Annotated in this window: 51 protein-coding genes and 1 pseudogene; 32 read left to right on the forward strand and 20 right to left on the reverse strand. The window is 72.3% G+C overall.

Going from position 1 to position 53,359, the window contains the following annotated elements; translation table 11 throughout:
* Positions 1-150: 150 nt before the first annotated feature.
* A complete protein-coding gene (locus LX15_RS26615) occupies positions 151-696 on the reverse strand; it encodes a helix-turn-helix domain-containing protein (RefSeq protein ID WP_253672562.1) in 546 nt (181 codons plus the stop codon).
* Positions 697-796: 100 nt separating this feature from the next.
* Here LX15_RS26615 and LX15_RS26620 point away from each other — a divergent pair, with 100 nt between their 5' ends.
* The gene (locus tag LX15_RS26620; protein WP_253672564.1) at positions 797-2,254 is read left to right on the forward strand and encodes an L-lactate permease; all 1,458 of its coding nucleotides are present in this window, start codon (positions 797-799) and stop codon (positions 2,252-2,254) included.
* Positions 2,255-2,658: 404 nt separating this feature from the next.
* Positions 2,659-3,921 carry an alpha/beta hydrolase family protein gene (locus LX15_RS26625; RefSeq protein ID WP_253672566.1) on the forward strand — a complete coding sequence of 421 codons (1,263 nt, stop codon included), beginning with the start codon at positions 2,659-2,661 and terminating at the stop codon, positions 3,919-3,921.
* Between the two features lie 97 nt (positions 3,922-4,018).
* On the opposite strand, the gene LX15_RS26630 is transcribed toward LX15_RS26625, so the two are convergent.
* Together LX15_RS26630 and LX15_RS26635 are read right to left on the reverse strand one after the other, a co-directional pair.
* Complete coding sequence (locus LX15_RS26630) at positions 4,019-5,155, reverse strand: adenylate/guanylate cyclase domain-containing protein (protein ID WP_253672568.1); 1,137 nt, start codon at positions 5,153-5,155, stop codon at positions 4,019-4,021.
* Between the two features lie 134 nt (positions 5,156-5,289).
* Complete coding sequence (locus LX15_RS26635; protein ID WP_253672570.1) at positions 5,290-6,009, reverse strand: Crp/Fnr family transcriptional regulator; 720 nt, start codon at positions 6,007-6,009, stop codon at positions 5,290-5,292.
* Positions 6,010-6,373: 364 nt separating this feature from the next.
* On the opposite strand from LX15_RS26635, the gene LX15_RS26640 reads away from it, so the two are divergent.
* Genes LX15_RS26640 through LX15_RS33690 form a run of 3 tightly spaced genes read left to right on the forward strand, consistent with a single transcriptional unit; the run spans position 6,374 to position 9,500 of the window.
* Positions 6,374-6,925 carry a 6-pyruvoyl trahydropterin synthase family protein gene (locus LX15_RS26640; protein ID WP_253672572.1) on the forward strand — a complete coding sequence of 184 codons (552 nt, stop codon included), beginning with the start codon at positions 6,374-6,376 and terminating at the stop codon, positions 6,923-6,925.
* 54 nt (positions 6,926-6,979) lie between these two features.
* The gene (locus LX15_RS26645) at positions 6,980-9,109 is read left to right on the forward strand and encodes a glutaminase family protein (RefSeq protein WP_253672574.1); all 2,130 of its coding nucleotides are present in this window, start codon (positions 6,980-6,982) and stop codon (positions 9,107-9,109) included.
* Between the two features lie 43 nt (positions 9,110-9,152).
* Positions 9,153-9,500, forward strand: a complete 348-nt coding sequence (locus tag LX15_RS33690; RefSeq protein ID WP_372502798.1) for a transposase — start codon at positions 9,153-9,155, stop codon at positions 9,498-9,500.
* 178 nt (positions 9,501-9,678) lie between these two features.
* On the opposite strand, the gene LX15_RS26650 is transcribed toward LX15_RS33690, so the two are convergent.
* Together LX15_RS26650 and LX15_RS26655 are read right to left on the reverse strand one after the other, a co-directional pair.
* Entirely contained in the window at positions 9,679-10,332 is a 654-nt protein-coding gene (locus LX15_RS26650; RefSeq protein WP_253672655.1) for a response regulator, read from the reverse strand.
* Positions 10,323-11,663 (reverse strand): sensor histidine kinase, encoded by a 1,341-nt coding sequence (locus LX15_RS26655; RefSeq protein ID WP_253672576.1) that lies wholly within the window; start codon positions 11,661-11,663, stop codon positions 10,323-10,325. Before LX15_RS26655 ends, LX15_RS26650 begins: the two co-directional genes overlap by 10 nt.
* A 133-nt stretch (positions 11,664-11,796) precedes the next feature.
* On the opposite strand from LX15_RS26655, the gene LX15_RS26660 reads away from it, so the two are divergent.
* A complete protein-coding gene (locus LX15_RS26660; protein ID WP_253672578.1) occupies positions 11,797-12,666 on the forward strand; it encodes a CPBP family glutamic-type intramembrane protease in 870 nt (289 codons plus the stop codon).
* Positions 12,667-12,770: 104 nt separating this feature from the next.
* Here the strand turns inward: LX15_RS26660 and LX15_RS26665 are convergent, their stop codons facing one another.
* The 4 genes from LX15_RS26665 to LX15_RS26680 form a co-directional block, all read right to left on the reverse strand.
* Positions 12,771-13,622, reverse strand: coding sequence for an alpha/beta hydrolase (locus LX15_RS26665; protein WP_253672580.1), 852 nt, complete (start codon positions 13,620-13,622; stop codon positions 12,771-12,773).
* Positions 13,623-13,753: 131 nt separating this feature from the next.
* Complete coding sequence (locus LX15_RS26670) at positions 13,754-14,383, reverse strand: MazG-like family protein (protein ID WP_253672582.1); 630 nt, start codon at positions 14,381-14,383, stop codon at positions 13,754-13,756.
* Positions 14,359-14,862: a DUF4232 domain-containing protein gene (locus LX15_RS26675; protein WP_253672584.1), complete on the reverse strand. Its 504-nt coding sequence runs from the start codon at positions 14,860-14,862 to the stop codon at positions 14,359-14,361. The genes LX15_RS26670 and LX15_RS26675 overlap by 25 nt, the downstream gene beginning before the upstream one ends.
* 208 nt (positions 14,863-15,070) lie before the next feature.
* Positions 15,071-15,463 carry a winged helix-turn-helix transcriptional regulator gene (locus LX15_RS26680; RefSeq protein ID WP_253672587.1) on the reverse strand — a complete coding sequence of 131 codons (393 nt, stop codon included), beginning with the start codon at positions 15,461-15,463 and terminating at the stop codon, positions 15,071-15,073.
* 267 nt (positions 15,464-15,730) lie between these two features.
* Here LX15_RS26680 and LX15_RS26685 point away from each other — a divergent pair, with 267 nt between their 5' ends.
* Entirely contained in the window at positions 15,731-16,195 is a 465-nt protein-coding gene (locus LX15_RS26685) for a carboxymuconolactone decarboxylase family protein (RefSeq protein WP_253672589.1), read from the forward strand.
* A gap of 188 nt (positions 16,196-16,383) precedes the next feature.
* Positions 16,384-17,373 (forward strand): aldo/keto reductase, encoded by a 990-nt coding sequence (locus tag LX15_RS26690; RefSeq protein ID WP_301305318.1) that lies wholly within the window; start codon positions 16,384-16,386, stop codon positions 17,371-17,373.
* A 102-nt stretch (positions 17,374-17,475) separates the two neighbouring features.
* Here the strand turns inward: LX15_RS26690 and LX15_RS26695 are convergent, their stop codons facing one another.
* A complete protein-coding gene (locus LX15_RS26695) occupies positions 17,476-18,987 on the reverse strand; it encodes an MFS transporter (protein ID WP_301305310.1) in 1,512 nt (503 codons plus the stop codon).
* Between the two features lie 124 nt (positions 18,988-19,111).
* Here LX15_RS26695 and LX15_RS26700 point away from each other — a divergent pair, with 124 nt between their 5' ends.
* Together LX15_RS26700 and LX15_RS26705 are read left to right on the forward strand one after the other, a co-directional pair.
* Complete coding sequence (locus LX15_RS26700) at positions 19,112-19,732, forward strand: TetR/AcrR family transcriptional regulator (RefSeq protein ID WP_253672591.1); 621 nt, start codon at positions 19,112-19,114, stop codon at positions 19,730-19,732.
* A gap of 296 nt (positions 19,733-20,028) precedes the next feature.
* Entirely contained in the window at positions 20,029-20,523 is a 495-nt protein-coding gene (locus LX15_RS26705) for a hypothetical protein (protein ID WP_253672593.1), read from the forward strand.
* Positions 20,524-20,705: 182 nt separating this feature from the next.
* Here LX15_RS26705 and LX15_RS26710 read toward each other — a convergent pair whose 3' ends face one another.
* On the reverse strand, positions 20,706-21,629 hold the full coding sequence (locus LX15_RS26710; protein ID WP_253672595.1) for an NADP-dependent oxidoreductase: 924 nt from the start codon (positions 21,627-21,629) through the stop codon (positions 20,706-20,708).
* Positions 21,630-21,679: 50 nt separating this feature from the next.
* The gene (locus LX15_RS26715; RefSeq protein WP_253672597.1) at positions 21,680-22,750 is read right to left on the reverse strand and encodes an alkene reductase; all 1,071 of its coding nucleotides are present in this window, start codon (positions 22,748-22,750) and stop codon (positions 21,680-21,682) included.
* A gap of 256 nt (positions 22,751-23,006) precedes the next feature.
* Between LX15_RS26715 and LX15_RS26720 the strand changes: the two genes are divergently transcribed.
* Positions 23,007-23,546: a MarR family winged helix-turn-helix transcriptional regulator gene (locus LX15_RS26720; RefSeq protein WP_253672599.1), complete on the forward strand. Its 540-nt coding sequence runs from the start codon at positions 23,007-23,009 to the stop codon at positions 23,544-23,546.
* A 117-nt stretch (positions 23,547-23,663) separates the two neighbouring features.
* On the opposite strand, the gene LX15_RS26725 is transcribed toward LX15_RS26720, so the two are convergent.
* Positions 23,664-24,650, reverse strand: a complete 987-nt coding sequence (locus LX15_RS26725) for a helix-turn-helix domain-containing protein (protein WP_253672601.1) — start codon at positions 24,648-24,650, stop codon at positions 23,664-23,666.
* A 536-nt stretch (positions 24,651-25,186) separates the two neighbouring features.
* Here LX15_RS26725 and LX15_RS26730 point away from each other — a divergent pair.
* Entirely contained in the window at positions 25,187-25,744 is a 558-nt protein-coding gene (locus tag LX15_RS26730) for an HAD family acid phosphatase (RefSeq protein ID WP_253672603.1), read from the forward strand.
* Between the two features lie 1,029 nt (positions 25,745-26,773).
* A complete protein-coding gene (locus LX15_RS26735; protein ID WP_253672605.1) occupies positions 26,774-26,929 on the forward strand; it encodes a hypothetical protein in 156 nt (51 codons plus the stop codon).
* Positions 26,930-27,112: 183 nt separating this feature from the next.
* Here the strand turns inward: LX15_RS26735 and LX15_RS26740 are convergent, their stop codons facing one another.
* Positions 27,113-27,580 (reverse strand): NUDIX hydrolase, encoded by a 468-nt coding sequence (locus LX15_RS26740; protein WP_253672607.1) that lies wholly within the window; start codon positions 27,578-27,580, stop codon positions 27,113-27,115.
* A 536-nt stretch (positions 27,581-28,116) separates the two neighbouring features.
* Here LX15_RS26740 and LX15_RS26745 point away from each other — a divergent pair.
* Together LX15_RS26745 and LX15_RS26750 are read left to right on the forward strand one after the other, a co-directional pair.
* Positions 28,117-28,629, forward strand: a complete 513-nt coding sequence (locus tag LX15_RS26745; RefSeq protein ID WP_253672609.1) for a hypothetical protein — start codon at positions 28,117-28,119, stop codon at positions 28,627-28,629.
* Positions 28,630-28,713: 84 nt separating this feature from the next.
* Positions 28,714-31,023 carry a TauD/TfdA family dioxygenase gene (locus tag LX15_RS26750; RefSeq protein ID WP_253672611.1) on the forward strand — a complete coding sequence of 770 codons (2,310 nt, stop codon included), beginning with the start codon at positions 28,714-28,716 and terminating at the stop codon, positions 31,021-31,023.
* Between the two features lie 92 nt (positions 31,024-31,115).
* On the opposite strand, the gene LX15_RS26755 is transcribed toward LX15_RS26750, so the two are convergent.
* Positions 31,116-31,511, reverse strand: coding sequence for a winged helix-turn-helix transcriptional regulator (locus LX15_RS26755; RefSeq protein WP_308213527.1), 396 nt, complete (start codon positions 31,509-31,511; stop codon positions 31,116-31,118).
* Positions 31,512-31,662: 151 nt separating this feature from the next.
* Between LX15_RS26755 and LX15_RS26760 the strand changes: the two genes are divergently transcribed.
* Complete coding sequence (locus LX15_RS26760; protein ID WP_253672613.1) at positions 31,663-32,499, forward strand: zinc-binding dehydrogenase; 837 nt, start codon at positions 31,663-31,665, stop codon at positions 32,497-32,499.
* Positions 32,500-32,552: 53 nt separating this feature from the next.
* Here the strand turns inward: LX15_RS26760 and LX15_RS26765 are convergent, their stop codons facing one another.
* Together LX15_RS26765 and LX15_RS26770 are read right to left on the reverse strand one after the other, a co-directional pair.
* Entirely contained in the window at positions 32,553-33,263 is a 711-nt protein-coding gene (locus tag LX15_RS26765; RefSeq protein WP_253672615.1) for a PP2C family protein-serine/threonine phosphatase, read from the reverse strand.
* A gap of 650 nt (positions 33,264-33,913) precedes the next feature.
* Entirely contained in the window at positions 33,914-34,312 is a 399-nt protein-coding gene (locus tag LX15_RS26770) for an Imm1 family immunity protein (RefSeq protein ID WP_253672617.1), read from the reverse strand.
* A gap of 508 nt (positions 34,313-34,820) precedes the next feature.
* Between LX15_RS26770 and LX15_RS26775 the strand changes: the two genes are divergently transcribed.
* The 3 genes from LX15_RS26775 (at position 34,821) to galE (ending at position 36,775) form a co-directional block, all read left to right on the forward strand.
* A complete protein-coding gene (locus tag LX15_RS26775) occupies positions 34,821-35,153 on the forward strand; it encodes an ASCH domain-containing protein (protein ID WP_253672619.1) in 333 nt (110 codons plus the stop codon).
* A gap of 113 nt (positions 35,154-35,266) precedes the next feature.
* Entirely contained in the window at positions 35,267-35,776 is a 510-nt protein-coding gene (locus tag LX15_RS26780; RefSeq protein ID WP_253672621.1) for an NUDIX hydrolase, read from the forward strand.
* A gap of 36 nt (positions 35,777-35,812) precedes the next feature.
* A complete protein-coding gene (galE, locus tag LX15_RS26785; RefSeq protein ID WP_253672623.1) occupies positions 35,813-36,775 on the forward strand; it encodes a UDP-glucose 4-epimerase GalE in 963 nt (320 codons plus the stop codon).
* Here the strand turns inward: galE and LX15_RS26790 are convergent.
* A complete protein-coding gene (locus tag LX15_RS26790; protein WP_253672625.1) occupies positions 36,738-37,733 on the reverse strand; it encodes a phosphotransferase family protein in 996 nt (331 codons plus the stop codon). The two genes, galE and LX15_RS26790, sit on opposite strands and share 38 nt — an antisense overlap.
* 306 nt (positions 37,734-38,039) lie before the next feature.
* Here LX15_RS26790 and LX15_RS26795 point away from each other — a divergent pair, with 306 nt between their 5' ends.
* The gene (locus LX15_RS26795; protein ID WP_253672627.1) at positions 38,040-39,695 is read left to right on the forward strand and encodes an FAD-dependent monooxygenase; all 1,656 of its coding nucleotides are present in this window, start codon (positions 38,040-38,042) and stop codon (positions 39,693-39,695) included.
* 33 nt (positions 39,696-39,728) lie between these two features.
* On the opposite strand, the gene LX15_RS26800 is transcribed toward LX15_RS26795, so the two are convergent.
* Complete coding sequence (locus LX15_RS26800; RefSeq protein ID WP_253672629.1) at positions 39,729-40,178, reverse strand: nitroreductase family deazaflavin-dependent oxidoreductase; 450 nt, start codon at positions 40,176-40,178, stop codon at positions 39,729-39,731.
* A gap of 172 nt (positions 40,179-40,350) precedes the next feature.
* On the opposite strand from LX15_RS26800, the gene LX15_RS26805 reads away from it, so the two are divergent.
* Complete coding sequence (locus LX15_RS26805) at positions 40,351-40,914, forward strand: hypothetical protein (RefSeq protein ID WP_253672631.1); 564 nt, start codon at positions 40,351-40,353, stop codon at positions 40,912-40,914.
* A gap of 401 nt (positions 40,915-41,315) precedes the next feature.
* Positions 41,316-42,740 carry a selenium-binding family protein gene (locus tag LX15_RS26810; protein WP_253672633.1) on the forward strand — a complete coding sequence of 475 codons (1,425 nt, stop codon included), beginning with the start codon at positions 41,316-41,318 and terminating at the stop codon, positions 42,738-42,740.
* Positions 42,741-42,822: 82 nt separating this feature from the next.
* Here the strand turns inward: LX15_RS26810 and LX15_RS26815 are convergent, their stop codons facing one another.
* Complete coding sequence (locus LX15_RS26815; RefSeq protein WP_253672635.1) at positions 42,823-43,647, reverse strand: DJ-1/PfpI family protein; 825 nt, start codon at positions 43,645-43,647, stop codon at positions 42,823-42,825.
* A gap of 282 nt (positions 43,648-43,929) precedes the next feature.
* Here LX15_RS26815 and LX15_RS26820 point away from each other — a divergent pair, with 282 nt between their 5' ends.
* From LX15_RS26820 to LX15_RS26860, 10 genes and pseudogenes are all read left to right on the forward strand, one after another.
* Complete coding sequence (locus LX15_RS26820) at positions 43,930-45,438, forward strand: alkaline phosphatase family protein (protein WP_253672637.1); 1,509 nt, start codon at positions 43,930-43,932, stop codon at positions 45,436-45,438.
* A gap of 290 nt (positions 45,439-45,728) precedes the next feature.
* A complete protein-coding gene (locus tag LX15_RS26825; protein WP_253672639.1) occupies positions 45,729-46,133 on the forward strand; it encodes a VOC family protein in 405 nt (134 codons plus the stop codon).
* A 178-nt stretch (positions 46,134-46,311) separates the two neighbouring features.
* Positions 46,312-46,779: a pyridoxamine 5'-phosphate oxidase family protein gene (locus LX15_RS26830; protein ID WP_253672641.1), complete on the forward strand. Its 468-nt coding sequence runs from the start codon at positions 46,312-46,314 to the stop codon at positions 46,777-46,779.
* Positions 46,780-46,899: 120 nt separating this feature from the next.
* Positions 46,900-48,057, forward strand: coding sequence for a hypothetical protein (locus tag LX15_RS26835; protein ID WP_253672643.1), 1,158 nt, complete (start codon positions 46,900-46,902; stop codon positions 48,055-48,057).
* A 66-nt stretch (positions 48,058-48,123) separates the two neighbouring features.
* Positions 48,124-49,275 (forward strand): hypothetical protein, encoded by a 1,152-nt coding sequence (locus tag LX15_RS26840; protein WP_253672645.1) that lies wholly within the window; start codon positions 48,124-48,126, stop codon positions 49,273-49,275.
* Between the two features lie 203 nt (positions 49,276-49,478).
* Positions 49,479-50,627, forward strand: coding sequence for a beta propeller repeat protein (locus LX15_RS26845; protein ID WP_253672647.1), 1,149 nt, complete (start codon positions 49,479-49,481; stop codon positions 50,625-50,627).
* A 194-nt stretch (positions 50,628-50,821) separates the two neighbouring features.
* A complete protein-coding gene (locus LX15_RS26850; protein ID WP_253672649.1) occupies positions 50,822-51,946 on the forward strand; it encodes a beta propeller repeat protein in 1,125 nt (374 codons plus the stop codon).
* 178 nt (positions 51,947-52,124) lie between these two features.
* Positions 52,125-52,298: pseudogene (locus tag LX15_RS33695) on the forward strand (transposase); the annotation flags it as partial.
* A gap of 52 nt (positions 52,299-52,350) precedes the next feature.
* The gene (locus tag LX15_RS26855) at positions 52,351-52,575 is read left to right on the forward strand and encodes a hypothetical protein (RefSeq protein WP_253672651.1); all 225 of its coding nucleotides are present in this window, start codon (positions 52,351-52,353) and stop codon (positions 52,573-52,575) included.
* Between the two features lie 455 nt (positions 52,576-53,030).
* Positions 53,031-53,359: IS5 family transposase (locus LX15_RS26860; protein ID WP_372502797.1), on the forward strand; the 329-nt coding region annotated here is incomplete at its 3' end.

A 53,359-nucleotide genomic window follows, 5' to 3' on the forward strand; every position in this document is an offset into this window, starting at 1 on the left:
TGACCCGCCGGTTCACCTGACCCGCCGGTTCACCTGACCCGCCGGTTCACCTGACCCGCCGGTTCACCTGACCCGCCGGTTCACCTGACCCGCCGACTCACCTGAGGCGTCCACAGTGGACTGACAGGTTCTGGCGCCAGCGCCGGGCGGTCACGCCCGTGGGCGCAGCACGAGGAGCAGGAACACCGCCTCGGTGTCGCCGGGGTTGCTCAGCCGGTGGACGCGGTCGCCGGGCAGCACGGCGGCGTCGCCCGCGTGGAGTTCCACCGTCGTCTCGCCGGCGGTGACCCGGAGCGTCCCGGTCAGCACCACGAAGGACTCGCGCGTGCCCGGTGGGTGGGGGCGGAACGCGGCGGGCGCGCTGCGCGGCGGCAGCGTGTACCGGATGATCTCGCTGCCCGGCACCGGCTCCAGCAGCGCCTCGCGGACCGCGCCGGTGCTCTCGTCGACCATGCGGGAGACCTCGTCGCCCCGCACCACCGTCGGGGTCGCCGCGGTGTAGCCGACCAGCTCGGACAGGGGGCGGCCGAGCGCCTCGGCGATCTGGAGCGCGGAGTGCAGGCTCGGGTTCCGCTCACCCCGTTCGATCTTGGACAGCGCGGCGCGGGACACCCCGCTGCGCTCGGCGAGTTCGTCCAGCGTGAGCTGGCGCTCCTGGCGGAGTCGACGGACCTCGGCGCCAAAGTCTTTCTCCAAAGGTAGAACTCCTCTCCTATAGTCCGCTAGCGTGGTTCTCCCGAAGGAGAACAGTAGTGCCCGATAGGAGAAGTGTCGTGTCGCTCATCCGGAGGTCCCGGTGACGGCGGCCCTGGCCGCCGTGCCCCCCGTGTTCGCCCTCGTGCTCCTGCTGCTGCGCCGCACCGCGCTCACCGCCGCCCTGGGCGCGGTGGCCGTCGCCGTCGTGCTCGCCCTCCTGGCCTTCCCCACCTCGCCCGATGCCCTCGCGGCGGCCGGCCTGCGGCTCGCGCCGACCGCGGTGGAGGTCGCGCTGATCCTGCTCGGCGGCGTCGTGCTCAACGAGCTGCTGGCCGCCAGCGGAACGCAGCGCCGGCTCGCTGACGCGATCGCCGAGGCGTGTGGCGGGCGGGGCCGCGCCGTCGTGGTCGTCGTCCTCGGCGTCACGCCGTTCGCCGAGTCCGTCACCGGCTTCGGCATCGGCGTCGTGGTCGCGATCCCGTTGTTGCGCCGGCTGGGGCTGTCCGCCCGGCAGGCCGCGATCACGGGCCTGCTCGGCCTGGTCACGGTCCCGTGGGGCTCCATGGCACCGGGGACGCTGGTCGGGGCGCAGCTCGGGGGAGTGGCCTTCCAGGAGTTGGGCGTGCGCAGCGCGGTGCTGTCGCTGCCCGTGTTCCTGTTGGCCGGCGCGGGCGCCCTGGTGGTGGCGACCGGCTGGCGCGGCCTGATCTCCACCCTGCCTGACCTCCTGGTCACGACCGGCGTGCTGTGGGGCGTGATCTGGGCGACCAACACGTGGATCGGTGTCCCGCTGGCCGGGGTGCTCGGCGGCCTGGCCGTCATCACCGGCGTGCTGGTGCTGGGCCGGCGCACGGGAGAGGGCGTCGCACGCACGCTGCGGCCCTACCTCGTGCTGTTGGCCGGGCTGATGGGCAGCCGACTCCTGGTCGCGCTGGTCGGGACCGAGGCGTGGTGGACCGAGGTGCTCGTCAGCCCAGCGCTCTGGCTCCTCGTCACCGTCGCCGTCACGCCCCGGCTGGAGGACGTGCCCGCCGGCGCGGCGCGGGCCTGCGTGACGGCCGGCGCGCGGCGCGCGTGGCCGGTCGCCGCGTCCGCCGTCGCCTTCCTCGCCCTCGGCGCGCTGCTCACCGTGACCGGGATGAGCGCCGCGCTGGCCACGGCGGCCGCGAGCCTCGGCCCGGTGTACCTGGCGATCGCGCCGTTCGTCGCCGCGCTCGGCGGGTTCCTCGCCGGTTCGAACACCGGGGCCAACGCGATGTTCGCGGCCAGTCAGGCCGCGGCGGCGCACTCCCTCGGCGTTCCCGCGCTCACCCTGGTCGGCGCGCAGAACGTCTCCGCGGCGCTGTCGATCATGGTCTCGCTGCCGAGGGTGACGCTCGCCGCCCAGCTCGCCTCCAGTCAGGACGACGTCCAGAACAGTGCCCGCAACACGGTTTCGGACGGCGGCGCGGGCGCGCCACCCGACACCACGTCCCCGGGCCAGGTGCTTCCGGTGGTCGCGCTCGTCGACGTCGTCGTGCTGGTCGCGATCGCCGCGATCACGGTCCTCTCCGCCTGAGGCGAGGGCCGCGCCCGACCTCCCGGACAACGGGGTCCGGGCCATGGTCCGGTCCGCCACGCGCTCCCGCCGTGGCGGACCGGACTCCCTGTCCCGCCTGCCGAACCGGTTCACCGTGTGGTCCTGACGCACGAGCGGTCCGAGGTCCCGGGGTGCGACTCCCGCTCGGCCCGTGACCACTCGCGACACGTCTCTCGGTGGTGCCGGAACGCGAGTGCGCACGTCCACCCGCTCGGGCCGCGTTCACGGACCATGTCGACATCCACTGTCCACAGCGTCCACAGCGTCCACAGTGTCCACTGTGGACGCTTGATGTGCCTGTGAGCCGCTCGTGGGGACGGTGACGCCTGATCGTTCTCTGGCACGATGGCGTTGGCTGCCCCAGTGCGAGAAAGGAAGCCCGGATGCGGAGACTTCGTTGGTCCCGACGGCTCGCCCTGACGGCGTTACCCGCGGTGGTGGTGACCGCGCTCGCCGCCCCGGTCGCCGTCGCGGACGCGGGCGCGGGCGCGTCCCCGGCCACCGCCCCGGTCCGGTCCGCCCCGGCGACACCCCTGTCCCTGGCCCTGCCGGCGCCCACCGGGCCGCACCAGGTGGGCAAGGTGGACCTGCACCTGGTGGACCGGTCGCGCCCCGACCCGTGGGTCGAGGGCCGTCCCTACCGCGAGCTGATGATCAGCGTCTGGTACCCCGCCCGGCACGCCGACCACCACCCGGTTGCCCCGCACCTGTCCCCGGGCGCCGCGGCCGACCTCGACCGCAACGACGTGGAGCGGTACTTCGGCGTGCCCAGCGGCTCCGTCGACTGGGCGGGCACGAGGACCCACGCCCATGTGGGAGCGCCGGTCGACCGGCGGGGCGGGCCAAGGCCGGTCGTCCTGTTCTCCTCGGGCTTCCAGTCGCCCCGGACGTTCAACACCGTGCTGGTGGAGGACCTCGCCAGTCGGGGGTACGTGGTGGTCACCGTGGATCACACGTACGACGCGATGCAGGTGGAGTTCCCCGGCGGCCGGATCGAACGCGGCAGGGCGTCCGGCGAGAACCCGGCCGACGTCGAGACGGCGTTCACGACCAGGGTCGCGGACACCCGGTTCGTCCTCGACCAGGTCGCGGCGCTGGACCAGGGGCGCAACCCCGACGTGGACGGCGCCCGGCTGCCGGTGGGGCTGCGGGGCGCGCTCGACCTCTCCCGGGTGGCCTCGGCCGGCTTCTCCCTCGGTGGCGCCGCCGCCGCGCAGGTGACGCACGACGACCGCCGGGTCGTGGCGGGCGTCAACATCGACGGCCGGATGTACGGGTCGGTCGTGGAGGCCGGCCTCGACCGCCCGTTCCTCCTCCTGGCCAACGAGCAGCACACGCGCGAGCGGGACACGTCGTGGGCCTCCTTCCGGAAGGCGCAGCGGGGATGGGTGCGCGAGCTGAACTTCGCCGGTGCGGCCCACATCTCGTTCTCGGACGTCCAAGCCCTGCTTCCCCAGTTCGCGACCAGGCTCGGGGTGCCGGCGGACCGGGTGGCCACGTTGATTGGCACGATCGACCCCGGCCGGTCGTTGGCGGCGCAGCGGGCCTACCTCACGGCGTTCCTCGACCTGCACCTGCGCCAGCGCCCGACGTCGTTGTTCGACGGTCCCTCGCCCGCTCACCCGGATGTGCGGCTGGTGCCATGAGAGAGCCGGGGCGCTCCCCGACGGAGGTCCCCACAAGTCCCAATAAGTCCACTGTGGACCCTCCAGTCGCCGACTGGAGGGTCCACAGTGGATTGTCCTACTGGGTCGGCGGGACCACGTCCTCGTCGAGCTGCCCGGACAGGCCCCGGCGGTTGGAGGTGACGACGAAGGCGACGGGGTCGCCCACCCGGTACCGGCTCGCCGCGTCACCGAGGTGCACGAACAGTTGCTGCGTGTTGTCCCGCTGGTCCCGCACGTCCACGAAACCGAAACCCCGGTCGGCGAACACCCTGCGCAACACGCCCTTCATCCGCCACCCCTCCTGGACCAGCGCGCCGGCCAACGGCCGGTCGCCGGCGCGCAGCGGCTCGGTCGGCAGGAACCGGACGTTGGCGCCCCTGACCAGGTCCCGCTGTCCCTCGGCGAGGAACCTCCGGTCGACGTAGAACTCCCCGCGCTCGGACCGGACGAAGCCCCGCCCGTTCTCGGTGCTCCAGTTGTCCACCGTGCCGTGCGTGAACCGGTCCTGGTCCTGACCCTGCCGGCTCGCCGGGGCCGGCCGGGGTCCCGCGGAGACCTGGATGCTCTCCCGCACGGTCTCGTTCCTGGCCCCGAACTGGCTCTGCGCCCAGATGATCTCGTAGTAGCTGACCCGCTGCCCGAACCCCTTCAGCCCGACCTCGCCGGCGAGGTGGTACTCGTTGGTCGGCCGGTCCAGCGCCCTGCCGATCTCCGAGCCGATCTTGGTCATGTCGGCGGCGTGGAAGGTGTTGACGTCGATCCACACGGCGTTGGGCGCGGCCGAGGTCGACAGCCGCGCGGCCAGGTCCACCGTGCTGCCGATGACGTCGATCGCGCCGGAGGGGGTGTTGTACTCGACGACCTTGCCGGTGGCGATGCCGACCGTGCACTGGCAGTTCTGGATCAACGTGGTCTCCTGCTGGAGCCGGCGCAGCTCCTCCTGGAGGGCGATCCCCGACCGGATCGCGTTGGCGCTGCCCGAGTCGTCGAAGACGGCGAGGACGCCGTCGCCGAGGTACTTCACCACCTGCCCGCCCTCGCGCTGCACCGCCCCGGTGGCGATGTCGAGGAACTTCCCGATCGTCGGCAGCCAGTTCACCTCGGCGGTGCGCTCCTTGAGCTTCGCGGAGTCGACGATGTCGGCGAACAGGATGGTCTTGCGGGGCCGGTCCTCGGTGCGGAGCGCGTCGCTGAACGCCTCGAAGTACTTCATGGCCAACCTCCACAGGGGTCACGGGGAGAGAGGGGATTGGGCCCTGGTTACGCCGAAGAGTGGTCGAGAACGCCCGGTCCGACCGCGTCATGTGACGCACTGCCGCGAAACCGCGCTCCGACCGAGATCCTGTGTCACCCGGTTGCCGGGTTGCCCGGGGCGAGCCGCCGGAGGAGCGGCTCCTGTCGGACGAGGGTGACCTCGCGCCGCCGGACGGTCACCGCGCCCTCGCTGCGCAACGCCCGCAGCGCGCGGACCACCTGTTCCCGCGACGCGGCGACGCAGCTCGCCATGTCCTCCTGCGACAACGGCACCTCGATCACGACGCCGTGCCGCTCGCGCCGCCCGAACCGGTGGGCCAGGTCGAGCAGGAGCCGGGCGAGCCGCTGGTCCACCCTGGCGGCTCCCGTGTGCTCCACCCGGTCGTGGTTGGCCTGCCGCATCCGGGCCAGGACCGTCCGGTGGAGCAGGGCGGCGGTGCGGGGTCGGCGGTCGAGGTGGGCCCGCAACGCCGGGGCGGGCACGACCAACGCGGTCAGCCGGGTCAGGGCGACCACCGACGCGGAGCGGGGCCGGCCGTCGAGCACCGCGAACTCGCCCACGATGTCGCACGGGCCCAGGAACCCCAGCACGGCCTCGACGCCCGCCGCGGAGACCCCGACGATCTTGACGTGCCCGGAGAGCAGGACCGCCGCCGAGGCGCCCGGCTCCCCGACCCGCAGCACCGTGTCCCTGGCCGCGTACTCGCGGACGTCGCCCAGCGCCCGCAGTTCGGCGCGCTCCGAGGCCGGGATCGTCGAGAAGAAGGGCGCGGTCCCGCCCGTGTCCTCGCCGGAGGCCGGGAAAGCCGCCATCGTCGCCTCTCCCCGATCAGCCGCTCTGTGATGCCGGTCACGGTAGCGGCGGGTGACTCCGTTCGGGGGCGAGTCGAGAGAATGCGTCCGAAGGCACGCGTGGCGGCCTCCGTGTTCCCGTGTCCGGCGACCGGGAACGTATCCCTGAAAGGGTGAACCGCGGCGCTGCCCCCGCCGTGATCCAGCTCTGTTCACGCAGGTCAACGCGGGGTGGCGCGTCATCGCCGTCCCGCGTACCCCCGGGCGCTGGCCAGGCTCCCGTCCTTGACTGGTCCTGCCCTCGCCTCGCGCCGGGCGCGGCTCCGGAAGTCGGGGAGGGACGCACGACGGTCGACTGGCCCGTCCGAACGGAGGTGGCGACCTCATGCCCGCCCCGACATCACCCGCCCGCGCGCCCGGAGCGAACGCCCCGGAGCGGCAGGACAGCCCGCCCGACGCCCACCGGATCACGATCAGGCACACCTTCGAGACCGCGCACCGGCTGCCCCAGCTCGGCGGCAGGTGCGCCAGCCTGCACGGCCACTCCTGGCGGGTCGTCGTGCAGGTCCGAGCCCACGCCCTCGACGGCGACCTGACCGTCGTGGAGTTCGGCGGCCTCAAGGCCGGGGTCCGCGACTGGGTCGACACCCACCTCGACCACGCGACCATGCTCGGGATCGAGGACCCGCTCGTGGAACCCCTGCTGGCGGCCGGGTGCGAGGTCTTCCGGTTCGGGGCCGGTCACAGCGCGACCGACGCGGAGAGGTCGGCCGGCGACCTGGCGTGGCCGACGACCGAGGCCGTGGCCGTGCTGTTGTTCCGCGTGGCGCGGGACGTCCTCGCCGGCCTGCCTTCCGCGCCTCGGGCGCGCGTCGGCGGGGTCCTCGTGCGCGAGGCGCCGCTCAACACGGCCAGCTACCGCCCCGACGACCTCTGAGCTGCTATTTCCGCCTTCTCCGCACGCATCGCGGACCGCGCCAAGGAGATCACGATGACGCGCACGTCGAGTGGAAACCCCGACCGGCGAACCCTGTTGCGCGGAATGGGGATGGCGGCGCTGGCCACGAGCCTCGCGACACGCGAGGGCGCCGCGTGGGGCTCGGCGCGGGGCCAGGGGAGTAGCCCCGCCGGGTCGACCGACCCGGCGGCTCCCCTTCGACCACCGGCCACCCCGCTGGTCGTGCGCAACCCCTACCTGAGCACGTGGCTGATGGACGACGACCTCACCGGCTCGTGGAGCCGGTTCTGGAACGGGGCGGTCACCGCCCTGTGCGGGATCGCGGTCGTCGACGGGACGCCGTCGGTGTTCGCCGGCCGGCCCGACCTCCCCGGCCTCGCGCGCATGCGGCAGACCGGCACGGCCCTGACCAGCACCGAGTCCGTCTTCACGCTGGAGGGCGGTGGGGTCGCGCTGACGGTGACGTTCTTCTCCCCGGTCGAACTGGACGACCCGCGACGACAGTCGATCCCCGCCAGCTTCGTCCTGGTCACCGCGCGCAGCGCGGACGGAGCGGCGCACCGGGTCAGCGTCGCGCTGGACATCTCCGCGGAATGGGCGCACGGAGACCGCACCAGCATGGTGCGGTGGGAGCGGCACGACCTCCCCGGCGCGTGGCCGCTCACCGCGTTGACCTTCACCCCGGACCAGCCCGCGCCCCTCACCGAGCGGAACGAGCAGGCGGCGTGGGGATCGGTGGTGCTCGCCGCCGACGCGGTCCCCGGCCTGACCTGGCAGATCGGGGAGGACACCGCGGTGCGTCGGCAGGCCATGACCGGGGCGTTGGCCGACCACGTGGACCCCCGGATGCCCCGCGCGATCGACGACGCGTGGCCCGTCGCCGGGTTCAGTCAGGATCTGGGCGTGGTGCGGCCCGGCGAGCCGGGGCGCGACCTCGTCCTGCTGCTCGCCCACGTGCGCGCCCCCGCCATCCGGTACCAGGGGACCACACTCCCTCCACTGTGGACGTCCTACTGGGACGGCTGGCCGGAGATGCTCGTCTGGTTCCGCGCCGACCTCGACACCGCCCGGCGGCGCGCCGAGCGTCTGGACCGACGGCTCGTCAGCGAGGCCGTGGCCGCCGGCGGCCCGGCCTACGCCTCCCTGTGTCGCCTCGCCCTGCGGCAGGCGGCGGCCGGAGCCGAGCTGGTCCTACGGGACGGCGTCGCGTGGGCGTTCCAGAAGGAGACCTCCTCGGGCGGCTATACATCCACAGTGGACGTCCTCTACCCGACGTGCCCGCTCTACCTGCACCTCGCGCCGACGTTCCTCCGATCCCTGCTCCTCCCCGTGCTGGACTACGCGCGCACCGGGTGGACGAACGCGTACGCGCCACACGACCTGGGCCGCTATCCCTCGGCCGACGGGCAGGCGTACCGCGATGGGGACATGCCCGTCGAGGAGTCGGCGAACCTGCTCGTCATGACGGCGGCCCTGGTCGAGCGGCTGCCGCCCGAGGAGGGAGGGCGGTTCGTGTCGGCGCACTACCCCCTGTTCCGCCAGTGGGCCGAGTACCTGGCCGACCACGCGCTCGACCCCGGACTCCAGAACCACACCGACGACTTCACCGGACCCATCGCGCACAGCGTCAACCTGGCCCTGAAGGGCATCGTGGGCCTCGGTGCGATGAGCCTGCTCGCCCGCGCCGTGGGCGACAGCGCCGACGAGGCGCACTACCGCTCCCTCGCCGCGCGCCACGCGGGAACGTGGGCCGAGCGCGGCAGCGACCCGTCAGGCGAGCACCTCATGCTGGCCTACGACCAACCGGGGAGCTGGAGCCTGAAGTACAACGCCTATGCCGACCGCCTGCTCCGGCTCGGCCTGGTCCCGGCGGGGCTCGCCGAGCGGGAGGCCGCCTGGTACCAGCGGTCGGCCAACCCCTACGGCGTTCCGCTGGACGTCCGCCACACCTACACCAAGAACGACTGGGAGATGTGGTGCGCGGCCTGGCTGGCCGACCACGAGGAGGTGCGGCGGCTCATCGTGGAGCGGGTCCACCGCTACGCGCACGAGACGCCCTCCCGGGTCCCGCTCAGTGACTGGCACGACACGGCCACGGCCGTCAACCGGGGGTTCCAGAACAGGCCCGTGGTCGGCGGGATCTTCGCCCTGCTCACCGTCTGAGCCGGCGGTCCCGGTGCTGCCCGTGCTGCCCGTGCCCAGCCAGGTGATCAACGCGATTCTGGGGACACTGCGCACCGGCGCTCCGTGGCGCGACCTGCCCGACCGGTACGGACCGTGGGAGACCGCGCATGAGTGGCTTTCGGTTGTGGGGTCGCGGCCGGCGCCGGGCAGCGCGCCTTCGATCGGGTGGTCGTCAAGGAGGATGCGGTCGGCGGGCTGGCGTGGATCGTCAGCGTCGGCTCCAGCATCGTCCGTGGCCCACCACCACGCCGCCGGCGCCCGGAGAAGACGGGGGATGCGTCGCCGGGATCGAGGCCCTCGCCGTCAGCGAGAAAGGGCTCGGCCGGTCCGCGTTGCCCGCCCCGGACCGGGACCCGGCCGGTGGCGGTGATCGCGGACAAGGCGTACTCGCACCCGTCAACCCGCACAGCGCCGCGCACGCGGCGCATCGCGTTCCCGTATCCGGAACGCGAAGACCGCGTCATGCCAAGCGAGTCGCCTGCTACCAGGCCGAACTCGTCATCGAGGCCATCGTCCTGTGGCTGCGACAACGACTCGCAGGACACCGCCTAGGCGGCGCCGGAACCCCTGAGGTAGGCCAACACCGCGAGCACCCGGCGGTTGGTGTCCTCGGTCGGCGGCAGGTCGAGCTTGGCCAGGATGTTGCCGACGTGCTTGCCCACCGCCGCCTCGGAGACCACGAGAGTCCGCGCGATGGCCGCGTTGGAGTGGCCCTCCGCGACCAGGGCCAGAACCTCGCGCTCCCGGGGCGACAGCCGGGCGAGCGGGTCGCGCCGGTGGTTCAGGAGCTGGCGCACCACCTCAGGGTCGACGACGGTGCCCCCGGCCACGACCCGGCGCAGGGTGGCGACGAAGTCCTCCACGTCGACCACCCGGTCCTTGAGCAGGTAGCCGACGCGTTCCCCGTCGCCCGAGTCGATCAGCTCCGCCGCGTAGCCACGCTCCACGTACTGGCTGAGCGCGACCACGGCCAGCGCGGGATTCGCCCTGCGCAGTCCCACCGCCGCCCGCAGGCCGTCGTCGGTCAGGCCCGGCGGCATCCGGATGTCGGTGAGCAGGAGGTCGGGCTCGTGCCCGGTGACGGCGTCGACCAGCGCCTCGGCGTCGCCGACCGCCGCGACCACCGAGAACCCGAACCGGTCGAGCAGACCGGCCAGCCCCTCCCGCAGCAACACGCCGTCCTCGGCGAGCACTACGCGGATCGGACGTTCTGGTCGCACGGGAGCTCCACACGTAGCAGGGTCGGCCCACCGGCCGGGCTGGACAGGAACATCCTGCCGTCGATCACGGCGACCCGGTCCGCCAGCCCGGTCAGCCCGGTGCCCCGGTCCGGGTCGGCGCCGCCCGTCCCGTCGTCGTGGACCTCGACCGTCAGGAGGCCGCCCTCCCGCCGGGCCGTGATCGAGACGGAGTCGGCGCCGCTGTGCTTGGCGACGTTGGCCAGCGCCTCGGAGACCACGAAGTAGGCGGTGGCCTCGACCGGGGCGGGCATCCGTTCCGGCAGGTCGGCGCGCACCGACACCGGGACCGGGCAGCGGTCCGCCAGCTCGCCCAACGCGGCCGGCAGGCCCCGGTCGGTGAGCACCCGGGGATGGATGCCCCTCACCAGCTCCCGCAGCTCCGCCATGAGCTGCTTGGCCTGGTCGTGCGCGGCCGACACGTTCTGGTACGCCGGGGTGTCCCTGGGGAGGTCCAGCCGCGCCATCCCGAGTCGCAGCGTGAGGCTCACCAGGCGTTCCTGCGCCCCGTCGTGCAGGTCACGTTCGATGCGTCGGCGCTCGGCCTCGAAGGCGTCCACCAGTCGGGCCCGGGAGCGCGTCACCTCGACCAGTTCGGCCCGCAGCGGCTCCTGACCGCCGTGGAGCAACACGCGCGCCACCGCCGCGTGCGCGCCGGCCAGCAGGGCCAGCAGGTAGGCGGAGACCGGGACGAGGAGCAGGCCGAGGGTCGCGCATCCGAGGGCCTGCCCCCGCGTGGTGACGGTAGTGAAGACGGCCGCGATCGGCGGCTCGCCGGCCCGCACGAGGAACGGACTGGACAGGAGCATGGTGGGTGTCAGCACGACCAACCCGGCCACGAGGCAGAGCAGCGGACCGAGCACGACCAGCAGCAGGAGGTAGCCGACCTCGCGCCAGGTCGCGCTCTCCGTGTACCGGACGCGGAACCGGGTCCGGAGGTCCGATGTGGACAGTCGCTGCCGCCCGTCCTCGACCGGCCGTCGGTCGACCAGGCGCAGTCGGCGGCGTTCCAGCCTGGCCAACGGCACGGCCAGCAGCGGCAGCCCCAGCGCGAGCGACACCCCGCCGACGGCCGTCCACACCACCGCGGTCCCGAAGGTGAGGGGGAACGGGCTGAGCAGGCGGGACACCTCGGCGGCCCATGGCAGGCAGAGGAGCGACACGGGCGGCACCATGGCCAGCAGGATCAGGGCCGTCCCCAGGAGGTGGCCCAGCGAACGCCACGGCCACGCGCCGAGGAGGAACCGCCGGTGCGCCACCGCCTCCAGTGCGGTCCTCGGTGTTCGGGTGATCACCGGAGGAACGCTACCCAGGGGACGCGGCGTCCTCCCGCCCTCTGGCCGTAGTTCGGGGGTAGGCCCAGCACTACCCCTGCTCCGGCGTCCACGGGTAGTGATCCGTCCACTGTGGCGCTGGTCTACTGGCGCCGTGACCACTTCTCTCGTCAGACAAGATCCCGTCCGGACCGCCACGGCACCCCGTCGCGGGCTGACGGCATTCCTCCTGCTGGCGTTCGGGATCGCCTGGGGCTGGATCGCGCTCGCCCGGCTCGCGGACCTGTCCCTGGTCAACCCGCTGGTGCAACTGCCGTTCGGGTTCGCGCCGGCCGTCGCGGCGTTCGTCGTGCGGAAGTGGGTGACCAGGGAGGGGTTCGGCGACGCCGGCCTCGCCCTCCGAGCGAGGACGGCCTGGCCGTACTACCTGGCGGCGTGGTTCGGCCCGGTGGTGATGGTCGGTGTGGTCGCTGCGGCGGCCGCCCTGGTCGGCGTCTGGACACCGAGCATGGCGCCGCTGGACGCGGTGGTCCCCGGTGTGCCGGGCTGGGCGCTGGTCCTGGTGATCACACTCGTCGTCCCGCTGCTGACGCCGATCTACTGGGGCGAGGAGTTCGGGTGGACCAGCTACCTGCGGCTGCGCCTGTTCCCCGAGCGACCGGTGCTGTCCACGGTCCTGACCGGGCTGATCTGGGCCGTCTGGCACTACCCGCTGGCGTTCGTCGGCTACATCGAGTTCGGCCACGTCGTGCTCGGCCTCGCGGTGTGGACGGTGTCGTTCCAGTTCCAGGAGATCCTGTTGAGCTGGTTGCGGGTTCGGAGCGGGAGCATCTGGCCGGCGAGCCTCGCGCACGCCGGGAACAACATGGTCCTGTCGCTGTTGTCGGGCTTCCTGCTGACCGACGGCGCCGGCATCGGGGTGTTGGGCGTCACGGCGTTCACCGCCGTCCCCCTGGGGCTGGGGGCGGCCTGGATCGTCCTCAGTGGACGGCTCAGCGGCGGCACCGCGCGGGATCGGTGCTGAGGCACGCCATCAATGCCCGTCGGACGACGACGCGACGACCGCGACGGCGACGTGCCGCCGGCCCGGTCCCGGCCGCCGTGTGGGCCGGGACCGGACCGGACCGGTCACGAGGTGGGAACCAGATCGGCCAGGACGGCCGCGGCCTCGGCGGGGTGGATCAGGAACCGCACGTGGCCGCTGTCGAGCGACCGCACGTCGAACGGGTTGTCCGGGGTGAGCGCGTCGGCCTCCCGGATGAAGCGGTCCTGCAACGCCAGCGGGATGGACGTGTCCCGGGTGAGCCGGACGTACGTGCGCGGCACGCGCCCCCAGGTCTCGGCGTTCGCCTGGCTGGCCGAGCCCCCGGCGTCCAGGCTCTCGTCGGGCTCCAGCGTGTTGAGGTAGGCGAGGAACTCCTGGTCGGTGCCGTCGGCCAGGATCGCGCGCTTCAACGCCGCGAGGAGCGTCGGGTCGGCGGTCCGCCAGTTCATCCGGAGCGCCCCGAGTTCCATGGGGTTGCCGACGAGCACGCCGGCGGTGTCGTTCAACGCCGACGTCGCGTACTCCGGCGTCGCCATGTACTCCCCGACCGTCAGGTCGACGCAGCACCAGGCGGAGACGTAGACGAGCCGGTCGACCAGGTCGGGGACCGCGTTGCCGACGCCGGTCAGGGTGAGCCCGCCCCGACTGTGCCCCACCAGGATCACCGGGCCGTGCTCGGCCACGCGGCGCACCACGCCGACCACGTGGTCCACGGTGTCGGCGAAGCTGACACCGGCCACTGTGGAGGGTGCCGCCGCCAGCGCCGCGAGGTCCTGCGGCGCCTGGTACGCGGGGGAGAACCCGGCGGAGAAGCCGTGCCCGGGGAGGTCGACGGCGAGCGTGCGGTGTCCGCGCAGGGTGAGTTCGCGCTGGAGCGGTCCCCAGGCGAACGAGTTGCTGTTGGACCCGTGCACGAACACGAAGGTGTGTGTCACGTCAACGATCCTGTCATCGTGCTGACACCGCTGGCACCAGTACGGACACGGCCTCGGCGGGACGTGGGTCACAGCCGGTCAGCCTGTCAGGAGGAGCGGAGTTCGCGGACGTCTCCGACAGCGACGTCCGGTCAGGGATTCCCGGCTCCGCCGCCGGGCTCGATGTGCCCCTCCTGCTGGTACCTGCGGTACGCGTCCTCCACGGAACGGGCCAGCGCCTCGGCGACGGTGTAGTGAGCCGTCAACCCGGCCACGGCGTCGAGCACGGCCTGGACGGACGCGCCGAGGCGCTCGGGGCGGAACACCCCGTGCTTCTCCACCTTGACGCCCATGCCCGCGTCGTGGTGGACCCAGCGGGCGCAGTCGCCGGCCGCGACCGCGAGCCGGGCGATCAGGACCAACGGGGGCGCGCCCCGCTCGGGCACGGCGGCGAACCGGACGGATCGCCCGTAGCGCCGGGCGAGCCCGACGGCGGCCCGGAGGACGTCCCGCAGCTCCTTGACCAGGTTCGGCCGCACGGGAGCCGGCGACAGGTCGCCGGTCTCGGCGACCAGGACCTCCTCGGCGAGTTCGCCGACCTCCTCGCAGAGCCGGACCAGCCGGTCCGCCGGCGCGTCGTGCTCGGGGAACCGGCGGTCGAACGCCAGCGACAGGCGGTACAGGGCCGTGGTCATGTCGACCGGCGCGCCGTCGAGGTCGGTGATCACCCCGCTGATCGTAGGAGCGGCGGCCCTCCTCAGCGCGGTGGCTCGGTGCTCCACGCGGACACGGTGACCTCGCCCGTGGTGCCCAGATCGGTCTGGAGGGGCAGGGTGGTCGACTCCCGACCGGGCAGCAGGGAGACCGTCACGTGCTCGCCGTTCACCACCTCGCCGTCGGTGACCGTGTTCGACCAGGACAGCACCGCGCGGGCGCTGCCACCCGGTGGCAGGGACAGCTCACGGGGACCGGGGTCGCTGGCCATGTACGAGGTGCCGTGCTTCACCCGGACCGCCAACGGCTTCCGCTCCCCGTCGAGCACGCTGATCTCCGGATATCCGGAGACGGTGTAGGGGGAGTCGCGGCAGTTGGTCACGGTGATCACCGAGGCCCGGTGCCCCAGCGCCGGTTCGACCTGCCCCACGGTGACCTTCGGCGGGCACGGAGGAGGGGAGGTCGGCGCGGGCTCGGCGGAGGACCCGCTGTCGCACGCGGTGAGCGCGGTGGCCACCACTGTGGACATCGCGGCCAACACAGCCACGTGTGCCGCTCGACGTAGCGGCGTTCGCGCACGGTGGCCGTGGTGACGGAGGTGATCTGCACCCATCCCGCCACCCTAGCCAGATCCCGGGCGAGGTGTCGTGGAGTCGGGCGCGGGCTCGGGAGTCCTCAGTGGAATGTCTCGTCCGGCGCGGTTCCTCGTCGCCGGATCGGGACCCGCGTGCCTCGCCCGTCGCGCGGCCGTTCCCTTACTTCCCGTCGTACCGGGCGCGGGCCGCCTCGATCTCCAGGACGTGGCGTTCGGCCCACGCCCGGAGGACGCCCAGCGGTCCGTCGAGGGACAGGCCCAGCGGCGTGAGCGAGTAGTGGACCGCCGGCGGCACCGTCGGTTCGACCCGCCTGGTGACCAGGCCGTCCCGTTCGAGCGAGCGCAGGGTCTGCGACAGCATCTTCTGGGAGATGCCGGGCACCCGGCGGCGCAGGTCGGCGAAGCGGACCTCGCCGGGGCTGGCCACGGCCAGGACCTTGATCACCATCGACTCCCACTTGCCGCCGACCCGGTCGAGCACCTGCCGGGTCGGGCAGGCCGGGTCGAAGAGGTCGCCGGGGGAGGGGTCGGTGTCGGGCGTGGACGTGGTCACCGGAAGCTCACCTCGCCGGGGATGGGTGCCGTCTCCGAAAGCGACGCCAGCCTACGCCTCCCGAAATGAGGGTGACCAGGTCACCGCTGGTAACCAGGAGCGATCGTCCGTGGTCGGGGCGGAGGGCCATCGCCGTCGTCGGCTGATTCGCCGTCTCCGAGGGACTTTCCTCGTTTGCCGCTTTGCCGCTCTCGTCCTGACCACTGACCATCAGGTGATCGTTGTCTCTGGCGGCGTTTTTCCTTGCCAGGACTAGGGTCGGGGGTCGTGAACGAGACGCCAAGGATCTCCGCGTCCCTCGGGTTGCGGGACGTGCTCCAGGAGTTCATCGGGCTGTACACGAAGGTCAAGCGGCGGGCGGTCGAGGCGGGTGTCGACCCGAAGCTGGTCGAGTTGCTGCTGATCAGGGCTTCGCAGATCAACGCGTGCGCGTTCTGCCTCGACATGCACATCAAGGACGCGCGCAAGCTCGGGGAGAGCGACCGGCGCATCGACATGCTGCCGGCGTGGCACGAGACGACGCTGTATTCCGAGCAGGAGCGCGCCGCCCTCGCGCTGACCGAGTCGATCACGACGCTGTCCGAGCACCGCGAGGTGCCCGACGACGTGTACGAGGAGGCGACGCGGGTCTTCACCGAGGAGCAGTACGTCACCCTCGTGTGGCTGGCCTCGATCATCAACACCTTCAACCGGCTGAACGTGACCGCTCGACGGCAGCTTCCGCCGGAGTAGGCCTTCGGTCGGGCGGGCGATCTGCCGTCCAGGAGGGAGCACGACGCCGCCAGCGGCGGAGCACGGGGCTCGCGAGCGGCGCTGAAACATCGCTACAGAATCCCCTATATCGATCGCTTGATTCTGGTTGTACCATCGCTCTACAGTGGCTATAGCAACGTTTCAACGGCCACGGGGAGAGAGCCTTGCTGCCACACCGCGTCCTGGGCGTCCACGGGCCCGAGGTCTCCGCGCTCGGCCTCGGCTGCATGGGCATGTCCGACCTGTACGGCCCGGCCGACCGTATCGAGAGCATCGCCACCATCCACGCCGCCCTCGACGCCGGCGTCACCCTGCTCGACACGGGCGACTTCTACGGCATGGGCCACAACGAACTGCTGATCCGCGAGGCCCTGCGCGAGCGGGACCAGGTCACGATCAGCGTGAAGTTCGGCGCCCTGCGCGACCCCGACGGGGGATGGTCCGGCTACGACGGCCGGCCCGAGGCCGTGCGGAACTTCCTCGCCTACAGCCTGCGCCGCCTCGGCGTCGACCACGTCGACATCTACCGGCCGGCGCGGCTGGACCCGAACGTGCCGATCGAGGACACCGTGGGCGCGATCGCCGACATGGTGCGGGCGGGGCACGTGCGGCACATCGGCCTGTCCGAGGTGGGCGCCGAGACGATCCGCAGGGCGCACGCGGTGCACCCGATCGCGGACGTGCAGCTTGAGTACTCCCTGCTGTCCCGGGGGATCGAGGACGAGATCCTGCCCACCTGCCGCGAGCTGGGGATCGGCGTCACCGCCTACGGCGTGTTGTCCCGGGGCCTGCTGTCCGGGCACTGGTCGCCGGGTCGCGACGTCGCCCACGGCGACTTCCGCGGCATCAGCCCCCGCTTCCAGGGGGAGAACCTCGACCACAACCTGCGCCTGGTCGAGGCGTTGCGGGGCATCGCCGAGGACAGGGGCGCCACCGTCGCGCAGGTCGCGATCGCGTGGGTCGCCGCGCGCGGCGAGGACATCGTCCCGCTGGTGGGCGCGCGCCGGCGCGACCGCCTCGCTGAGGCCCTCGGCGCGCTGGACGTGACCCTCTCCGAGGAGGACCTCGCCGCGATCGAGCGCGTGGTGCCGGCCGGAGCGGCCGCCGGCGACCGGTACGCTGCGCCGATGATGGCCGACCTCGACAGCGAACGCTGAGCTGCCACAGAGCGCGCCGGCCGGCGGCCCACCGACTCCCATCGGTCCACTATGGACAGACTAGGAGAGGGCGGGGGCACGTGCCGGTGAAAGCGTTGTGCCTCAACCCTTCCCGGCCGGTGTCGTCCCCGATTCCCGGCGCGTGACCCGCGTTCGGGGAAGGGCGAGGGAGATCGCCGCGACCGCCACGAGGGTCCCGGCGATGACCAGGAACGCGCGGCCGTGGTCGACGGCGCTCTCCGGCGTGTCCGGCCCCGTGCTGCCGGCGACGGCGACCAGCACGGCGAGACCGAGCGCGCCGCCGACCTGCTTGCTGGTGTTCATCAGGCCGGCGACCACCCCGGCGTCCGAGGGGTCGGCTCCGGAGGTGACCGCGGCGGTGAGCGGGGTGTTCAGCAACCCGCTGCCGACGGAGATGACGACCGCCGGCCCGAGGATGCCGGCGAGGTAGCCGTCCGAGGACGCGGTCCGGCTCTGCCACAGGAAACCGGCCGCCGCGACCAGCGCGCCGAGGGCGACCAGGTTCCGGCTGTCGACGCGGGCCATCGCCCACGGCGTGAGGCGCGCGCCCGCGACGACCGCCACCACGGTGTGCGGCAGGAAGCCCAGCCCTGTCCACAGTGGACCGTAATGGAGTTCGCCCTGCATGAGCAGGGTCAGGAAGTACCACATCGGGTTGAGGCAGGCGCCGGCGAGCGCCGTGGCGAGGTTGCCGACGGCGATCGCGCGGACGCGCGCCAGGCGCGGCGGCACCAGCGGGGCGCGCGCGAACCAGGACTCCACCACGACGAACGCCAGCAGGGCGAAGATCCCGACGGCCAGGGCGGTGACGGTCACCGGGTCCGTCCAGCCCCGCGTCCTGGTCTGCGTGATGCCGTGGGAGAGCGCGGCCAGGCCGGCCGTGGCCAGCACGGCCCCGGGGACGTCCAGTCGCCGACCCCGGGGCCGTTCCCGGTCGCGTGGGAGTCGGGTGGTCAGCGCGAGGGCCACGACGCCGATCGGCACGTTCACCAGCAGGACCCAGCGCCAGGACAGGGACTGGGTCAGGACGCCGCCGACGAGGTTGCCCGCCGTGCCGCCGGCGACCCCGACGGCGGTCCACGTCGCCAGGGCGCGCGTGCGGTCCGGCCCCTCGGGGAAGGTGGTCGTCAGGAGCGTCAGGCTGACCGGGGCGAGGATCGCCGCGCCCAGTCCCTGGCCGACGCGCGCGGCGATCAGGGTCCCCGGCGTGGTCGCCAGGCCGCCGACGAGGCTGGCCCCGCCGAACAGGGCCAGCCCCCACACGAGGACCCGCCGGCGTCCGCACAGGTCGGCGAGTCGCCCGCCGAGGAGGAGGAAGCAGGCGAGCGCCAGCGCGTAGGCGTTGACCACCCAGGGCAGGGTGTCCGGGTCGAACCCGAGCGCCGACCGGATCGACGGCAACGCGACGTTCACGACCGAGACGTCGAGCACGACCATGAACTGCGCGGTGCAGGCGAGGGCGAGCACCGCCCGCGAGGCGGCCCGGCCGGGGCGGGGTGGGGTGGGCTCCGCCGCGTCCGCCGGCGGGGCGGCGACCTCGACGTCCCGGGCGCCGCCGGCGTTCTCGGCGCTCTCGGTCTCGTGCTGGCCCATGGCCTCACCTCCGGGCGGCGCTCCTCGGTTCGTGATACAGCGGTACCATATACAGGCGTATCACGAAGGATCGCGGCGGACACGAAGGATCGCCAGGAGACGACAGGGACGGAGGGGCGGAGCCGTGCCCAGAACGGTCGACCACGCCGAGCGTCGCGCCCAGATCGCCGAGGGCCTGGTGCGCGTCGCCGCCAGGGAAGGCCTGCACGCGGTGACGATGCGGTCGGTGGCCGCGGAGTCCGGGGTCTCGCTGCGCCTCGTGCAGTACTACTTCCAGAGCAAGGCCGAGCTGGTGCACGGCGCGTTGCGGCACCTGGAGCGGCAGAGCGAGGAACGGTGGTCGGCACGCCTGGCCCGGCTGCCGCGTCCGGTGTCGGCGCGGCGGTTCGTCGAGTCGTTCCTCTCCGAGGCGCTGCCGACCGACGAGCGCGGCCGTGCGTTCCACCTCGTCTGGACCTCCTACGCCGTGCTCGCGATGACCGATCCCGACCTCGCGGAGCAGCCGTTCGTGGAGGGACCCCGGCGACTGGAGCGCCAGCTCGCGGACGTGCTGCGCCAGGCGCAGGCCGACGGCGAGCTGGCCGAGGACCGCGACGCCTCGGCCGAGGCCGCACGGCTGCTCGCCCTCAACCACGGCCTCGGCACGAGCGTCCTGGTCGGCCAGCGTTCCGCCAGGGAGGCCATGAAGGTCGTGCGCTACCACCTCGACCGCCTGTTCGAGACGCCAGCGCGGACCTCGGACTGACGCCCGACGGCTCCGGATCGTCCGGTGACCCACGATGCCCGGTGTCGCTCGCGAGATGGTGAGACCGCCGACGCCTCCGACAGGCCCTCGGGCGCGTGATCCGCTGGTCCGCGCGACCGGAGGAACTACCCGAACGGGCTCCGCCCACGGCGTCGCCTCGACCAGCGGGGGAGCCGGGCCGGGCGGCACCATCGGGTCATGGTTGTTCTCCCGCTGGTCGCCGTCGGCCCGTCGCGCGCCGGTTCCGCGCGCGTCCCGCGCGGTGGCGCCGCCGACCCCACGGTGGTAGCCCGCCGATGACTCCTCCCGTCCCCGACGGGCTCCGCCAGCGGCTGGCGGACCTGCTCGACACCCACCTGGAGCAGCTCCAGCGCGCCCACGTCCGCCTGCTCGCCAGCGCCGCCGGCCCCAGGGACGAGGTGGAGGAGATCCTCGTGACCACCGCGATCATGGCCCAGCAGTTCGCCAAGGACGCCCTGTCCCTGCTCGGCGACGACTTCGACAGCGCGGCCGGCGTGGCCCTGCGTGAGGTGCCCGACGACCCGGCCGCCGATCCGCTGCTCCCGGCCGATCCCGAGGCCAGGGCGGCGCTGCGCGCGGACGCCGCCGCCCTGCTCGCGGCGGTGTGGGTCGTCGGCGAGCTGACCGCCCTCGTCCCGCCGAGCGCGTGGCCGGAGGACCTGCCCGCGACCTGCCTGGCCACCGTGGCCCGGTCCCGCATCCAGCACGAGATCAACGACGATCTTGAACGCCTCGACCGCCCCGACGACGACGAGGACGACTTCCCCTGATTGGCACGCGGCCGAGGGGACGGCGACGCCGGTCTCCCCGTATGACGACGCCCGCCGCCCCTCCCCCGTGAGGGACGAGCGGCGGGCGTCGGGTGTTCAGCCCCAGCCGGTGTCAGCCGACCCAGCCGGTGTCAGCCGGCGTCATCCGGTTCCGGGCGTCGCCAGGCGATCTCGGACAGGGCTCAGTCCTGGACCCTGATCACCAGCTTCCCGCGCGGGTGACCGTCCTCGCTGTGCCGGTACGCGGCCACGGCCTCGTCCAGCGGGTAGAGAATCGTCTTCGGCAACCGCAGGTCACCGCGCTCCAGCAGGGGGAGGACCTCGGCGGTGGCGTCGGCGGGGGGCGTCTGGTTCGACGAGAAGCGGACGCCGAACTCGGCCGCCCGGCCGTCGGCGATGGTGACCACGTGGTCCGGGCTGCCGGTCAGCTCGATCGACAGCGGGAGCACGTCCCTGCCCGACGCGTCCAGCACGCGGTCCACGCCCCGCGGCGCGGCGGCCCTGATCCGGTCGGCCAGCCCGTCGGCGGCGTAGTCGACCGGGACCACGCCCAGCTCGCGCAGGAAGTCGTGGTTGGCGGGGCTGGCCGTGCCGACCACCCGGGCGCCCCGCGCCAGGGCGAGCTGGGAGGCGATCACCCCGACGCCTCCGGCGGCGGCGTGCACGAGCAGGGTGTGGCCCTCGCCCACGCCCAGCTCGCGCAGGGTGCGGGTGGCCGTCTCCACCACGAGGGGCATTCCGGCGGCCTGGTTCTCGTCCAACCACTCGGGCCGGGCCACGAGCGCGTCGGCCGGGGTCACCGCGTGCGTGGCCACGCCGCCGCCGGTCGGGACGTAGCCGAACACGGCCTGTCCGACGGTCCACCGGTCGACGCCGGGGCCGAGGGCGTCGATCACGCCGGCGACCTCGAACCCGACCCCCGCCGGTTCGGTCAGCGGCTCGCCCTGCGCGAAGAAGCCACGACGCAGCTTCCAGTCGATCGGGTTGACGCCCGCGGCGCGCACCAGGACCCGGACCTGCCCCTCACCTGGCTCGGGCAGCTCGACGTCCACGAGCTTCAGGACCTCGGGACCGCCGTACTCGGAGTACTGAAGAACCTGGGGCATGGCTGTTTCTCCTGTCGGGAAGGGAAGGGAAGGGCAGGGGGAGGGCGCCGTCAGGCCGAGAGCGTGGGGTAGTCGATGTAGCCGCGGTCGTCGCCGCCGTAGTAGGTGGCGCGGTCCGGGGTGTTGAACGGGCCTCCGGCGGCCAGGCGGGCCGGGAGGTCGGGGTTGGCCAGGAACAGCGCGCCGAAGCTGATGAGGTCGGCGGCGCCGTCCTCGATCAGCGCGAGGTGCTCGATGTTGGTGCTGCCCTCTGGCGTGAACGGGTTGAGGATGAACGCGCTGCTCCACTGCTTGCGCAGCTCCAGCGTCAACTCGCGGTCCGGCCCCTCGTTGATGTGCAGGTAGGCCAGCCCCAGCGGGTTGAGCACGTCCACCAGCGCCCGGTAGGTCTCCCAGGGGTTGTCCTCGGCGATGTCGTTGTACGTGACCCCCGGGGAGATGCGCAGTCCGACCCGGTGCCCGCCGACGGCGTCGGCGACCGCGCGGACGACCTCCACGGCGTAGCGGATGCGGTTCTCCACCGAGCCGCCCCACCGGTCCGTGCGCAGGTTGGCGTTGGTCGAGAGGAACTGGTGGATCAGGTATCCGTTCGCGCCGTGCAGCTCCACACCGTCGAACCCGGCCTCGACCGCGTTGCGCGCCGCGGTGGCGAAGTCGGCGATCGTCTGGGCGATGCCCTCCTCGGTCAGCTCGACCGGGGTCACGTAGTCCTCCATGCCGGTGCCGGTGAACACCTTGCCCGCGGGGGCCACCGCCGACGGGGCCACCGGGACCAGGCCGTCAGGCAGCAGGCTCGGGTGCCCGATCCGGCCGCCGTGCACGAGCTGGGCGAAGATCACGCCGCCCTTCTCGTGCACCGCGTCGGTCACCGGGCGCCACGCCGCGACCTGCTCGGCCGAGTGCAGGCCGGGGGTGTCGGGATAGCCCTGGCCCCCGACCGACTGCTGCATGGCCTCCGTGATGATCAGTCCGGCGCTCGCGCGCTGGGCGTAGTAGAGGGCCGTGGACGGGGTGGGGGTCGCCCCGGGGCCGTAGGCGCGGCTGCGGGTCATCGGGGCCATCGCGATGCGGTTGGCGAGGCGGAGGCCGGCGAGGTCGATCGGGTCGAACGCGGTGGTCATGGGGATGTCCTTCGTCAGGGGGCGGTGTCGTCGAACCCGGGGTCGCGGTGATCTCCCGAGTGGTTTTCCTGTTCGAACAGGTAATCGTGCGAAACCCTTCCTGGCAAGCTCTGTGGCGCACGACACGTTCGGGGCTGGCGGGAGAAATATCCTCTGACCTGCGGGTTCATCATTCGGTGGCGGTGGGGTGGCTCCGGAGGGCGTACGCTGAAAGCTGTCTGAGCAAGCTTTAGCTGCGAGCAGCGGTGGAGGACGCATGGCCAGCCAGCCGTCGCCCGAGGAGTGCTGTCCCGAGGAGGTGTCGCCGTGTGAGGTGATGGCCTCGCTGGTCAGGGCGGCCACGGGTGGCCCGGTCAGTCACGCGATCTTCCGGGTGGCCCGCCTGCACCGCATGCTCGTCGGCCAGTTCCTGCGCCGCACCGGCCTCCACCCCGGTCAGGAGCTGGTGATGATGGCCCTGTGGGAGCGGGGGCCGCAGCGGCAGGTGGACCTGATCCGCCTGCTCGACTCGGACGCCGCCACCATGACCCGCACCGTCAGGCGCCTCGAACAGGCCGGTTTCGTCCGGCGGCTGCCCTGCCCCGGCGACCGTCGCGCCGTCGTCATCGAGGCGACCGTGGCCAGCCAGGCTTTGCGGCGGGAGGTCGAGGAGATCTGGCGTCGGTTGGAGGAGATCACCGTGGGCGACCTCCCCGAGGACGAGCGCGGCAGGGTGCTCGGCGTCCTGGAGACGCTGGAGCGGAACATCGCCGCCGCCGTCGAGGAGAACCGCTGCCCCGACGAGCCGGGCTGCTGAACCCTCCACCCGCGCACACCCCGGCCCCGGCGGGGTCGCGGCGGACGAAGGGTGTCCACAAGAGACAGTCCACACCGGACTCCCGCCTCGGGTCGGTGCGACGTGCCCCGGCTCGGGTCACAGCCATTCGTTCCGGCACGCGTGCAGCGCGAGCTGGAAGCGGCTCGTCGCCCCGGCCAGGCTCATCAGCTCGCTGAGCCGACGGAAGAACGTCCGCTTGCTGATGCCCAGCTCCCGCGCGATCGAGTCGTCGTCGGCGCCGGCCGCCAGCAGGGTCAGCAGCATGCGGTCCCGCGCCCGCAGGCGGTGGGCGTGCGTGCCGCCGCGGATGTCCAGGGGCAGGGCCGAGCGCCACGACAGCTCGAACAACCCCTCCAACGCCCGGAACAGGCTGCACGGCCGCACGACGAGCAACGAGTCGTTCCGCTCGGTGTCGTCGATCGTGAACGACACGAGGGCCACGGCGCGGTCCACGATCGTGAGCTTGACCGGCACGCGCGGCAACGTGCGTGCCCGCTCACCCGCCCGCATGCAGGGAATGATGTTCTCCTGAAGGTAGCGCGGCCGGCGCAGCGAGCTGCGCGAGTACACGACGCGGTAGGAGATGCCCTCGCGGAGGTGCCGCTCCTCCTCCTCGTTCCGCAGCACGGTGTAGAAGTGCGGTGGCGAGTCCAGCCGCCGGACCTCCTCGCGCGGTGTGTCGCGCATGAGCTGGTGGATGCGGTCGGGGATCGCCGAGCCCGTCACGACCTCGACCAGGTCCTCCGCGCTCCGCGTGTGCCAGTGCCGCCGGAACGCCTCGTACGCCTGGAGCGTCGCCACCCTGGCCTGGTGCAGCTCGGCCTGCCGGCGCAGCGCGAGCAGGTCGAGACCCGTGGTCGGGGGCACCGGCACGTACCGGGGCTCCGCGTCCCCGCTGGGAGCGACCAGCCCCACCTCCAGCAGCTCGGCCATGCCCGCCCCGTCCTGCGCGGAGCCGGGAACGGCGGTGGCCACCTGGTCGACGGTCATCGGCCCTGAGGACAGCAGGGCCTCGTAGGTGGCGACCGCCCTCATGCCGAGACCGAGTCGGCGCAGGTGGTCGGCCAGGTCAGAGGCGTGCATGCGCGTATGTTCGGGAGTTGGCGACGCGCCGACCACCTCCCTTGGTAGGGACTGACCGGCGGAATCCGTGATCCTGGCGGCTTCCCGCGTGGGGCGGCGGCGCGATGCGGACAAACGGCCCAACATGTCGTGGTCGCGACGACGCCGGTGGCGCTCACCGGGCTGGCCGGCTTCCGGGTCCGCGTTTCGCTTGCGGTAGCCCATCTTCCTGAACGATCCCTTGCGCGGCGATGGCCATCCGCCAACCTCATACATCGTCGTGCCAGTGGCACGATGGTGACGCCCTCGGACACGCAGGTGGTGCATGATCCTGCGACGAACCACCCGCCACGTGTCGATCCCGCGGGCAACCCGGGGGACCGCCGGCGCGTTCCACGTGCTTCTCACCGGCCTCCGCGCGGTCTCCGCGCGATGCGGGGCGGTCGGGTGCGCCTGACGCGGCGAGCGGGCGCCCGGAGTCTGTCCTGGGAACGTCAGTCCGCGGGAGACCCGGGGTGCGGTGTGGTCGCATGTCCGAGGAAACGAGGAGGTCCACGATGTTCCGAGTGCGGGCCATGGCTGCCGGCGTGCTGCTCACGGCCCTGGCCGTGTCGACGGCCACGGCGACGACCGCCCACGCGGCAGGGGAGAGCCTGCCCAGCTACGAGCAGTGGCAGAGCGACGTGCGGAGGTCGTTGGAGGGCGTGGACCAGTACCTCGACGGCGCGCGCGGGCAGGGCGCCGCGATCGTGCTGGACATCGACAACACCGCGTTGGAGACCGAGTATCACCGGGGCCGCGCCAACAGGCCGGTGCTCGACGCCGAGCGCCACGCGAAGCGGCTGGGGATGACCGTGCTCATCGTCTCCGCCCGCAGGGTCGGCCACGAACAGAGCGCGCTCGACGAGCTGCGGCGTGCCGGGTACGAGCCGGACAAGATCTGCCTGAAGAGGAGCGGGGAACACAACGCGGAGGGGAAGCTCCGCTGCCGCAAGCAGTTCACACAGCAGGGCTACCGGATCACCGCCAACATCGGGAACCGGGACACCGACTTCCAGGGCGGGTACTACGACCGGAAGTTCAAGCTTCCCGACTACGGCGGGCAACTGAGCTGAACTGTGGAGGCGGCCGGGGATGTGTCGGCTCACCTGAGCCCCAGCCCTGGGCAGCCGAACCTGGTTGAGGGGAAGCCGTTGCCCACGGTCAGCTCCCGCACAACATGACCACAGTGGACAGATGTTGGCCTGGTGTCCGTGATCCGTCGCGTGGCGGTCCTTCGGGTGTGGTTTGTTCCGTCAGTGATGGAACCGGGGGTCGGGTGCGGGTGTCGGTCATGATCGGACGGGATGCCGTCCGCGAGCCGTCGACGCCCTGCGTCTTCCGCCGACGGCGAGCGGACTCCTGACCCACCCGAGAGGGCCGGGTGGGTCAGGACCCCGGCCTCGACGGAGATCCGCCGCCCCGGCGAGTCGGACTGCTGAATCCTCACCCGTCCCCGTTCCGACAGGGTGCGGCGGACGAGGAATGTCCACAGAAGCCAGTCCACTTAGGGCTTTCGGCTCGGGTTCGGGTGACGCGCTCGGGCTCGGGCGGAAGACGCGGAACCAGCTCGGCTCCTGCCACCGCACTCCGTCCAGGCGTGCGCCGTTGGCGCTGAGGAAATCGAGGGCGGACCGGCGCACGTCGGCGAGGGGGATCTCGGCGCTGACGGGACGCCGCGCAGGTGCCCCATGGAGTGGTAGGCCACGTGGTCGGCGTGTCGCTGCCGTCGAAGCTGATGGCCGCGCCGGGTGAAGCTGGCCGCGCCGGTGGCCATGCGGTCCGGGAGCGCGTTCAGGTCGGCAGTGGGCCACGGTGATGTGTCGCATCCTCGGGTCGGTCCGGCCCCTGTCCCGCATCAGCGCGGCCAACGGGCGGCGGTAGCTCGGCGCGAAGCTGCTCGAACGCTCGGGACTGGGGGTCGGCTGAGCAGGGTCGGGCGTGCGAGCGGGCGACGGCGGCAACTTGGGACAGGGCCGGGGCGGAGTGGCGGTGGGGTCGGCGTCGAGGCTGTTGAGGTAGTGCTCGGTGCGGTTCTCGGCCTCCGGCACGGCGCGGTAGGTGTCGTCGATGCCCGGTCGGGACTGCGCCACGATTCCTCACGCATGCTGGGCGTCGAGGTCGTGGGCGCCTTGCAGGGCACGGGCCCAGTGCTGATGAGCCTGATCCACAGCCTCACCAGCCTCGTTCAGGTCCTGTCGTGCCTGACGGGTCCTGCCGAGCACAGCGCGCAGCCGCGCGATGACCTCACCCAGCGCTGACACGGTGCACCCCTTCTTGGCTACGACGGGTGATCGCAGCCCGACCTGCGTGACCTGTTGTCCTCAGTCCCGTCCGGGTGCGGCTTGTTCCGTCAGTGACGGAACTGGGGTCGTGTGCGGGTGTCGGTCATGATCCGGGTGGATCAGGACCCCAGCCGGCGGAAACGACCGCGCGGCGTCGAGTCAGGCGCGGAGCAGCTCGCCCAGCCGGTCCAGGAAGACCCGCTGGCCCGTCACGATCCGGTCCCGCGCCGCGTCCAGGTCGAACCACGCCACCCGGTCGACCTCGGGGAAGGACCGGACCCGGCCGGACCCCCTCGGCCACTCCATGTCGAACGTCCCGGGGACGACCTCGGCCGGGTCGAGGTCGCCCTCCAGCGCCCACGCCGTCACGACCTTGCCGCCGGACTGCCGAGTCGTGCCCAGCGGGAGCAGCTCGCCGGCCGGCGTGGGCAGGCCCAGCTCCTCCTGGAACTCCCGCCGGGCGGCGGCCTCGGGTTCCTCGTCCGAGGTGTACTCGCCCTTGGGCAGCGACCAGGCGCCCGCGTCCCGCCTCGCCCAGAACGGCCCGCCCATGTGGCCGAGCAGCACCTCCGGGCTCCCGCCGGTCCGGCGGAACAACAGGATTCCCGCGCTGTGTCTCGTCGTCACGCCCCGAAGTCTGCCCGTCCCCGGCGATCCGGCGTGCGCGCCCACCGCGACGAGGTGTTCCGCCGTCATCCCCGAGGTGCCGCCGAACTGACGTCCCGCATTGATGATCACCTTTGTTGGGCTCTCCGTCACACGAAGATCGGCGTCACCGGAACGAGGAGATCGTGACGGTCGGTTGAACATTCTGCTCGATCTGATGAGGCACGACGCCCGGTCGAGGCATGTTCGGGCCTCTGGAGGCCGAAGTACGGTGGATGAGCCACATCGCCTCGGCTGTGGGGGAGCGGGTCGTGCGGTGATCACTCCTCCACGGGTGCGCGGGGCGAGGTGAGCAGTGCGGATGAACCAGCCCGACCGTCGGCGGCGCGTCGCGAGGACGCTCGTGCGCGACCTCGCCGGGCACGCGCTCACGGCCTCGCGTGATCGAGGCCCCGCCGCGCACGGTCGGTCCTCGCGCTGTCCCGTCCTTCTGTCCGGAAAGCCTCCACCCGGGACCGGGGGAAGAACGAGTCCGACCGCGACGAGGAGGGTTCACGATGATGGGTCAGGACGGGGAGGACCGCGCTCCCGGCGCGGTGCGGGAGACGTTGGCGGAGTGTCACCGTCGGATCGCGGAGATCGACGAGGAGCTGTCCCGACTCGTCCACCGCCGCGAGAAGATCGTGGACGGGGTCCGCGCGGCCCTGCTCGAACGACTGCCGACCGAGGGCGGCCACGGCGACCAGGACGGCGGCGGCACCGGCGGCACCCGGCCCAGGGCCGCCGGGCGCGGCCGGAGGGGGACCGCACCTGACCGGCACCCGGCCTTCGACCCGGCGGCCGAGCCGTCGCCTCAGGTGACCAGGGAGGTCCAGGCCCTGCACGACCGGCTACGCGGCTTCCACGAGGAGATCGAGCGCGTCGACGTGGCCCTCACCCGCCTGGTCCGTCGCCGCAAGGAGCTGGTCACCACCACGCTCATGACGTTGGCGCGCCGGGTGCCCGAGGCGGCCAGGGGGAAGGCCACCGGACTGGAGCCCCGGGTCGCGATGGCCCTGGCCCCCTGGTGACCCCGGTCCTCCCGCGGCCACGCGCGTGGCCCGCGACCGGGAGCCGCCACCGAACCTTCGGGAGAGCACCGTGAGGACGGGGTGATGCGTCGCCTGCGGCAGGCCGGGGTCGTGACGGTCGCTTCCCGCCACGCGCGCCGGATCGCGGCCGCGGCCCGTGACCTCGACCCGGCTCCCGATCCCGTGGAACGCTCCCGCGCCGAGTGGGCCGACCTGGCCTCCGCCGTCGCCCCGGCGCTGCCGAGCGGCCTGGTCCGCGCCGTGCGCCAGTTCGGCGTCCGCGGCAGGGCGGGCCGCACGCTGGTGGTGCGGGGGTTGCCCGTGGACGCGGACCTCCAGGCCACGCCCGGTGTCGCGAGCCAGGAGATGGGCGGCGCGGCCCGCCGCGGCGTCCTCACCGCGCTCGCCGTCCTCAACCTGCTCGGCGAGCCGCACCCGGAGCGGGACAGCACGCCGTGGGTCCACCACCTCACCCCGGCGCTGGAGCCGCGGCACGACAGCGGCCCGCACGCGACGACCCCGCTCTGGCGCGTGGAGAACCTCTGGAGCGCCCACCGCTGCCATCACCTCGCGATGCTCTGCCTGCGCGGCCATCCCACGGTGCTCACCGCGTCGGCCGCGGCCCTCGATCTCGATCCGAGGTGGGAGAGGGTGCTGCGCGCCCCCCGGTTCGTCCCCGGCGGGGACGGGTCGGGCGCGAACGGCGACCAGCACCCCGCGCCCGTGTTGTCCGGTCCCGCCGGCGATCCCGAGATCCGGTACCACTCGCTCTTCCTGCGCCCGTACGACCCGGAGGACGTCGACGCGGCGGCGGCCCTGCGCCACCTGACGAACGAACTCACCCGCGTCACGCTCCGGCACGTGCTGGAGCCGGGCGACCTGCTCCTGCTGGACAACCGGCGGACCGTCCACGCCCACCCCGCCGTGTCCATCCACCGCGACGGCGCCGACTGGTGGTTGGCACGCGTCACGGCGTTCACCACGGCCGGCGCGGCCCCACCGGAGATCCCGCCGACGACCGACGCGCGCGAGGTCGCGCCGAAGATCAGACCTCGGATCGCGCCCGAGACCGCACCGAAGATCACACCCGGGACCACCCCCGAGATCGCGCCGGAGATCGCGCCGCGGGCCACGCCAAAGACCCGGCCGAAGATCAGGCCTGTTTCACGGCGGGGAACCGTGGCGCCCCCACGAGAAACGCCGACAGCACCGGTTTCGGTCCCCAGCTCCCCGGGACCTCCGGTGGTGCGGGAACCCTCTCGGCCTCCTGGCAACCCCGCGCCGACCATCGTCGCCCCGGCCCCGGCCCGGCGTCCCGACCTGGGCGTCATGCGACCCGCGTGCTCCCACGACGAGTTCTCCCCGCTGGTGGAGGTCGTCGTGGGCACGGCGGCGAACGCTCGCCTCCCCAACCTGGTCCGGGACCCGTCCGCGTGGCTCGGCCTCTATCCCGAGCTGACCGCGCGCGAACTGGAGCGGATCCAGGTGGGCAGGTTTCCCCCACGCGTGGTGGAGGAGAGCGAGGAGGACCTCGACACGCTGGCGCGGATGCTGTGGGAGCTGGGGGTGGTGGTGCATCGCCCCGTGCCCGTCGACCACGAACTGGGGTTCGTCACCCCGCACTGGGGCGCGTCCGGCTTCCACTCCTACTGCCCCAGGGACCTGACCCTCGTCCTCGGCACGACGATCATCGAGACCCCCAGCCTGATGCGGGCCCGGTACCACGAGCTGGCCGGCCTGCGCCCGTTGTTCCGGCGCTACATGGAGGCGGGGTCGACCTGGATCGCCGCCCCCCGACCGGAACTGCGCAACGAACTGTTCGGAGTGGACGGTCGGGGACGGCCGACGCTGGGCGAGGCCGAGCCGGTGTTCGACGCCGCCAACGTGTTGCGCTGCGGCCGCGACCTGTTCTACCAGGTGTCCGTGTCGGGGAACGAGGCCGGATTCCGCTGGTTGCGGGCGGTCGCGGCGCTGCTGGGGGACTACCGGGTGCACCCCCTGCGTGGCCTCTACCCCTACACCCACATCGACACGACGCTGATGCTCGTCCGGCCCGGCCTGGTGGTGGCCAATCCGGCCTACGTCTCCGAGCGCACCCTGCCCGCGCCGTTGCGGCGCTGGGACGTCCTGTGGTGCCCGCCGCCGGTCGAGGCGGCCCGACCCGCGACGCCGTGGCCGACCACCTCGCCGTGGATCGGGATGAACCTGTTGATGGTCGCCCCGGACCTGGCGATCGTCGACGCCGCGCAACACAAGCTCATCCGCCTGCTGGAACGCCGCGGTGTTCACGTGCTGCCGCACACCCTCCGGCACGCCCGGGTCCTCGGCGGGGGACACCACTGCGTCACGCTCGACACGGTCCGGGCGGGCGACCTCAACGACTACTGCTCCTGATCGCGGACCAGAGGCACGGCGGTCCGGTGTCTGTTGTTCCGAGTCTGGTGCTGGTTGGTGCGGCCTCGGGTGCGCTGGCCGGGGCGGTTCCCTCAGCGCCGCGTCGTGGAGCGCGCGTCGAAGGCGGCGCGGGAGGACTCGATGTGGTCGATGTGGTCCCGGGTCCACGCGCAGATCGCGGTGACCGTCTCCAGAAGTCGGTGCCCCGGCGGGGTGAGGGTGTCGTCGACGCTGGGCGGGGAGGTCGGGTGCACCCGGCGAACCACCAGGCCGTCACGTTCCAGGCCGCGCAGGGTCTGGGTGAGCATCTTGTGGCTCACGCCCTCGATCCGGCCGTGCAGGTCGCTGAAGCGCAGGGTGCCCCCGCCCAGCGCGGAGATGATCAGCAGCGCCGACTTGTCCGCGATGCGGTTGATCACCTGTCGGGCGACCGTGTTGGCGCGCATCACGTCGGCCCGCTCGTCCAGCGCGCCGGCCTGGTCACTCACCTCGGGGTGCCCCTCGCACGGAGAAGTGCGTTCTTCCTGGTCAGCGCCCACCTTCTTCCGGTCGGGAGGCCCCGAGCAAGACCGGTCCCCGAGCAGGACCGGACTGGGAACTGGGCAGCCAGGACACACGAGACAGGGGAGGAGCACCACCGTGCGAGCGCTGCTGCCCGCCGAACAGAGCACCGGACAGAACACCGAGCAGTTCACTGACCGGCCAGCCGTCCCGGCGGCGCTCGTCGTCGAGGCCGAGATCCCCGCACCGGAGCCCTCGTCTGACCAGGCCCTGGTGAAGGTCGAGGCGTTCTCGCTCAACCGCACCGACCTGCTGTACCTCACCAGCGCCCGGGAGCTGCGCCCCCAGTCCCGACTGGCGTCCCGGCGACGACCTCGCGGGCACCGTCGTGCGCGCGGCGGCCGACGGCAGCGGACCTCGGGTCGGGGAACGCGTCGGACCGCTGTTCGGGCAACGGGTGTTGCTGACCGGGGCCACGGGCGGGGTCGGGCACTACGTGGTGGACTCGCCGCGTCGGCCGGGGCGGAGCTGACCGCCGTCGCCGCGCCGCACGAGCCGTGGCAGCGCCTTCCCGAGCTGGGCGCGGTCGCCGTGATCCACGACGTCGCCGACGCGGAGCGGCCGTTCGACGTGGTCCTGGAGTCGATCGGGGGCGCCCACCTGTCGACGGCCGTCAGCAGGGCGCGCAGGGATGGTCTCGTCCTATGGTTCGGCCAGGCGTCGGGCCAGCCGGTGACGCTCGACTTCTTCGACTACGTCGCCGGTTTCGAGTCGGTGTCGCTGCGCCGGTTCACCGTCTACGACAGCGCCGCGAGCTGGGGCGCCGACCTGGCCGCCCTGGTCAGGCTGACCGCCGCCGGCCGCCTGCGGCCGCAGATCGACCACCGGCGGCCCTGGACCGAGGTTGGCGACGCCCTCGCGCTGTTGGCCGGCCGCCGGCTGCGCGGCAAGGCCGTCTTCCACCTCGGCAACTGACCGGCTCGGGGAGCTGTCCTTTGTGGACGGATCTCCCCTCGATGGCTGCTGTCTCACCGCCAGCCGGGAGGCGTCTCCGGGTGTGGCAGCACCATGACGGTGATGTCGTCGTTGCTGTGTTGCCGACCGGCCTTCACGAGCTGCTGCGCGCACATCTCGGGATCGCAGGCGTGGGCGGCGAGGATGCCGGTCATCTCGGTCGCGGGGAGCCGGTGCAGCCCGTCGGAGGCCAACACCAGCATGTCGCTCTGGGCCTCCATGGCCCACACGCCGTAGACGGGGACCCGAGCGAGGCTGTGCATGAGCTGGTGGTCGGCACGGCGGGCCTCCTCTTCGGCGGCGCCCTTCACGCGGAGCAGGTGGCCCCGCGTGTGCGGGTTGGTCACCCGCTTGACCTGGCCGTCGGTGGCGGCGTAGGCGACGCTGTCGCCAGCCCACGCGACCAGCCACCGGCGGCCGGGCCGGGTCGCCGCCACCACGATCGCCCCGTCCGGGGTGGGCAGCTCGTTCTCCGCGTCGGCGCACAGCTCGGAGGCGGCCACGATGCCCAGCACGGGGGTGCGCCGCGCGGCGACCCGGACGGCGGTGGTGGCGGCGAGCCCGGCGAGGTCCGCGACCTCGGCGGTGGAGCCCGTCCCGTCGACGATGGCGGCGGCCAGCCGGCCACCGTGGACGTGGTGGGCGGCCGCGTCGGCGTTGAGCGGGCGTTTCGGTCCCTTCTCGGTCGCGTGGCCGACGACGAGGTCAGAGGCGGTCGTTGTCATGGGGACGCTTCCTACCGGATGCTCCGGCCGATCCGAGAAGGACCCGCGTTCCCACCGCGCCAATCAGTCCAACGGGTGACATCGGCGGGTCAGCCTTGCTCCCCGCGTTGTTGTTCCCCGCACTGTCGGCGTTCTCGGTTCCGGGAACACCACGGAACGGCCGCCAACGCCGAGGAGGTGGCCGGGATCGTGCGGCTGCCGCCCTCGCGGCCCGTCCCCGCCAGCACACCGCCCGATCGCCTCAGTGATTCCGGCCCGCCTCGCGGCTACGCTCGGTGACTTGGTGGCGGGCGGGACTGGCTGGTGGAGGGGGGATGCGGCTCCTGGTGACCGGCGGCGCAGTGGGGCCATGGGCGCCTCCCAGGCCGCCGCTTCCTCAGGGGTGGGGTGGTGCAGCACCCGGAGGTTCGGCATCAGGATCCGAGGGTCCACAGTGGACTGCTTTCTGCGGAAAATCTTCCGGAGTTTCTCACGGATGAGACATGTTCTGACAGGGGGCAGGAAAGGGCTCTGAACAGAATGAGTCAACGGCCGGTGGGCTCGACCTAGGCTGACTCCTCGGCAGCAGCCGAGGGCGGAGCCTTCGGCCCCACCCTCGGCCGGAAACGATCAAGCGTGACCATCGGGCAGGTCAGGCGTCGGTGATCGGATCACAGCTCCATCGGCTGCCAGCGCACGACTGTGGGCCGGAGGCCGGTCACGCGGTACTCGTCCAGTGCCGCCACCACGAGTTCGGCGGTCACCTCGGCGCGGTGCGGGAAGTCCACCTCGAACCACACCGGAGGCTCGCGCTCCTCTCCCTCGTCCTCGCTGAGAGTGTACCAGGCGCCGTCCTCGTCGGTGTAGAACATCGCCGCGCGGCCGTCGCGCACTCCGAACACCACCTCGGAGAACCTCTCCGTGTCGGCGTGATGGACGGTTGCGCCGTCAACTCGCGGATCGTCCAGCAGCCGCACGATCCCGGCCAACTCCTCGGTGTTGGCGGCCGTCCCGTGGTGTTCCCGCCACTGGTCGTTCTCGACGGTCCGCCACATCACCTCGATCGTCATGAGTCCTCGTCCCCGGTGTGGGTCCAACGGTTTCCGTTCCGTTCCACCACGGTCAGCCTCGTCCGCGGGTGGCAGGAACCGTGACAGCTTGGCCGCACAGGTCCACTCGCCGGGGGTCGCCGTTCCGCAGACCGGTCGATCACGATCCTGGCATCGCGGATCTTCTCAGCTCGCATGCACATGGGAAACTTGATCTCGATGTGTCCGGCCAAGCCCAGCACCGTCTGCCCCCTGACCATTCCAGTCTCCCGGGCGAACAGGGCGGCGGCCCTGAACCAGATGTCTCCGACCCCGCTACGCAGCTCATGTGTGGTTCTGTTCGCGGCGCGCCATTTCCCGGCGGCCTGGGGCCCGGCGCGTGCAGGCGGGAGTTCGGTGCGAACACGCTCGACCCACGCCTCCAAGCTGCTGACTGACCCCAAGCACTTCTTCCGTTCGTTCACCGTTAAGGAGCTCGGCCGACTCATGTCCGCCCGTCCGACCACCCCCTGCCCCCCGTGCTCACGAGATGGGCATCTACAAGCGCTACTTCGATCTCATCGCCACCGGGCGCAAGACCACCGAGATCCGAGTCAACGATTCCAGCCGGAAGAAGATCGAAGTAGGATCGCTGATCCGGTTTCGGTGCCAAGGTGACGAGGTGTTGACCCGCGTGACCAGGGTGGCCCGGTACACCTCCTTCGAGGAGATGTTCGAGCACGAGTCCGTGGCGTCGGTGAACCCGTTGGCGACCCGCGACGAACAGCTCGCCAACATCCGGCAGATCTACCCGCCCGAGCGGGAAGCCCTGGGCGTGGTCGCCATCGGCATCGAGCTGGTCGATCCACCCCGCCCAGCCTGACCCGTCGATCGCGCGGTCGGTTGGCTTTCCACACGTCGATTCGGCAGGCTCGTAGATTTCGCAGCGTCCATAGAACGGGCCTGCAATGGTCGCGCTGGGAGAGGTACTTGCCGATGGCGGACCGCCACCTGATCGACGTTCATGTGCTCCTCGTGCGTGGCGGACAGGTGCTGCTCACCCGGCGACGTGACACCAACCCGCTCTTCGACGGGCTTTGGCACCTGCCCTCGGGCAAGCTCGACGCGGGCGAGTCCGTCCTGCACGCCGCCGTCAGGGAAGCCGAGGAGGAGGTCGGCGTCCTCATCGAACCGGACGACCTGCGGCACGTGCACACGCTGCACGTCACCGGCTCTGGCTCCGAGCCCCGCCTCGGGTTGTTCTTCGAGGCCCGCCGCTGGGTTGGTGAGCCCACCAACCGCGAGCCCGACAAGTGCTCCGCCGTGTCCTGGTTCTCCCTCGATTCCCTACCCGAGAAGCTCATCGAGTACCCGGCCGTGGGCATCCGCGCCTACCTCACCGGCGTTCCGTTCGGTGTCCACGGCTGGACCCCACGGCCCGTCCCCACCAGCACACCGCCCGATCGCCTCAGTGATTCCGGCCGGCCTCGCGGCTACGCTCGGTGACTTGGTGGCGGGCGGGACTGGCTGGTGGAGGGCGGAATGCGGCTCCTGGTGACCGGTGGCGCGGGGTACGTCGGCAGCGTGGTGGCACACCAACTCCTCAGCGCCGGGCACCAGGTCGTGGTGCTGGACGACCTGTCCAGCGGCTACCCCGAGGCCGTGCCGGACGGCGCCGACCTGGTGGTGGGCGGGATGGCCGAGGCGGCCCGGCTGTTCGCCGAACGGGGGCCGTTCGACGGCGTCGTGCACCTCGCCGCGCGGTCGTTGATCGACGACTCGGTGCGCCACCCGGAGCGGTACTGGCACGGCAACACCGTGCAGACCCTGGCGTTGCTGGACGCGATGCGAGAGGCCGGCGTCCCGCGCATCGTCGTCTCCTCGACCGCCGCCACCTACGGGCAGCCGTCGGAGATCCCCATCTCCGAGACCAGCCCGACCGTGCCGACCAACCCGTACGGCGACTCCAAGCTCGCGGTCGACCTGATGCTGGCCGGCTACGCCCGCGCCCACGGCATCGCCGCGATCAGCCTGCGCTACTTCAACGTGGCCGGCGCGGTGGGCCGGCATGGCGAGCGGCACGACCCGGAGACCCACGTGATCCCGTTGGCGCTGCGGTCGAGCCTTGGCGAGGGGCCGGACTTCTTCCCGGTCTTCGGCGCCGACTACCCGACTCCGGACGGGACCTGCGTGCGCGACTTCGTGCACGTCGCCGACATCGCGAACGCCCACCTCGCCGCCCTCGACCGCGCGAGGTCCGGCGAGCACCGCGTCTACAACCTGGGCAACGGCAAGGGGTTCTCGGTGCTGGAGGTGCTGGACGCGGTCGCCGCGGTGACCGGCCGCCCCGTCCCGCGGCGTCCCGCGGACCGCCGCCCCGGCGACCCCGCCGTCCTGGTGGCGTCGGGGGAGCGCGCCAGGAGGGAACTGGGCTGGCGGCCGGCGCGGCCGACGCTGGAGGAGATGATCAGCGACGCGTACCGGTTCCACCGGGACGCCCGCTGACGCCCCACAGCAGCTCGGCCAGCTCGTCCAGGTCCTCGATCCCGCCCAGGTCGTGCGGCACCATCTCCAGCACGTCGAAGTCGTGCAGGAACGTGAACACCAGCATCTCGCGGGCGAACGTCGGCGTGGCCGGCCAGTCCGCGCCGGCCAGGGTGGCCGCCAGCAGCTCCCGGTCGGCCCGGTAGGCGTTCAGGTGCAGTTGCACGAGGCTGTAGCGGGGGTCGCCGGCGTAGGTGTCGGTGAAGTCGATCAAACCGGTCACCTCGCCGCGCTCGCTGTCCACGAACACGTTCGTGCCGTGCAGGTCCCCGTGCACGAACACGGGTTTGCGCCCGGCCAGCAGCGAGTCCACGTCCGGCAGGAAGTCCTCGACCTGGTCGAGCAGCTTCGGCGACAGGTAACCCCACTCGCGGTGGTCGGCCACCGTGGCGGCCCTGCGCTCCCGCAGCACCTCGGCGAACGCGTCCGCCCGCGCGGGCAGCATCTCCGTGCCGTCGAGGGGAAGATCGTGCAGTTGGCGCACGAGCTGACCGATCCGGTGCGCCAGCGCCACACGCCGCTGACTGTCCATTGAGGACTCGGCATCGCGCCAGGTCCTGCCCTCCGCCCTGGCCATCACCAGGAACGGCCAGTGCCACCCCGGCCCGTCCGGCCGCAGCTCGCCCCGCCCCAGCAGTCGGGGCACCGGGAGGTCGTGCCCGGCGAGCAGGTCGAAGGCCGCGCGCTCCGACTCGTAGCTGTCCGGCCCGCACCAGTATTCGCCGTACAGCTTGACGACCAGGCCGCTGTCGCTGACCAGGACCGGGTAGGTGCTCTCGCCGGGCACCCACAGGGACCGCGGCTGGGGCAGGCCCAGGCCGTCCAGGGCCGCGCGCACCCACGGCTCCCAGAACGCCCCGTCGTTGCGTCGGGCCGCGTAACTCTCGTCCGACGTGATCTCATCGAGGTCCGGGAGCACCGGGTCAGGATAGCCACTCGGTCGTCGGCTCCCGACGGCCGGCCGGGTGGGGTCATGGGCGCTTCCACCTGCGTGGCGCGGTCATTCGGCCGATCGGGTGGAGCGCGTTCTGGTCGCGCCACAGCCCCGATCTCGCCGCCCGGGCCTCACCATCCCGACCGCATCGCCTCGACGACGTCGCTTCGACCTCATTGTCCACAGAGGACACGGCAGTCCCGTCCCGTCCTGTCCTCGCTCGCCCCGAGTATAGGTTCAAATAGACAGGTTGAGATTGACATGTCTATCAGGAAGTGTCAGTCTCGTCATATGAGCGACGTCGACGTGTTGATCGTGGGAGCCGGTCCCACCGGGCTGACCCTGGCGTGCGACCTGCTCCGGAGGGGCGTCGCCTGTCGGGTCGTCGACCGGGCGTCCGGCCCGGCGCAGGGGTCCCGGGGGTTCACCCTCAAGCCCCGGACCATGGAGGTGTTCCATGATCTCGGCGTCGCCGGCCGGTTCCTGGAGTGGGGCGAGGTCGACAACCGCACGAGGCTCCACCTCGGCCAGCCGCTGCTGTTTGACCTGCGGGTTCCGGCTGACAAGCCCACGGCGCGCCGCCCCTACCCGAACTCCGTTGGGCTGCCGCAGTGGCGGACCGAGGCGATCCTGCGCGACCGGCTCGCCGAGCTGGGCGGCGCGGTGGAGTTCGGCGTCGAGGCGACGGCCTTCCAGGCCGACGACGACGGCGTGACCGTGTTCCTCCGCCACACCGACCCCGGCCAGACCGCCGGGCCGGCGGCCGAGGCGCCCACCGAGACCGTCCGCGCCCGCTACCTCGTCGGCGCGGACGGTGGGCGCAGCTTCGTGCGCCGTCGGCTCGGCCTCCCCTTCCGGGGCACCACGCAGGAGGAGGCCAGGGCGATCCTCGCCGACCTGCCCGTGCGTGGGCTCGCCGAGGACGACGCCGTCCACCTCTGGCTGGGCGACCTTGGGTTGCTCGTCCTCCGGCCCCTCCCGCACGCGGACGTCTGGCAGGTGGTGGCCTCGCTGCACCGGGACGCTGAGGGCAACTGGCCCGAGGCGTCGTTGGCGACGCTCCGCGCCGCCGTGGTCGAGCGGACCGGGCGCGAGGACATCGAGCTGGGGGAGCCCGCGTGGCTCTCGGTGTGGCGCTACAACCTGCGGATGGTGGACCGCTTCCGCGTGGGCCGGGTCGTCCTGGCCGGCGACGCCGCCCACGTCCACAGCCCGTTCGGCGCGTTCGGCATGAACACCGGCATCCAGGACGCCTACAACCTCGGGTGGAAGCTCGCCATGGTGCTCAGGGGCGTCGCCGAGGAGACCCTGCTGGACACCTACGAGGCTGAGCGGCTCCCCGTCGCCCGCGCCGTGCTCGCGGAGAGCGACCGGCAGTTCTCCTCGGCGACGCCGCCCGCGCCGCTGCGCCCCCTGCTCCGCTTCGTGGTCAAGCCGTACTTCGCCCGGCAGCGCCGCCGGCACCGCGAGGACCGTCCCCAGTACCGGGACAGCTCGCTCAGCATGCACCTCGGTGGCGGTCGCGCCCGTCTTCGCGCCGGGGACGTCGCGCCTGGTGGGGTGGGGCGGGTTCCCGGGCGGCGTCGGCCCGTCTCCCTGCTCGACCTGTTCCGGGGCGCGCACTTCACGGTTCTCGCCTTCGGTTCCCGCGCTGTCGAGGCCGCCCGGCGTGCCCTGCGTGGCCACGAAGACCTGTTCCACCTGCATGGTGTGACGTCCACAGTGGAGGGTGCTGTCGCCGGTGTGGAGACGGTCGCGGACACCAGCGGCGGGATCCGGCGGGCCTACGGTGCTCGCGAGGGGAGCGTCGTCCTGGTCCGGCCGGACGGCCACATCGGACTCATCGCCCACGAGGACCAGGAATCCGCGTTGCGGGAGTACCTCCGCCGTCTCCGTCTGCGTCCGGCGGACACCTCGTGCCAGTCGAAGCCGCGTCCGTCGAGGTGACCAAGGACGCGGGGAGCTGAGCCGCCCGACAGGTCAGGTCAGGTCGAGTCGGACCAGCGGAATGCGACGGCCGATGTCCTCTGGAAGGGGGTCATCGGCCGTCAGCTCGGTCAGTCCGAACACCGACGCGACGATCCGGGCCTGCCCTGGGTGCGCGCGGCGGTACTCCTCCAGCAGCCGTCGTGACTCGTCGGGGTCGAGGACGCGCGCCCGCGCGGGCACACCCCGCATCCGGCCCCACCACAGCCGAACGCGGGGTTCGGCCCGCACATTGCGGAGCCACTGCGAGGCGCGGCCGTAACCGGAGGCGACCACGACCCCGGTGCGCTCGCGGAGAAGGACCTCCAGCACGACGAGGCGCGCTCGCCGGCTGACTCGGCCGACGTGTTCGACCATCACCAGCCGCCGGCCGAAGACCATTCCGAGCCCGGCGCGGAACACCGGGATCGGCGCACGAGCCAACCACCGAGGGATGCGCCCCACGCCGCGAGGGTAGCCCGCGAAACGATCTTCACCTGTTCGGACCTATGGTAACTGCTCTGATCGCTCTAACGTGAGCGCCGCGCGGAGTAGCCCGGTGACACCGGGTCATGACCCGAGCCGTTTCCCCTCTCGTTCTCCGCCTTGCTGGTACCCCACACGGAAGGCAGAAGCCATGCGCCGAATCCGCAGCTCCCTGCTGGCCGCGGTCGCGTGCCTCGCGACGCTCGCCCTGATCTCCCCGAGCGCGGGGGCGGAACAGCCCGCACTCCACGACAACCTCAAGACCGCGCCCGCGGAGCACACCCTCCACGCCCAGGAGCGCGCCGCCTCGATCGTGCCCGGCGTGCGCTACTACCTGGAGCTGAACCAGGACCCTACGCGCGGTGTCACGTTCGAGCCGTACATGAACTGGGACTACGTCCTGCTCACGAACTCCGCGGGCGCGCACGGCACTCCCGTGATCTTCCACCAGAGGGGCGGCGGCTACGTCGTCCAGTCCACCTCCGCCAACTGGGGTGGCTACACCTACTGGCAGGACGTCGGGAACGGCGTCCGTCTGGCGCCCGAGGGCGAGGCGACGGTCTTCACCGTGCGGTCCGGCAGCCACGGTTTCCTGTTGGAGTCGCACGGGAACTACGCGACCTACCCCGTCGGCGGGAAGGGCTGGCTCCAGTTCTACGCCAGCGTCCTGCCCAACTTCCGGGAGTTCGCCTATTGGCGGGTCGTCCAGGCCTGACCTCCCGAGCCAAGAGTGATCGACGCCGGAGGACTCCCCGTCAACCGCGCCGCCTCCCGCCACCCTCCTGAGCTGGGGGAGGGCGAGCGGTGATCTGGCGGGTCTGACCGCACGACACGACCGTGCCCTGTGGCTGTCCGGAAGCCGTCGGCCACAGGGCACGACGCTGTTCCCGGTCGGTGTCGAGCGTTTCCTGGGCCTTCCCGGGAAGTGGGATCGGAAGACCGGGAAAGGGGGCCGTTGGCGGGTGTTCCTGCCGACGAACGGGTGGATCTCGGCACGGGCGGACGGAGGTGCCTTGCCACCCGCCGTCGCGCGGCTGAAGGCTGGAACGGCGGCGACACCGGAGGCGGGCGCGTCGACAGGGACCCCGGCGGAGCGGTCGCCGCAGGGAGGAATTCATGGGCGAGACGCCGCACGGCACCAGTGACCCCACGTTCTACCGCAGCCCCTCGGAGGCCGTCGCGGCCCCGCCGGAGGAGCTGGCCTACGTCGTGGCCTTCGACCGGTCCGGCGAGCGGCCCGACGCACTGGCCACAGTGGACGCCGACCCGGACTCGGCTGACTACGGCCACGTCGTCGGCTGGGTGGAGATGCCGACGCTCGGCGACGAACTGCACCACTTCGGCTGGAACGCGTGCAGCAGCGCCTTCGCCCACGCCTGCCACGACATCACCGGCCTGCGCCGCCGCTACCTGCTCCTGCCCGGCCTGCGCTCGTCCAACATCCACGTCCTCGACACGCACCCCGACCCGAGGCGCCCGGCCCTCGCCAAGACCATCAGCGCCGAGGAGCTGGCCGAACGCGCCGGCTACTCGCGCCCGCACACGCTGCACTGCGGGCCGACCGGCATCTACCTGTCCTGCCTCGGCGGGGCGAACGGGGCCGAGGGGCCGGGCGGGATCGCGTTGCTCGACCACGACACCTTCGAGGTCCTGCGCGCGTGGGAGACCGACCGCGGCCCGCAGTACCTCGCCTACGACGCCTGGTGGCACCTCAACCAGAACACGCTGGTCACCAGCGAGTGGGGCACGCCGGGGATGATCGAGGACGGGCTGAACCCCGAGCTGCTGCTCGCCAACCAGTACGGGCACGCCCTGCACTTCTGGGACCTGGAGTCGGGGCGGCACCAGCAGCGAGTCGACCTCGGGGAGCAGCACCAGATGGTGTTGGAGCTGCGCCCGGCGCACGACCCCGAGGCGACGTGGGGCTTCGCCGGCGTGGTCGTGTCCACCGAGGACCTGTCGGCCTCGGTGTGGCGGTGGCACCGGGACGGCGACCGCTGGGCGGCGGACAAGGTGATCACCATCCCCGCCGAGCCGGCCGACCCGGAGCTGCTTCCCCCAGCGCTCAAGCCCTTCGGCGCGGTCCCGCCGCTCGTCACCGACATCAACCTCTCCGTCGACGACCGCTTCCTCTACGTCTCCTGCTGGGGAACCGGCGAGCTGAAGCAGTACGACGTGAGCGACCCGGCGTCGCCGCGCGAGGTGGGGTCGGTGCGGCTGGGCGGGATCGTGGGCAGGGCGGCGCACCCGGCCGACCCGGAGCGGCGGCTCGCCGGCGGCCCGCAGATGGTCGAGGTCAGCCGGGACGGCCGGCGGGTCTACGTCACCAACTCGCTCTACGGCTCGTGGGACGACCAGTTCTACCCGGACGGCGTGGGCGCGTGGTTGGCCAAGCTCGACACCGACCCCGACGCGGGCGGCGGCCTGCGGGTGGACGAGCGGTTCTTCCCGCGCGGCGAGGACTTCCGGGGCCTGCGGGTGCACCAGGTCCGATTGCAGGGTGGGGACTCCTCGTCCGACTCCTACTGCTTCCGTCGCTGACGAAAGCGCCCCACCGGAGCACACCGGGGCATCTCGGTTCCGCCGGGTCAGGGACGTGGGGCCCTGACCCGGCGGAGCGCGGTCACACCTGCGAGTCGGCGAGCAGCTTCAACGCCAGCGCCCGCAGCTCAGGGTCGGCCTTGTCCGGGCTGCCCGTGTCGAACGGCGGGTGCGGGTCGTACTCGATCCCGAGCTGGATGGCCTGCGCCGTCCGGTCGTCGGCGAGCTGGGAGGCCAGGTACAGCGCCATGTCCTGGCCGGCGGACACCCCGGCCGAGGTGATGATCTTGCCGTCCCTGACGTACCTGGCCTTGACGTAGGTCGCGCCGAGGCTCTCCAGGTACTCCTTGCCCGCCCAGTAGGTGGTGGCCCGCAGCCCCTTCAGCAGGCCGGCCTTGCCCAGGATCATCGAGCCGGTGCAGACCGAGGTGGTCCACTTCGTCCGCTCGTGCGTCCGCCTGATCCAGTCCATCAGCCGGGCGTTGTCGAACACCCGCAGCACCGCCTTCTCGCTGCCGCCGGGCACGAGCAGGACGTCCAGGTCCCGCACGGCGGCGATGGGGCGGTCGGCGAACAACGCCACGTCGCCGGTGTCGCTGCGGACCAGGCCCGGCCGCTCGGCGATCATCGTCACGGTGGCGTTGGGCAGCCGGGACAGGACCTCGGCGGGGCCGGTGGGATCGAGGACGCTGAATCCCTCGTAGAGCAGGATGCCGATCTTCGGCCCCCTGGCCCCGCCCTGCTCGTGCGGCGGGCGCTCGCCCTGCGCCTCGGACGGCGTCCCGGCCTGCGTTGCGGCCTGCGTCGTGGCCTGCGCGATCCCCGACGTGCCGAGCGCGGCCAGACCGAGGCCGACCCCGCCCACCGCGGCGGCGCGCAACACGTCCCGACGACTGCTGCTCCCCATGGGCTTCCCCTCCCAGGAAAGACGATCAACGTGCGCGACAGGCTCTCATGGGTAGCGTCGCTACGTACAGCCTTTCGGGTGATCCGGACCTCGGCGGGCGGAGTGAGATCGATTACTCCGTCGAGAGCTTGCGCGGGGTCGGCGTGCCACCCCTGTCACGGGCCGTGAGCGGGCCAGTCCATCGGCCGGTGGATTGGCGTTCTCCGGTCGAACGAAGAGCGTTCATCCCGGGGTCTCCGGCATGTGGTGAACTCCGCCGCCGACCGAGGACAGGAGGCACAGGTGACGACTCGGGTGAGAACGGTGGTGGCCGCGGTGGCGGCCACGTTCGCGGCGCTGTCGGCCGCGGTCGGGGTCGCAGCCCCGACGGCCGCCGCGACCACGCCCAAGGTGCTGGTGGTGGGCATGGACGGCCTGCGCTGGGACCGGGTGGCCGCGGCGAACGCGCCGACCATGCACGGCCTCGCGGCCGGCGGCACGCTGGGGGAGAGCCTGCTCTACTGCGCCCCCATGGCCGGGACGTGGAGCGGGGCCGGCTGGTCGACCATCGCGACCGGCGTGTGGCCGGACAAGCACGGCGTCAAGGACAACACGTTCGTCGGCAAGCGGTACGACCAGTACCCGGACTTCCTGACCCGGCTGGAGAAGCGGAACCCCCACTACTCAACCTTGTCCATTGTGGATTGGGCAGCGCTGCACAACCAGGGCACCTTCTCCGCCGCGGTCGACACCAGGATCACCTACGACGGCGACCGCGACGGCTACGCGGGCTCCGACGAGAAGGTCACCGCCGACGCGGAACGCCTGCTGCGCACCGGCAACCCCGACGCCTCGTTCGTCTACTTGGGACACACCGACGAGGTGGCCCACAGCAAGGGCGCGGCGAGCCGGGACTACGTCGCCGCGATCGAGAAGCAGGACCAGCAGCTCGGCCGCATCCTCGACGCGGTCAGGTCCCGCCCCACCTACTCGGCCGAGAGCTGGCTCGTCGTCCTGACGACCGACCACGGGCACACCGACCGGGGTGGCCACGGCGGCTGCGGCGCCGCCGAGCGCGCCACGTTCGTCCTCGGCTCGGGTCCGGGGCTGGCCAGGGGAGCCCGGCCGGGCGACACCCGCCTGGTCGATGTGGCCTCGACCGTCTTCCACCACCTCGGCGTGCCGGCGGACGACGCGTGGCGGCTCGACGGCAGGCCGCTCGGCAGCCGTTCCGGCGACGCCTTCGACACCCTCGCCGACCAGCTCGCCGCCAGGGCCGACGAGACGGACATCCCGACCTCGGTGCGGGGCTGGACCCACACCGCCCCCGCGGGCTGGTCCGTCGACCGTTCCCGGATGCCCAGCGGAGGCGTGTCCGAGTGGCGGGGCTGGTCCTTCACTACCGACGAGTTCTGGAGCCGCACCCAGTCGGGTCAGTGGCGGGAGAACAACGTGCGGGCGCGGGGCGTCTTCGCGGTGGCCGACTCCGACGAGTTCGCCGACAGGACCGGGGGCGGGAGCTTCGACTCCACGTTGGTCTCCACCGCGTATCCCGTTGACGGCAAGGCGTCGGTGACGCTGCGCTTCGTCACCCACTACCGGCAGGAGGGCTCGCAGAAGGCCGAGGTCCTGGTGTCCTTCGACGGCGGCCCGGACCAGCTCGTCAAGCGCTACACCGCCGACGTGGTGTCAACGGAGGAGGCGTTGCCCGTCCGTGTGCCGGCCGGTGCGAAGACGGTGCGGGTGAAGTTCCGGTACTACGACGCGAACAACAACTGGTACTGGGCGATCGACGACCTCAGGGTCGGCTGACGACCCCATCCCCCGGGGCAGTGTCCGCGCCACCCTCCCTGCGCGGGCACTGCCCCTTCTCCTGTTCCGGCCTGGCCGTCGTCACGCGATCGGCCGAGTCGCAAGAAGATTCGGGCTGTTGACCGGCGGCTTCGGCTTCACGGCGCGGAATTGTCGGTGGGTCTGTCTACCGTGTCCCACATCACCTCGCCGTCGGTTCGGGCGTGGTGGGACGAGGTCCGGAGATCGATCACGACAGGCATGCCGACGGACCTCGACAACTGTTCGGTCACAAGGAAAGGGAGAACGCGATGCGAACGTTCGTCGTGAGCCTGCCGGTGAAGGACGTGGCGGCGTCGGGGAACTTCTTCACCCAACTCGGGTTCCGGTTCGACCCCGGGATCGGTGACGAGCGGGCGGCCGGCGTGGTCGTCGCCGACAACGCCCTCGTCCTGCTGTTCCCGGAGGACCGCTTCCGGGAGTTCATCAACGGCGAGATCAGCGCCGACGGCACCGAGGTCATCCTGACCGTGTCCGCCGAGAGCCGGCAGGAGGTGGACGAGACGCTGCGGAAGGCGCTCGCGGCCGGTGGCCGTCCGTGGAAGCCGACCTTAGACCAGGGGCCGATGTACGCCGCCAGCTTCCAGGACCTCGACGGCCATGTCTGGGAGGTGTTGCACATGGACTACTCGGCCACCGCCGGCGGGCAGGACTAGCGTCACCGGCGCGGCCGGCCGCCGCACCTCACTTCCTCGCCTCCTCCGCCTCCTTCTCCTCCTGAGGGGTCTGGTCCCTCCCGGTGGGGGAGGCCTGTCGGAGAGGCCGTCGGGGCTCGTCCCTCGTACCGTCGAACGGAAATCTCCCGTCACAGGCGGAGAACCCGAGGGAGGGACGATGGCGTCCGAGGAGTGGCGCGGCAAGGTCGGGCGACTGGACGAGGCCGAACTCGCCGAGTTCCTCGCCGAACCCCACATCGCCCGGTTGGCCTGTCTGGACGACGACGGTTGGCCCTATGTCATCCCGTGCTGGCACGAGTGGGACGGGACGGCGTTCTGGGTCGTGCCCCGCCACAAGTCCGCGTGGGCGAGGTACCTCGCGACGGACCCCCGCTGCGCGCTCACGGTCGACGAGGACGGCCGACAGCGCAAGGTCGTGGCGCGGTGCCGGGCGGTCCTGGTGGAGGAGCCCAACGTCGGCGGACGGTGGGTGCGCGTCGCGGAACGGATGAGCGTGCGGTACCTCGGGGAGAACGGGCCCAGGTACCTGGCGCCCACCCTGGACCGGCCGCGGTGGCTGTTCCGGCTGGAGCCGGTCTCCCTCCGGACCTGGCAGGGACAGGACTGGGCGTCCCGGTACCGGTGACGGGTCGGCGGCGGCCGAATGCCCCAGCGACATTCGGACACCAGGAGGGTGGCCGGTCGGCGCGGCGGGTGCGACGGTGGGCCGAAGCCCAGGCGCCCCCTGCTCGCGAGGAGTTCCGGCATGTCGTCACTCCGTGTCCGAAGACCACGCTGGCGCATGGTGCTGGTCGGCGCCGTCACCCTGGCCGTCACCGCCGCCGTCGCTCCGGCGGCCGCCGCACGACCCGCCGGAGGGGAGCCGACAGCCCAGGGGGACCTGCCGGACGACTGCCAGGACGGGTGGTGTGCGGAGACCCTGCCGCCCCGGACCGTCGGCGTGCGCGGGATGACGGTGGTGCGGGGCGGCGAGGTCTGGGCGGTGGGCGCCGACCGGGGCCCCGGCGCGCTCGCGCTGCGGTGGGACGGGCAGGCGTGGCAGAAGGTGGCCACGCCCCCGCTGGTCAACAGCTACCTGTCGGAGGTGTCTGGCTGGACGAAGAACGACGTCTGGGCCGTGGGGACCCAGAACGCCGGGGAACACACCCTCACCCAGCACTGGGACGGTCGCGAGTGGACGGTCGTGCCGAGCCCCGACCTCGGCTCGTCCAACGACCTGCTCGGGGTGGCCGCCGCAGGACCCCACGACGTCTGGGCGGTCGGCGACGCCGAGGTCGAGCAGGTCGGGACCCGGCCCCTGCTGATGCGGTGGGACGGGCAGAGCTGGAGCCTGGTGCCGACCCCGCTGTCCGACTCCCCGGCCACGTTCCGCGCCGTCGTCGCCCGCTCGCCCCACGACGTCTGGATCGCGGCCGTCGTCGGCTCGGAGCGGCGCACGGCGGTGACCCTGCACTGGGACGGCCGGGAGTGGCGGAGGATCGACGTGCCGGACCCCGGCGACGTCGCCAACGTCGCCATGGGCGCGGAGCTACACGGCCAACCCCTGCTCACGGTGGTCGCCAGGGACGATCCGGCCCTCCCCAACCGCTCGCACCTGTGGAGCTGGAACGGCACGGCGTGGACCCGGGTCCCGGTGCCGGTCATCGATGACCAGAGACTCGCGCTCGGCTCGATGGCGAGTGACAACCGGGGACGCGTGTGGCTGCTCGGGGGAGTCGGTCGTGGCGACGGGGCGGTGGTCGAGTGGGACGGCTCCCAGTGGACCAGGACGACGCTCACGCACAGCGGCGGGCACCTGTTGCTGAACGACGTGGTCGTGTCGCAGAACGGCCAGGAGGTCTGGCTGGGCGGCGAACAGGGAGTCGGACGGCACCACCACGCCGTGATGTACGTGCGGCGCTGACGGCTCTGCTCTCCCCTTGACCCCCTTGTCCTTTCGGCTCGCGCTTCGCAGGAAGGTGCCCCGACCATGAGCACGATCCTCCGACGATCCCGGTGGCTGGCCGCGCTGATCGGCGTCGCCCTGGCCCTCGGCCCGGTCGGCGCGTCCGCTGTCGCGGCCGAGCCGACCGACGAGCACGCGCCGCTGGAGTGCCAGAGCGGGTGGTGCCCGGAGCCGCTGCCGCCCGACCCCCGACCCTTCGGCGTCCGCGACATGACGACGACCCCCGACGGTGGGACGTGGGCGGTCGGCTACGCGAGCGGCTCCGCCCCGCTCGCCCTGCGCTGGGACGGCGGGGCCTGGCAGCCCACCCTCACCCCGCAGGGCGTCGGCACGGACCTCGCCGGCGTGGCGGGCTGGTCGCGGAACGACGTGTGGGCGGTGGGGACGCGGAGCGGCCAGGACGACGCGACGTGGACCCACGCGCAGCACTGGGACGGTCGCGAGTGGACGGTCGTGCCCAGCCCGAGCCCCGGGGCCTGGCGCAACGAACTGCACTCCGTGGCCGCCTCCGGACCCCACGACGTGTGGGCCGTGGGTGGCACCGTGGACCGGACCGTCGGGAACCGGCCGCTCCTGCTCCACTGGGACGGCCGCGCATGGGCTGCCGTGCCGACCCCGTTGTCCGATCTTCCCGCCACGTTCCGGACCGTCGTCGCCCGGTCGCCCCACGAGGTCTGGATCGGCGCGCTGCTCGGCGACGACCTCCGGACGCAGGTCGCGGTCACCCTGCGTTGGGACGGCCGGACCTGGCAGCGGATCGACGTCCCCGACCCCGACCCGGCGTCCAGCATCACCATGGGAGCCGACCTCGACGGTCGCCCCCTGCTGACGGTGAGCAAGACGGTGAGCAAGTACTCGGACCGCTGCCGGGTGTGGCACTGGACCGGCACCGCGTGGGCCCGGCTGGCGGTTCCGGGCGCCGACGGGGAGAGCGTGACCCTGTTCTCGATGGCGGACGACCACAGGGGGCGCGTCTGGATGGCCGGACGGACCGGGGGTGGCGCCGGACTGGTCGTCGAGTGGGACGGTCGACAGTGGACCAGCACGCTGCTCGACGGCGGTGGAAGGGGCGCGTTCAGCGGCGTGACGGCGTCGCCGAGCGGTCACGAGGTCTGGGTTGGTGGGAGTTTCGGCACCGGGCGCAACCGCCACGCCACCGTCTACGTCCGGCGCTGACCCACGCGGACGGCCTGCGCACGCCTGCGTGCGGCCGAAAGGCCCACCCGTCCCGGCTGCCCGGCCGACGCCGAGAGAACGGTCGGCCGGGAACCGAACGCACGAAACCTGTTGGGACACAAGGGCCTTGGCCGTCCGACCTGGCGGGTGCGACCGTGGGCCGGGTGGGGCTGCCCGTGACCTCGGAGGGAAGGGATCACCGCATGACGTTCCGCGTCCGACGACCACGCTGGCTCCCCGCGCTGGTCGGCACGGCCCTGGCCCTCGGTTCGGTCGGCGCGCCCGCTGTCGCGGCCGAGCCGACCGACGAGCACGCGCCGCTGGAGTGCCAGGACGGCTGGTGCCCCGAGACACTGCCGGCCGATCCGCCGTCCCTCGGAGTCCATGATGTGGCCGCGGTCCACGGCGACGTCTGGGCGGTCGGCTACGCGAGCGGCTCCGTCCCGCTGGCCCTGCGGTGGGACGGGAAGACCTGGCAGTCCACCGCCAGACCCCAGACGGAGCACGTCGAGCTGCACGGGGTCGCGGGATGGTCGCGCCACGACGTGTGGGCCGTGGGGACGCGCGGCGGTGTTGATGCCGGGACGACGACGTTCACCCAGCACTGGGACGGTCGCGAGTGGACGGTCGTGCCCAGCCCGAACCCCGACGGCTCCCGGAACGAACTCCGGGCCGTGGCCGTCGCCGGCCCGCACGACGTCTGGGCGGTGGGGGAGACCGGCGACCCGTTCGCCGGAAGCCGACCGCTCCTGCTCCACTGGGACGGCCACACGTGGAGCGCCGTGCCGACCCCGTTGTCCGACCAGCCCGCCACGTTCCGCACCGTCGTCGCCCGGTCGCCGCACGACGTCTGGGTCGGGGCGCTGGTTGGGGAGGACCTCCGGACGCAGGTCGGGGTCACCCTGCGTTGGGACGGCCGGACCTGGCAGCGGATCGACGTCCCCGACCAGGACCCGGCCTCCACCATCGCCATGGGAGCCGACCTCGACGGCCGGCCACTGTTGACGTTGAGCAAGACGGTGGGCAAGTACTCCGACCGCAGCCGGGTGTGGCACTGGACCGGCTCGGCGTGGACCCGGCTGGCGGTTCCCGCGATCGACGGGCAGAACCTGGGGATCGCCTCGATGACGGACGACCGCAGGGGGCGCGTCTGGATGGCCGGGCGCACCGGGGGCGGCGCCGGACTGGTCGTGGGCTGGGACGGTCGACAGTGGACCAGCACGCTGTTCAGCAGTGGCGGGAGAGGCTCGTTGAGCGGCGTGACGGCGTCGCCGAGCGGCCAGGAGGTCTGGGTGGGCGGAGGTTTCGGCACCGGGCGGCACCGACACGGCGTCGTCTACGTCCGGCGCTGACGGCCCCCGTCGCGTTCCCCAGGACCGAACGGCCCACCCGTGCCGGCTGTCCGACCCACAACGATGGAACGACCAGTCCGACGCCGAACGCCCGAGACCCGTTGGAACACAAGGCGGATGGCCGACCGGTGCGGCGGGTGCGACGGTGGGCCGAGGTGGGGCTGCCCATGACCTCGCAGGGAAAGGATCACCGAATGACGTTCCGCGTCCGACGACCCCGCTGGCTCACCGCGCTGGTCGGCGTGACCCTCGCGTTCGTCTCGGCCGGTGTGCCCGCCGCCGCCGAGACGAACGCGGAGGCCCCGCCGACGGAGTGCGGAGGGGGCTGGTGTCGTGAGGCCCTGCCACAGGACCCGCTCCCGCTCGGCATCAGCGCGATGACGATGGTCGGGGGACGGGACGTCTGGGCCGTCGGCACCGGCCGCTTCGGGGTGCCGTTGACCCTCCGGTGGGACGGGATGTCCTGGCAGTCCGTCCCGGCGCCGGACGCCAACGTCGATCTCTTCGGGATGGCCGGCTGGTCCAGGAACGACGTGTGGGCGGTGGGGTTCGAGGGCAGCCCCGGCTCCGAGACCCGATCCTTCACGCAGCACTGGAACGGCCGCGAGTGGAAGGTCGTTCCCAGCCCCAACCCCGCCGACTTCCACAACGACCTGCGCGCCGTCGCCGCCGCCGGCCCGAACGATGTGTGGGCCGTGGGCGGCACCGTGGACCGGAAGGCGGGAAACCGGCCGCTCCTGCTCCACTGGGACGGCCAGGAGTGGAGCGTCGTGCCGACCCCCTTGTCCGACGTCCCTGGCACGTTCCAGACGGTCTACGCCCGGTCGCCCCACGACGTGTGGGTCGGCGGGCTGGCTGACGGTCCGGTCGCCCTGCACTGGGACGGCCGGACCTGGCAGCGGACCGACGTCCCCGAGCAGGACCCCATGTCCACCATCGCCATGGGAGCCGACCTGGACGGGCGTCCCCTGCTGGCCGTGAGCAGGGTGGTGGGCAAGTACCAGCATCGGACCCACCTGTGGCACTGGACCGGCTCGGAGTGGCGGAAGCTGTCCGTTCCGGCGGTCGACGGCCGCAACCTGACGCTCACCATGATGGCGGGCAACCCCACGGGACGCGTCTGGCTCGCCGGCAAGTCCGGCTTCAGCGGGGTGGTCCTCGAATGGGACGGACGCGAGTGGACGCGGAACGCGCTCGCCGGCGGCGGCCAGGGCGCGGTCCACGGACTGGCGGTGTCGCCGGGCGGCCGCGAGGTCTGGGCGGGCGGCTCGTTCCGCGTCGGCGGCGGCCTCCGGGGCATGATCTTCGCGCGACGGTAGCTCCCCCCGGGACCGCCGGACCGGACGCCGGGGCACGCCCCAGTCCGGCGGTCGTGGGCGGGGAACGACGGCGGCCCCCAGCGCCGTCGCTCCCCGCCCACCCACGTGGCCACCAGGCCCTGTCCTCACACTGGGTGTAGTTGATCTGTTTGATCCCGGGACGTGTCCCGCGCGCACGTTGACCGACGAGCAGTGGCAGCCAACCGAGCCGCTGTTGTCCGCCTCCGGCCCGAAGGGACACCCACGGGTGGATGAGGCGCGCTGCATGATCAACAGGTTGCTGTTCAAGGCGAAGACCGGTGTGGTGTGGCGTGACCTGCCGGAATGGCAGGGGTGGCAGGGGCAGTGGAAGAGGTTTCGACAACCGGTTCTGGCGGTGGTCGCGCATCGGCACCCTTGCCAATGTGGTGACACGGGCGCGGGTGCTGGCTGCGGTGATCAACGAACGCGACCGGGAGGTCCCGGTCGGCTTCAGCGCCGTGCGCGCCCACCAGCACGCCGCCGGCGCCCGCCGCACCTCCGTGTCTCCCACAGGGGAGGGCGGATCGGTGCGGCGGGCACAGTGCCAGACGATCAGGTCGGCGGCTGTTCCCGCTGGTGGGCCGAGCACGAAGATCCACCTTGCCTGAGATGGGCATGGCCGGCCCCTGCCGGTGGTGTCGACCGGCGGCAACATCAACGAGGGCACCGTGTTCACCCAGCTCATGGCGGACACCTCGTTCCGTCGTCCTGGCCCGAGTCGGCCCGAGTCGGCCCGAGTCGGGAGATCGCGGGGCAAGGGATACTCCAGTCACGCGATCCGGTCCGACCTGCGCAGGCGGGTGTCCCGGCTGTCATCCTCGAACGCCGGGATCAGCGGGCGAATCGACTGCGTCCCGGCCGGACAGGCGGTCGTCTCCCGGCATTCGATCCCGCCGCCTCAGCGCCGCAATGTGGTTGAGCGGCGCTTCAACTGGGCGCGAGCACGTCCGTGTGATCGCCACCCGCTACGACGAGACCGTCATCTCCTACCAAGGGACGTTCGATCTGGCCGTCCTGCTCATCTGGTTGTGAGGACAGACCTAGGTCGTGTCCGCGAAGTGTTGTGGTCGTTGGTTGGTTCGTGGTGCGTCGTCATGAGCTGACTGATGAGTCGTGGGTGTTGATCGAGCCGTTGCTGGCTCCGCCGCGGATGGGCCGTCCGGTGCGGGACCGCCGTCAGGTGGTCAACGGGATCTTGTGGACGCTGTCCACGGGGGCGGCCTGGCGGGACCTGCCCGAGCGGTACGGGCCGTGGAAGACGGTCTATGAGCGCTTTCGCCGCTGGTCCGCCGACGGCACCTGGGACCGTCTGCTGGCTCATGTCCCGCAGCGTTCCGACGCCGTCGGCGCGGTCGACTGGACGGTCGTGTGTGTGGATTCCACGGCCGTGCG

Origin of the sequence: Streptoalloteichus tenebrarius (genome assembly GCF_024171885.1) — a bacterium.
GTDB classification, from domain to species: Bacteria; Actinomycetota; Actinomycetes; order Mycobacteriales; family Pseudonocardiaceae; genus Streptoalloteichus; species Streptoalloteichus tenebrarius.

Excerpts from the sequence above, each read along its gene's own strand:
- LX15_RS26640 (WP_253672572.1), top strand. The coding sequence starts at position 6,374 with ATGCCCGCCCCGACATCACCCGCCCGCGCGCCCGGAGCGAACGCCCCG.
- LX15_RS26815 (WP_253672635.1), bottom strand. The coding sequence starts at position 43,647 with ATGGGGAGCAGCAGTCGTCGGGACGTGTTGCGCGCCGCCGCGGTGGGC.
- LX15_RS26730 (WP_253672603.1), top strand. The coding sequence starts at position 25,187 with ATGTTCCGAGTGCGGGCCATGGCTGCCGGCGTGCTGCTCACGGCCCTG.
- LX15_RS26765 (WP_253672615.1), bottom strand. The coding sequence starts at position 33,263 with ATGACAACGACCGCCTCTGACCTCGTCGTCGGCCACGCGACCGAGAAG.
- LX15_RS26735 (WP_253672605.1), top strand. The coding sequence starts at position 26,774 with ATGCTGGGCGTCGAGGTCGTGGGCGCCTTGCAGGGCACGGGCCCAGTG.
- galE (WP_253672623.1), top strand. The coding sequence starts at position 35,813 with ATGCGGCTCCTGGTGACCGGTGGCGCGGGGTACGTCGGCAGCGTGGTG.
- LX15_RS26850 (WP_253672649.1), top strand. The coding sequence starts at position 50,822 with ATGACGTTCCGCGTCCGACGACCCCGCTGGCTCACCGCGCTGGTCGGC.
- LX15_RS26780 (WP_253672621.1), top strand. The coding sequence starts at position 35,267 with ATGGCGGACCGCCACCTGATCGACGTTCATGTGCTCCTCGTGCGTGGC.
- LX15_RS26825 (WP_253672639.1), top strand. The coding sequence starts at position 45,729 with ATGCGAACGTTCGTCGTGAGCCTGCCGGTGAAGGACGTGGCGGCGTCG.
- LX15_RS26635 (WP_253672570.1), bottom strand. The coding sequence starts at position 6,009 with ATGGCGGCTTTCCCGGCCTCCGGCGAGGACACGGGCGGGACCGCGCCC.
- LX15_RS26720 (WP_253672599.1), top strand. The coding sequence starts at position 23,007 with ATGGCCAGCCAGCCGTCGCCCGAGGAGTGCTGTCCCGAGGAGGTGTCG.
- LX15_RS26630 (WP_253672568.1), bottom strand. The coding sequence starts at position 5,155 with ATGAAGTACTTCGAGGCGTTCAGCGACGCGCTCCGCACCGAGGACCGG.
- LX15_RS26835 (WP_253672643.1), top strand. The coding sequence starts at position 46,900 with ATGTCGTCACTCCGTGTCCGAAGACCACGCTGGCGCATGGTGCTGGTC.
- LX15_RS26725 (WP_253672601.1), bottom strand. The coding sequence starts at position 24,650 with ATGCACGCCTCTGACCTGGCCGACCACCTGCGCCGACTCGGTCTCGGC.
- LX15_RS26710 (WP_253672595.1), bottom strand. The coding sequence starts at position 21,629 with ATGCCCCAGGTTCTTCAGTACTCCGAGTACGGCGGTCCCGAGGTCCTG.
- LX15_RS26750 (WP_253672611.1), top strand. The coding sequence starts at position 28,714 with ATGCGTCGCCTGCGGCAGGCCGGGGTCGTGACGGTCGCTTCCCGCCAC.
- LX15_RS26805 (WP_253672631.1), top strand. The coding sequence starts at position 40,351 with ATGCGCCGAATCCGCAGCTCCCTGCTGGCCGCGGTCGCGTGCCTCGCG.
- LX15_RS26705 (WP_253672593.1), top strand. The coding sequence starts at position 20,029 with ATGACTCCTCCCGTCCCCGACGGGCTCCGCCAGCGGCTGGCGGACCTG.
- LX15_RS26830 (WP_253672641.1), top strand. The coding sequence starts at position 46,312 with ATGGCGTCCGAGGAGTGGCGCGGCAAGGTCGGGCGACTGGACGAGGCC.
- LX15_RS26715 (WP_253672597.1), bottom strand. The coding sequence starts at position 22,750 with ATGACCACCGCGTTCGACCCGATCGACCTCGCCGGCCTCCGCCTCGCC.
- LX15_RS26625 (WP_253672566.1), top strand. The coding sequence starts at position 2,659 with ATGCGGAGACTTCGTTGGTCCCGACGGCTCGCCCTGACGGCGTTACCC.
- LX15_RS26795 (WP_253672627.1), top strand. The coding sequence starts at position 38,040 with ATGAGCGACGTCGACGTGTTGATCGTGGGAGCCGGTCCCACCGGGCTG.
- LX15_RS26810 (WP_253672633.1), top strand. The coding sequence starts at position 41,316 with ATGGGCGAGACGCCGCACGGCACCAGTGACCCCACGTTCTACCGCAGC.
- LX15_RS26695 (WP_301305310.1), bottom strand. The coding sequence starts at position 18,987 with ATGGGCCAGCACGAGACCGAGAGCGCCGAGAACGCCGGCGGCGCCCGG.
- LX15_RS26645 (WP_253672574.1), top strand. The coding sequence starts at position 6,980 with ATGACGCGCACGTCGAGTGGAAACCCCGACCGGCGAACCCTGTTGCGC.
- LX15_RS26770 (WP_253672617.1), bottom strand. The coding sequence starts at position 34,312 with ATGACGATCGAGGTGATGTGGCGGACCGTCGAGAACGACCAGTGGCGG.
- LX15_RS26745 (WP_253672609.1), top strand. The coding sequence starts at position 28,117 with ATGATGGGTCAGGACGGGGAGGACCGCGCTCCCGGCGCGGTGCGGGAG.
- LX15_RS26845 (WP_253672647.1), top strand. The coding sequence starts at position 49,479 with ATGACGTTCCGCGTCCGACGACCACGCTGGCTCCCCGCGCTGGTCGGC.
- LX15_RS26775 (WP_253672619.1), top strand. The coding sequence starts at position 34,821 with ATGGGCATCTACAAGCGCTACTTCGATCTCATCGCCACCGGGCGCAAG.
- LX15_RS26840 (WP_253672645.1), top strand. The coding sequence starts at position 48,124 with ATGAGCACGATCCTCCGACGATCCCGGTGGCTGGCCGCGCTGATCGGC.